We start from the raw sequence: 55,602 nt of genomic DNA, 5'->3' as shown, positions 1-55,602 counted from the left end.
CTCACCAAGCCGATCCGGCTGGGCGAGCTGCTGGCCAGGGTGCGGGCGCACCTGCGGCGGGGCGCGCCGGCCGGGGCCCGGCCGCCGGTGACCATCGGCGGGCTGACCGTCGACATCGCCGGCCGCCGCGCCACCCTGGGCGGGCGCGAAGTGGTCCTGCGCGCGAAGGAGTTCGACCTGCTGGCCCGGCTCGCCGAGCAGCCCGGTGTGGCGGTGAGCCGCGAGACGCTGATGTCCGAGGTCTGGGACGCGCACTGGTACGGCTCGACGAAGACCCTGGACGTGCACATCGCGGCGGTGCGCCGCAAGCTTTCGGCGGCCGCCGGGCCCGAGGACGAGGTGCCGCGGATCGCCACCCTGCGCGGGCACGGCTACCGGCTGGAAGACCCCGCCCGAACCGCCGCCGAAGGGTAGCCGTGCGCCGCCGGATCATCGTGCTGACCGTGCTGGCCGCCCTGGTCGCGACGGCCCTCTTCGCGCTGCCGCTGGGCATCGCGGTGATGCAGTACTACCGCGACGACACGAAGGCCGACCTGGAGCGCGCGGCCGACGCCGTCGCGCTCGCCGTGTCGCACGAGCTGAACGCCGGCCTCCCGCCGCAGGTGCGGCCGGGCGACGAAGAGGAGGCCGACGTCGGGGTCTACAGCCCCGACGGGCGGCTGCTGTCCGGGCAGGGGCCCGCCGTCGCCGGCCCGGCCGAGCGGCAGGCCGCGAGCGCCGCTGTCGACGTCGTCATCCAGCAGGAGAGCGAGGAGGTCGTGCTGGCCGTCCCGGTGGTCAGCGGGTCGCGGGTGACCGGCGTGGTCCGCGCCGCGCTGCCGATGTCCCAGCTGCGGGTGCGGGTCGTGCTGACCTGGCTCGGCATGGCCGGGCTGGCGACCGCGGCGATCGGGGTCAGCTGGCTGCTGGCCCGGCGGTTCACGACCCGGCTCGTCCGGCCGCTGGAGGAGCTCGCCGCCACGGCCGGGCGGCTCGGCGACGGCGACTTCACCGCCCGGTCACCGCGCGCGGGCATCCCCGAGATCGACCAGGTCGGCGAGACGCTGGACGCCACCGCGACCCGGATCGGCGAGACCCTCGAGCGCGAGCGCGCGTTCTCCGCGGAGGCGTCGCACCAGCTGCGCACGCCGCTGACCGGGCTGCGCCTGCAGCTCGAAGCCGCGCTGGAGACCCCGGCGGCGGACCCGTACGCGGCCATCCGCGCCGGGATCGCGTCGGCCGACCGGCTGGAACGGACCATCGAGGACCTGCTGGCGCTGGGCCGCGAACGCCGGGCGCCCCGGGCCGAGCTGGACCTCGACGCGCTGCTCGACGAGGTCCGGCAGGCCGGCGAAGCCCTGCTCGGCCCCCAGGGCCGGGCGCTGCGGATCATCCGGGACGACCCGCCCCCGGCGCACGTGGCGGCCGCGGCGGTCCGCCAGGTCCTCGGCGTGCTCCTGGACAACGCGGCGACGCACGGCCGCGGCACGGTCACGGTGCTGGCCCGCGACGCCGGCGACGCGCTCGCCATCGACGTCGCCGACGAAGGCCCGGACCTCGGCGAAACGGACCCGTTCGCCACCGCTCCCACGGGCCACGGCATCGGCCTGCGCCTGGCCCGCGGCCTCGCCGAGGCCGAAGGCGGCCGCCTCCGGCTCAGCCACCCGTCCCCCCCGACGTTCACCGTCCTCCTGCCCGCCGCAGAACCCCCCGGCCCGGCGTGACGAACCAGGCATCACCCGTGATCGGCCGGGCATCACGTGTGATTGGCGGGGCATCTCGCGTGATTTGCGGGGCATCAGGCTGATGCCCCTGGAATCACGCGTGATGCCCCTCGGATCACGGGTGATGCCCCTGGGGCACGGTGGCTACATCGGGAAAGTGGTGCGGAAGGTCTTCGAGATCGGTTCGAGGTCCGAGACCAGGTGGTCGAGCTCGGTTGGGGTCAAGGCCTGGTAGGGAGCCTCCGCGAGGCGGTCGGTCAGGGCTTCGACGCGGTCCTTCGCGGCCCGGCCGTCGGCGGTGAGCCACCCGTCGGGGCCGACGAGACCGCGGGCGCGCAGGCCGTCGACGACCGCGTCCAGCTGCGCGGCCGGCAGGTGCCAGACCCGGCCGAAGTCCTGCGGGCGCATGCCGGTGGACAGGGCGTGGAGCACGTGGGCCTCCGTCCCGCCGACCCCCTCGGCCACCAGGGCGACGGTGTGGCCGTCGCCGCGGTGCTCGCGCAGCAGCGTCGCCGCATGCCACAACCGGGCCACCGGCTCCTGCGGGACCGGCAGCGCGCGCAGGGCGGCGTAGAGCGGGCGGCCCTCCACCGGCGCGCTCGTCGCCGCCTTCAGCAGGAGGTCGCCGGCGCGCGTCACGGCCGGGTCGTCGGCGAGGTCGCCGAGGATCCGCCGCATGCCCGCGACGCACCCCCGCTCGCGGGCCGCCAGCGCCGCCTCGGGCGTGGTCAGGTCCCAGACCTTCGGGAGGTGGCGCGCGACCTCGCCGAGGGCGAAGTTGTAGAAGATCGCGTGGACGACTTCCGCCGGCACCCCGCGGCCCAGCGGCGCGGCCCGTCCGGCGAAGTACGCGTCCCACACGTTGCGCAGGCCGAGCGCCTGCAGGGCCTCGTCCGCCTCGTCGGCGAAGTAGGGCACCAGGCCGATCGGCTCGACCAGGTCGTACATGCGGCGGGCGACGGGCTCCGGGTGCGACATCTCAGTCCCCTTGGCGGTTCCGGCGGCGCCCTCGTGGCGGCCGCTCACCCCCTCCACGAACGGCATCCCCGCGATCCGACATCGTCCGGCCGGCCAAAATCGAACTCGGAACGAATCGCCACGGTTCGACGTCGATGTGCAATGAATCACCTGTGATTCATCTGTACGCGCAACGTTCTCGTGTTTTCCCCTCCGGAAACGACCGTTACCGTCGTCGGCATGACTTTGCGAGCCGCGACGGTGCGGCGGAAACCGGTCGCCGACCTGGTCGCCGAAGGTGATCATGGCACGTTGCGGCGGTCGCTCGGCCTCGGGCAGCTCACCACGCTCAGCATCGGGGCGACGCTGGGCAGCGGCATCTTCGTCGTGCTCGGCGAGGCCGTCCCGGTGGCCGGCCCGGCGGTGGTCCTCTCGTTCGTGCTCGCCGGCGTCACGGCGTTGTTCTCGGCGCTGTCCTACGCCGAGCTGGCCGGGATGATCCCGCTGTCGGGCTCCTCCTACTCCTACACCTACGCCACGCTCGGCGAGCTCGTCGCCTGGGTCTGCGGATGGTGCCTGGTGCTCGAATACGGCGTCTCGGTGGCGTCGGTCGCCGTCGGCTGGGGCCAGTACCTGAACGAACTGCTGCGGCTGGCCTTCGGCTTCGCCATCCCCGACGCGCTCAGCCAGCCGCCGGGCTCGGGCGGGGTGGTCAACGTGCCCGCCATCCTCGTGGTGGTCCTCGCGATGGTGCTGCTGCTGTCCGGGGCGAAGGAGAGCGCGCGGGCCAACGTGGTCATGGTCGTGGTCAAGATCGGCACGCTGGTGCTCTTCTGCGCGATCGCCTTCAGCGCGGTGCAGGCGAAGAACTTCACGCCGTTCCTGCCGCTCGGCCTGGCCGGGCTGAGCGCCGGCGGCGCCAAGCTGTTCTTCTCCTACATCGGCTTCGACGCCGCCTCGACGGCCGGCGAGGAGGCGAAGAACCCGCAGCGCGACCTGCCGCGGGCGATCCTGCTTTCGCTCGGCATCGTCACCGTGCTGTACTGCCTGGTCGCGGTGGCCGCCGTCGGCGCGCTGCCGTGGCAGCAGTTCGACGGCCAGGAAGCGGCCCTCTCGCACGTGCTCGACGTCGTCTCGGACAACCCGTTCTGGGCCGGGCTGCTGGCCGTCGGCGCGATCGTGGCGATCTCCAGCGTCGTGCTGACCGTCCTCTACGGGCAGACGCGCATCCTGTTCGCGATGTCCCGCGACGGGCTCGTCCCGGCCGTCTTGTCCAAAGTGGATGCCAAGACCGGTTCCCCGCGGATCAACACCCTCGTGGTGTCCGCCTTCGTCGCCGCACTGGCCGCGTTCATCCCGCTGGGGAAGCTGGCCGACGCCACCAGCATCGGGACGCTGTTCGCGTTCGGGCTGGTCAACGTGGCCGTCCTGCTGCTGCGCAAGCGCCAGCCCGACCGCCCGCGCTCGTTCCGCGTCCCGCTTTCGCCGGTGACGCCGGTCCTGGGTGTGCTCTGCTGCGCGTACATGATGCTCAGCCTCGACGGCGCCACCTGGCTGGTCTTCGGCGCCTGGATGGTCCTGGGCCTGCTGATCTACTTCGGCTACGGGATCCGGAAGTCGAGGCTGGCGTGAGAGTCGCGATCCACCAGGGCCCGCTCGGCGACCTGTCCCGGGCCGGCGCCGACCTCGTCGTCACCGCGGAGATGAGCACCACCGGCTACCACATCGGCGCGCGCACGCACGAGCTCGCCGAGCCCGCCGACGGGCCCACCGCAGCCCGGATGGCCGCGCTGGCCCGGCAACTGGGCTCCGCGCTGGTGTACGGCTACCCGGAAACCGACGGCGAGCACGTCTACAACAGCGTCCAGCTCGTCGACGCGACCGGGCGGCGGCTGGCCAACTACCGCAAGACGCACCTCTTCGGCGACCTCGACAAGGCCTGGTTCACCCCCGGCGACGAACCCGTGGTGCAGGCCGACCTCGGCGGCGTCCGGGTCGGGCTGCTGATCTGCTACGACGTCGAATTCCCGGAACTGGTCCGCGCGCACGCGCTGGCCGGCACCGAACTGCTGGTCGTGCCGACCGCGCTGATGCACCCGTACGAACTGGTCGCCGACACGCTCGTGCCCGCGCGGGCCTACGAGAGCCAGCTGTTCGTCGCCTACGCCAACCGCTGCGACACCGAGCAGGAGCTGACCTACTGCGGGCGGTCCTGCGTGGTGGCCCCGACCGGCGAGGTGCTCGCCCGCGCCGGTGCCGGGCCCGAGGTGATCGCCGCCGACGTCACGCGGGACGCCCTGACCGCGTCCCGCCTGGAGAACACCCACCTGGCCGACCGACGGCCCGAACTGTACCGGGGAACCACCGCATGACCTCCGCCGTCCCGACCGCGATCCACCACGACGAACCGGCGGGCCGCCCGATCACGATGTTCGGCCCGGACTTCCCGTTCGCCTACGACGACTACCTCGCCCACCCCGCCGGCCTCGGCACGCTGCCGGCCGGGCGGCACGGCACCGAGGTGGCGGTGATCGGCGGCGGCCTGTCCGGCATCGTCACCGCGTACGAGCTGATGAAGCTGGGCCTGCGGCCGGTGGTGTACGAGATCGGCGAACTCGGCGGCCGGCTGCGGACCGTGCGGTTCCCGGGCTGCCCGGACGACGTCGTCGCCGAGATGGGCGCGATGCGCTTCCCGCCCGCGTCGACCGCGTTGTTCCACTACATCGACAAGGTCGGGCTGGAGACCACGCCGTTCCCGAACCCGCTGGCGCCGGGGACGCCGAGCACGGTCGTCGACCTCAAGGGACAGAGCCACTACGCGCGCACCCCCGAGGACCTGCCCGCCGTCTTCCGCGAGGTCGCCGCGGCCTGGGACCGGACGCTGGCCGAGCACGCCTGCTTCGCCGAGATGCAGACGGCGATCCGCGACCGCGACGCGAAAACGGTCAAACGGCTGTGGAACGAGCTCGTCCCGCGGCTGGACAACCAGACGTTCTACGGCTTCCTCTGCGACTCCCCCGCGTTCGCCTCCTTCCGCCACCGGGAGATCTTCGGCCAGGTCGGCTTCGGCACCGGCGGCTGGGACACCGATTTCCCGAACTCCATCCTGGAGATCCTGCGGGTGGTCTACACCGGCGCCGACGACGAGCACCGCAGCATCACCGGCGGCAGCAGGCAGCTGCCGCTGCGGCTGTGGGAGCACGCGCCGGAGGACATCGCGTTCTGGCCGGCGGGCACCAGCCTGAGCACGCTGCACGGCGGACGGCCGCAGCCCGGCGTCGCGCGGCTGCACCGAACAGCACCCGCCAACATCACCGTGACGGACGCGGAAGGCCACATCCGGACGTTCCCGGCCGCGGTGTTCACCGCGCAGAGCTGGATGCTGCTGGCCAACATCGAGTGCGACGAAGCGCTGTTCCCGATCGACCACTGGACGGCGATCGAGCGCACGCACTACATGGCGTCGTCGAAGGTGTTCGTGCCGGTCGACCGGCCGTTCTGGCTGGACCGCGACCCGGGCACCGGCCGCGACGCGATGAGCATGACGCTCACCGACCGGATGCCGCGCGGCACGTACCTGCTCGGCGACGACCCGGCCAAGCCCGCGGTGATCTGCCTGTCCTACACGTGGGCCGACGACTCGCTGAAGTGGCTGCCGCTGTCAGTGGGCGAGCGCGTCGAGGTCATGCTGCAGTCGCTGCGCGAGATCTACCCGGGTGTCGACGTCCGGCGGCACATCATCGGCGACCCGGTGACGGTGTCGTGGGAGGCCGAGCCGCACTTCATGGGCGCGTTCAAGGCGAACCTGCCCGGCCACTACCGCTACCAGCAGCGGCTGTTCACCCACTTCGTGCAGGACGAGCTGGAACCGCGGTACCGCGGCCTGTTCCTGGCCGGCGACGACATCTCGTGGACGGCGGGGTGGGCCGAGGGCGCGGTGCAGACCGCGTTGAACGCCGTGTGGGGCGTGCTGCACCACTTCGGCGGGGCGACCGATCCGGCGAACCCGGGCCCGGGTGACGGCTTCGCGGACATCGCCCCGATCACGCTGCCGGACTGACCGTGCCCCGATCGGGTATTGGCGGCGGACCGCATCCGACATCGTGCTCACTACCCTGCCCGGCGCAACGGCCCGTGCGACGATGAGCGCATGAACACCGAGCCGGCGCCGAGATGGCGAAGACTGGAACCGGACGAACGGAAGGAACAGATCTACGCTTGTGCGGCGCGGCTGTTCGGTGAGCGTCCCTATTCCGCAGTGTCCACTTCGGACATAGCCGCGGCCGCCGGGGTGGCGCGGGGGCTGATCAACCACTACTTCGGCACCAAGCGCGAGCTGTACCTGGAAATCATCCGCCGCGCGCTGACCGTGCCGCGGCTGGCCGTCGAGATCCTCCCCGAAGGGCCGCTCGAACTGCGCGCCGACGTCGCCATCGAGTGGTTCCTCGACATGGTCACCAGCCAGGAACGGATGTGGCTGGCCGCCATCGCGCCCGAGGGCATCGGCCGCGACCTCGAGGTGGAGCGCATCCTCGAAGAAGCCGACCGCGAATCCGCCGACCGCGTGCTGGAAGCCGTCGGGCTGTCGCGGGAGAGCGAGCACGGGCCCGAGCTGAACGCGCTGGTGCGCGCGTTCGGCGGGATGGTCAAGTCGGCGGGCCGGGAGTGGCTCGTGCGAGGGTCACTGACCCGCGACCAGGTGCACCTGCTGCTGTCGAAGTCGCTCGTGACCCTGGTCGGCGAGATCTTCCCGGCCATCCAGGCGGAGCCGCCGGCCCCGCGGCAGGGCGAATAGACCGAAGCCCCCGGCGCCACGAGGGGGAGGAGGGCGCCAGGGGCTCCGGGTCAGTGGGCGAACCACCGACGCACGCTCACGGTACGCCGCGGCACTGTCAAGTCGCTGTCAACCTTCGCTGTCCGATTCGTGCAGTTCGTTCAACCGGTGCGCGAGCCCGTCGAGGCAGCGCCGGACCGCGTAGTCGTAGAGCTGTGCGTAGTAGCCCGAGGCGAGGTCCGGGTCGCCCATCAGGTCGTGCATCGCCGCGCCCAGCTCCGCCATCCCCCGCAGGTCGGCCCGCTCGCGGTAGGTCGCGTACTCCTCGGTGTTGTCGATCCGCAGGGCGAGTGCGCCGTCGCGGTCGTCCTCCATCGCGACGAACTGGCACGCGGTCATCAGCAGCAGGTTGTAGGCCAGCACGCTCTCGCGGCCGAACCCGGCGTCCAGCAGCACGCCGATGCCCGCGTCGATGGTGCGCGTGGCCGCCTTGACGGACGGTCCGAACAGCGCCAGCCGCCGCGCGCAGCCCGGGTAGCTCCGCAGCACCGCGCGCAGGCCGGCCAGCAGCTCGGTGAACCACTCCTGCCACGGCAGCCGGTCCACCGGCAGCTCGATCAGCCCGACGACCCGGTCGACGACGGCGTTGACCACCGCGTCCCGGTCGCCGACGTGGTGGTAGACCACCGCCGGGTAGGCCTCGACGGCGCGGGCGAGCTCCCGCAGCGTCCAGTTGTCCAGGCCGCGCTGGGCGGTGAGGGCGGTGGCCGCGCTGACGATCGAGTCGGCGGTCAGCGCCGGCAGCCCGGCGGCGGCCCGCGACCGGGGCGGCTGTCCCGTGCCCGAGGATGAGGTCGGCATGGGGTGTAACCGTATCCGCACCGCCGGGCCGGGTGCCAGCTCCGCACGGGTACGGCAGGATCGGGGCATGGCACGCGCACAGGCCAACGGTCTCGAGCTCGAGTACGACACCTTCGGCGACCCGGCGGCCCCGCCGCTGGTACTGGTGATGGGCCTCGGCGCCCAGATGATCACCTGGGAGGAGGACTTCTGCGAGCTGCTCGCCGGCCGCGGGTTCTACGTCGTGCGCTACGACAACCGGGACGTCGGGCTCTCGACGTGGCTCGACCACCTGCCCCCGCCGGACCTGGCCGCGCTGGCCGCCGACGACCTGTCGAGTGCGCCGTACACGCTGTCGGACATGGCGGACGACGCCGTCGGGCTGTTCGACGCGCTGGGCATCTCCCAGGCGCACGTAGTGGGGGCGTCGATGGGCGGGATGATCGTGCAGCAGCTGGCCATCGACCACCCGGACCGGCTGCTGTCGGTCACGTCGATCATGTCGACCACCGGCGATCCGGCGGTCGGGCAGGCCGAGCCGTGGGCGCTGGCGCTGCTGACGCGCCCACCGGCGTCGACCCGCGAACAGGCGCTCGCCGACAGCGTCGAGGGCTACCGGCGGCTCGGCTCCCCCGGCTACCCGGACGACGAGGCGTTCCTGCTGGCCAAGGCGACGTTGCACTACGACCGCGCCCGCCACCCGGTGGGCACCATGCGCCACGCGGCGGCGGTGGTGGCGTCGGGCGACCGCACCGCTCGTCTGCGCTCGGTGCGCTTGCCTGCGTTGGTCGTCCACGGCGACGCGGACCCGCTGATCAACGTGAGCGGCGGCAAGGCGACGGCGGAGGCGATCCCGGGCGCGGAGCTGGTCGTGATCCCGGGGATGGGGCACAACCTGCCGCGGGCGGTCTGGCCTTCGCTGGTGGACGCGATCGCGGGCATGGCAGGTCAATAGCGCGTAAAGAACCGGGGGTCAGGGCGTAGGGAACGTGTCCTGGCTCACGCCGGTGCCCGCCTTCGGGACTGGACTGTCCCCATGGCAGAGGGCTTCGGGTTCCCGTTCGGAAGCGTGGCGGCGATCGCGGCGGTGACCGCGGCGGACCTGGCCGGCGCGACGGCTCATCCGTGGTACGCGTTGGTCACGCTGGGCGCGGTCGTCCTGGCTTCCGCCTACCGCACCGGCCTTGTTGCCGCGACGGGCGTCGGCGTGGTCGCCTGGGCGTTGCACGTGGGTTTCGTGCTGGGCCGGTTCGGGGAGCTGACGTTCGGCTCCGGCTCCGCCCTCGCCGCCCTGGTCCTGGCCTCGACGTTGGTCACCGGCGCCCTGGCCCGCGCCGCCTCGACCCTCCAGGTACGCAAACCGACCCTCCAGGTACGCAAGCCGACCCTCCAGGTACGCGAGCCGACCCTCCAGGTACGCAAGCCGACCCTCCAGGTACGCGAGCCGACCCTCCAGGTACGCGAGTCGGCCGTCCAGGTACGCGAGTTCGCCGGGCGGGTGCTCCGGGTGCCGTGAGGCGCGCGGCCCCACCCCCGCGAACCGACCCTCCAGGAACGCGAACCGACCGTCCGGGTACACGAGCCGACTCTCCAGGTACGCGAATTCGCCAGCCGGGGTGCTCCGGCGCCGGCGCCCGCGATCCGCAGACCGACCCGCGTGATTGGGAAGTCGACTCGCGTACTCAAACAGTCGGCCTGCGTACGTAGAGGGTCGGCCTGCGTACCTGGAGGGTCGGGCTGCGTACCCGGAGGGTCGGCCGGCGTGATCAGCGGCGGAACTCGCGTGATCGGGCACGGATCTCGCGTGATTGGAGGGGCATCTCGCGTGATTGGCGGGGCATCTCGCGTGATTGGAGGGGCATCTCGCGTGATTCGGGGGGGGGCATCTTGCGGGAGGTGGGTTAGGGGTGGGTGGCGCGGCGGGCGGCGGAGGCCGCGATGATGCGGGGCAGGCCCGCCGGGTGGAGGGGGTCGATGCCGGTCAGGTCGCGGATGCGGCGGAGGCGGTAGTCCACCGTGTTGGGGTGGACGTGGAGCTGGGCCGCCGTGCGGCGGCGGTTCGTGTCCAGGCGCAGGTACGCGTCCAGCGTCTCCACCAGCTCCGGGTGCGCGTCCAGCGGGTCGAGCGCCGCCGCCAGGCGGTCGCGGGCCGCTCCCGGGCGGGTCAGCTGGTACTCCACCAGGACGTCGTCGAGGTGGTACAGGCCCGGCGGCCGGCCGAACCACCGCAGCACGTCCAGCACCTCGCCGGTCTGCGCCGCCACCGCGCGGACCTCCGACGGCGCCGCCGTTTCCGCCGCCGCCAGCACGGTGACGCCGGCCGCGCGCCCGGCCGCGTCGAGCACGGCGTGCCGATCCGGGCCGCGGCCGGCCACCGGCAGCAGCACCAGGCCGCCGGGACCGTCCAGTGACGCCAGCACCCCGTCGCCGCAGCACCGTTCGAACGCCGCGAGGAACCGGCGGAGCTTGCGGCGGACCGCGATGGCCGCGTCCACCTCCGGCGACCCCTCGTCCGCGTGCGGCCCCAATTCGACGCTCAGCACGAGGTACCGCGCGGGCAGGGTGATCCCGGCGCTGCGGGCGACGACGTCGACCGGGCCGCCGTCGACGAGCACCGACAGCAGCGTCCGGCGCGCGGTGTGCTCCTGCCCGACCTTCGTGCGCAGCTCCTCCAGGTAGCCGCGGGTGACCGCGCCGGTGACCGTGCCGACGAACGCCAGCACCCGGTCCGCGACATCGAGGAGATCGGCGACGTCCGCGCGGCCCGACGAAGCGGACCCGACGGCGAAGATCTCCCGCGCGCCGACGTGGTAGGCGGTCAGCACGGCCTCCAGCGGGAACCCCTCCTCCGCCCGCCGGACCGCCGACGCGCCGACCTGCCGCAGTTCGGCCGCGTTCAGCTCGCGGTCCTCGCGCAGGCTGCGCGCGAACGCCCGCACCGCCTGCCGCGTGATGCCCGCGATGTCACCGGCCAGTTCCTCGACCGGGAGCCGCCGGTAGTCGGCGACCTCGGCCTGGATCCGCGCGAGCACGCGGGCGATGAGCTCGGGCTCCTCCCGGGTGAGCCGCTCGTGCACGCGCTGGCCGCCGAGGGTCAGGTCCCCGCCGCTTTTGTGCTCGGTCACAACCGATCCCCTCGTTCTCTGCCCGGATTCCCAGTCAATCCGGCCACGCCCGGTGTCGATGGTGTCACGGAGACCAACAGTCGGCACAGCGTCAAGGAGGACGGCGTGCGAGTGAGGACGACGGCGTTCATCGCGATCATGGTCACCGCGCTCACGACCGGCGCGACAGCGGGCACGGCGGCGGCGGGCACCGACGGCGAGTACGTGGCGCTGGGGGACTCCGCGGCGGCCGGGCCGCTGATCCCGCCGTGGGACCTCTCCTCCCCCGGCTGCCTCCGGTCGCTGCTCGACTACCCGCACGTCGCCGCGAAGGACCTCGGCGTGCCACTGCGGGACGTCACCTGCTCCGGCGCGACGACGGCGGACATGACCTCGCCGCAGCAGACGCCGTCCGGCGCGGTGCCGCCGCAGCTGGACGCGTTGAGCGAGCGGACCCGCACGGTGACCGTGACCATCGGCGGCAACGACATCGGCCTGGTCGGCGCGGCGACGAGCTGCATCAACCTGCTGCCCGGCATCAACCCCGACTGCGTCGACCGGTTCACCGCGGGCGGTCACGACCAGCTGGCCGAGAAGATCGCCGCGTTCGAGCCGGTGTGGGGCGCCCTGCTGGACGCGATCCACGCCAAGGCGCCGAACGCCGCCGTCTTCGTGGCCGGGTACGGCACCTACCTGCCGCACGACGGCTGCTGGCCGATCGCGCCGCTGACCCCGCGTGACGCGAACTACATCCAGGGCAGCATCGACAGGACCAATGCCGCACTGGCCCGCCAGGCCGCCGCGCACGCCGCGCACTACGTCGACGTGCGGACGGCCTCGATCGGCCACGACGTCTGCAAGGTGCCCGGCGTCAAGTGGTTCGAGAGCCTGGTTCCGACGTCGGTCGCCGCGCCGCTGCACCCGAACGCCGACGGCATGGTGGCCATCGGTGGGCTCGTCGCCACGGCGGTCAGCCGGTGAAGTCCCAGCGGCTGGCGCCGTGGGGCGCGGCGGTGGCGATGCCGAAGGCCCGGTGCAGCGTGAGCCGGTACAGGTGCCAGGGCGCCGGGCCGCCGGTCGGTGCCATGAAGGAGGCGGTGAAGCCCTCGTCCAGCACCGTCGCGGGCCAGCCGCCCGAGCGGTAGACGGCGGCCACCTGCTCGAGGGTCTCGGGGTCGGTGCGGCGGCGGGCCTCCCCTTCCATCGTGAGGTCGAGACCGCGCAGCCGCACCGACACGGTGCACGCCGGGTTCGCCGCCAGGTTGCGGGCCCGGCGGGTGCCCGGCCCGCTCACGAAGTACAGGGCGTCGTCGACCCAGATGGCCCCGACGCCGGCGGCGTGCGGGCGCCCGTCGGGGCGGACGGTCCCGACGAAGAACGTCAGGTCCTCCGCGGGGGTCTGGGTGGCGAGGAGGTCGCGCGCCCTGCTCCACGGCAGCGCCGCGGACCCGGATCGGTCGAGGTTCTTGGTTGCGTTGGGTTCGGTCATGCCTACGCGTCGAACGGGCCGGCCGCGGATCGACACGCGGCGAGGGTTTTTCCGCCACCGGGGTCGTCGTCGCCGGTCGCGGGCACGATCGCCAGCTCGTCGAGCCCGGCGGCCGCGTACTCGCCGACCTTCGCGACGATCTCGGCGGAGGTGCCGAAGAGCCCGACCGCGGCGACGGCCTCGGCCGGCACCGCGGCCAGGAGTTCACGCGGGTGCGGCCGGGTGCGCGCGAAGTCGACGAGGTCGCCGAAGCCTTCCGCGCGGAACATGTCGGCGTAACCGGGCGCGGCCAGGTAGCCGACCACGCCCCGGCGGAGCTGTTCGAGCTCGGCCGGTCCCGGGTCGGCCGCGGCCGCCACCCACGCGGCCACCGGCGGCGGGGTGGTCCCGATGCGCTCGGCGGCGGCGCGCAGCCCGCGCACCAGCGTCGCCGCGGCGGCGGGGCTGACGAGGTTGACGACCATCCGGTCGGCGTACCGCGCGGCGACCTCGATCGCCCGCGGCCCGAACGCGGCGATCGTCAACGGAGAACGCGGGGCGGCCAGCCGCAGCCGGTAACCCCGCGAGCCGACGACCCGGCCGTCCACCGCGGACTTTTCGCCGGCCAGCAGCTGCCGGACCGCGACGGCGGACTCCGCCAGCGCCGTGGCCGGACGATCGCGCGAGCGGCCGTGCCAGCCGCGCACGACGACGTCACTCGGCGTCCCGAGCGCGACGCCGGTCGTACGGCCGGTCAGCGCGGCCACCGAGGCAACCCCCACGGCGATCGTCGCCGGGTCGCGCACGGTCACCGCCAACGGCCCGAAGGTGAGGGAAATCCGCGAGGTGGCGGCCCCGATCGCGGTGCCGAGCGCGAAGGCGTCCCACGTCGCCATTTCGCCGATCCACAGCTCCGGGTAGCCGGCGGCCTCGGCTGCCCGGGCCGTGTCCAGCGCCTCCTCCGGCGGCCGGTCCTGCCACAACCCCAGCGACACCGAAAGCCTCACGCACACCCTCCCCATCCGAGCGCGAAAACGTCCCACGTCGCCATCTCACCGATCCACAACTCCCGGTAGCCGGCGGCCTCGGCCGCGCGGGCAGTGTCCAGCGCCTCCTCCGGCGGCCGGTCCTGCCACAACCCCAGCGACACCGAAAGCCTCACGCACACCCTCCCCATCCGAGCGCGGCCGGCCGGTTCGTCGTCCCCGGGAGACGACGAACCGGCGCCCAGCCCAAGGCCGCCCCGGCGAGCGGCTGCCCGCCGTACCCCGGTCGCGGGTGGCACCCCGGTGCCCGGCAGCACCATACGGGGTGACGACCGGGCGACGCCGTCTGCTCGCATCCCTCCGGCGAGCAGAAGACGCGCCCGGGAACCGCTTTCCGGGTGCACCGCGCCCCGGCCTCCCCGACCGGGTGCGGTGTTCGGTGATTCCGATCGACCGGCACGAGCCCTCCGGGTGGGTACCCACCCGCTCCCTTCGAGCCGGCCGATCGTCTCCGCGGCGCACCGTCCCCACGCCCGGGCCGGCCCGGGCGCGACCCTCTCGGCCGGTGCGTTCAGGTGCGGAGGCTGTCCAGCTGGTCCGCCCGGACCCAGGTCGCGTGAAAACCGAGCGGGACGCGCTGGGGAAGCAGGACCCTGGCCACGGGTCCGGCAGCGAGGTCGGCGGCGTCGAAGATGTCCAGTTCCGAGCGCCCCTCGCGCTCGTCCTGCACGAACGTCACCAGGTACCCGTCCGCCGAACCGACGGGTGCTCCTTCGCGGGGTGCGAACGGAGCCTCGCTGCCCCACCGGCCGGGACCGAACCGGTATTCGGTCTTCGTACCGGCAAGATCGTCGCGGCGCACCAGCCCGTCGAACTTCAGCGTCGACTCGGGCGAGATGTGCACCGTGTAGGAGTACCGGTTCCGCCGCCCGACGCCGCGGGCGTCGACGGTCGGGAACTCGGTGTTGTCGTCGTCGAGCGGAGCCTCGTGGCACGCGCCGGTCCGCAGGTCGAAGCGGTAGCGGTGCAGCTGGGCGTCCAGGCGCAGGTAGGAGAGCATCTTCGCGAGCGGCGTGTGCGCGTCGGCCCGCGGGGCCGGCCGGCGCACCCGGCAGACGTCGAGGATGACTTCGTCGCCCTCTTCCCACGCGTTGACGACGTGGTAGATGTAGCACGGGCTCGCTTCGAACCACCGCACCTGGCTACCGTCTCCGTAGCGTGGCAGGACACCGAACCGGCTCGGCAGCGAGCGGTCGAAGTGCAGCTTGTGGCGCCCCTGCTTCGCCGCCACCGGGTCCTGGACCAGCGGCAGGTCCATCAGCACCGCGTAGTGCTCGGTGATGGCCATGTCGTGCGGCAGGCGCGGGCCCGGCAGCTCGACGTCGGTGGTGCGCACGACCCGGCCGTCCGCGCTGATCACGCCGTAGCGCAGGTACGGCGGGCGGGGCCCGTAGTCGAACCAGAACAGCTCGCCGGTGGTCTCGTCGACCTTGGGGTGGGCCATCATGTCGCCGGCCAGCGTGCCGAGGAAGTCTTCGGCGCCGAGTGTCTCCAGCGAGAGCGGGTCGACCGCGTACGGCGAGCCGCACAGGTACCAGGTGGCGAGGATGCGGCCGCGGTGGAAGACGACGTCGGTGTTGGCGTTGTCCTTGAGCCCCAGGCCGTGCGCGTTGCCGAACGGGTTGCCCTTCGGGTTCTCCATGACGCCGGTCCAGAGCGCTTTGCCCGCCGCGGATTCGGCTTCGAACGCCTTCGTGCGGACCCAGCGGTTGCGGTAGCGGGCCTTGCCGTTCTCCAGGTGGACGGCGTGGATCATGCCGTCGCCGTCGAACCAGTGGTACCGGCCTTCCGGGGCGAACCGCGGGTTCGGGCCGTTGCGCAGGTAGACGCCGTTGAGGTCCTTCGGGATTTCGCCGATGACCTGCAGGTCTTCGGCGTCGATCTCGGTGCCGACCGGGGCGTAGACGCCGAGCAGGTAGGGGTTGTCCTCGCCGCTGTCCGCCGCCCGGGCCACCATGAGCGGCTCTTCGGAGGTGCTGGTCATCGGGCCGCTCCCTGGCTGCGTAGGCTGATGAAAAGAGGCTACGATTTGTGTACCCAGCTGTCAATAGGCTTCTTTTGGTGTAGCCAGCTGCTACCCTCAGGAGGCGATGTAACGAGGGGGAAGCTTTGGTGGAGGCGACTGCACAGCGCATCCGGCCGGCGGGCGATCCGCTGCGACGGGCGCTCGAGCTGGTCGGCGACCAGTGGACGCTGCTCATCCTGCAGAGCCTGTTCCTGCGCTTCCGGCGGTACGAAGAGCTGCGCCTGCGGCTGGGGATTTCGCCGACGGCGTTGTCGGGACGCCTGCGGGACATGGTGGACGCGGGCATGCTCACCCGCGTGCCGTACCGGGACGCGCGCCGGACGCGCCACGAGTACCGGCTCACCGAACGCGGCCTCGAGCTGTGGCCCCTGCTGATCTCGATCTGGGCGTGGGAGCGCGAGTGGGTCGAAGGCCGCCGCGAGGTGCTGCCGACGCTGATCCACCTGGACTGTGAGCTGGCTACATCAGCGCCTCTCGGCTGCGCCGCCTGCGGCCGCCGGGTCGACGCCCGTGACGTCCGTGCATCGCGCTTGGACAGCACGGGGGTCGCGGCGGCGACGGCGTCCAAGCGCTTCCGCCGCAAGGACGCGGATTCCCTGGCCGGCGACCCGCTGATGTTCTTCCCGGACACGATGGAACTGCTCGGCGACCGGTGGTCGACCGGCCTGCTGGTGTCGGCGCTGCTCGGCTGCCGGCACTTTTCGGAGTTCGAGCGCGAGCTGGGCATCGGGCCGAGCGTGCTGTCGGCCCGGCTGAGCAAGCTCGTCGAGGTCGGCGTGCTGCGGACGGGCACGGCGGCCACGCGCGCCGACGCGCGCGACTACCGGATGACGGCGAAGGGCCTGGCGTTCTTCCCGGCGCTGGCGTTCATCGCGGAGTGGTCGCGCGGGTTCGAGGTGGCGGGCCAGGAACCGGACATCACGCTGCACCACGTCGAATGCGGCGAGCGCCTGCGCCCGATGCTGCTGTGCGACCACTGCGGCCGTCCGCTGACCCGCAAGTCGGTCCGGTTCGGTGGCGTGCCGTCGCCCAAACGCTGAAGGGTGACGGAAATCGGCTCGCCAACGGGTGGCGGTGGTGCCAGGCTGGAGCGGTCACACGTCGTCGTTTTCGGAGGTATGCATGAGTGAGCCGGACCCGTCGCCCAGCGGCGAGGAGGACGACGTCAAGCGCAAGTTCCGCGAAGCGCTGGAGCGCAAGCAGGCGCACGCGCGCTCGGGAGCGTCGCACGAGAACGGCGGCGGCAAGAACCAGCACGCCCACGGCCCGGCGGCGAACAAGCGGACCTTCCGCCGCAAGAGCGGCTAGCAGGCCGGACCCGGGAACCTCCCCCGCCCTTCCCTGGGGGGCGTCCCCGGGTCCAGTCTATCGCCCCGCGCCGACAAAGCCGCCCGAAAACCCTTCGGGCGGCTTGTTCGTCCACATCACGGCGAGGCTGTGGACAACCCGCTAGGGCGTGAACTCGCCGAGGTGGTCCAGTACCACGAACCCGCTTTCCGGGCTCGCCGCCGCCACCGCCTTGTGCAGCACCTCCAGTCCCCCGTTCGGGTCGTTGGCCTGGCCCAGCGGCAGGTCGAAGTCATCCCAGTGCGTCGCCGCCACCCAGCGGGGGTTTCCCAGCGTTCGCAACACCCGCGGCACGTAGTCCGTCACCTTCGCGCCGCCCGGTGGCAGCAGCAGCACGTCCGGCCGCAGGCCCGCCAGCTCGGACTCGACGTAGTTCGAGCCGCCGAAGTCGAGCACGCTCGCACCGCCGCCGGACACCGCGTACGCCAGCGTGCCGCCCTCCAGCAGGTCCGAGATCACCCGCGGGCGGTCGCGGCGGGACAGCGGCCGCGTGCCCGGGAAGGCCACCTGCGCCCGGGGGCCCGTCGCCGAATGCAGGGACCGCAGCACCCGGATCGAGTAGCCGTCGAAGGTCAGGTTCTCGCCGCCGGTGGCGATGGCCAGCTGGTCCTCGGGTGCGCCCAGCGCCGCCATGAGACTCAAATGGGTCTCGGTGCCCATCACCGTCGCGCCCGTGCGCTGAGCCAGGTACGGGACGTCGGTCAGGTGGTCGTAGTGGCCGTGGGTCACCAGGATGTGGTCCGCGTGCAGGTAGCCGCGGTCCAGGTACCCGTCGATCAGCTCGCGGTTCACCGAAAGCGGCGTGCGCGGGTCCGCGCCCGCCGGGGTGTACGTGCCCGTCTCGAACCTCGTCAGCCACGGGTCGATCAGGACCGTCTTCGCCCCGATGCGGATCTCCCAGCCGTTGTTCCCCCACCAGCGCAACGTCATCCCGGAGGCCGAAGCCCCGCGCGCGACGGCCGGTGCGCCCGCGAGGATCGCCGCGGCCGCCGCGCCCGCGCCGAACAGCCCGCGCCTGCTGATTCCTGTCTCCATGGCCCCACCCGACCACGCGGCACGGAAGCTTGTCCAAGATCGCGACGGCGACATGTCGATAGGCGAACGGCTATCGTCGCAGCGTGGACCACCTCCGTTCGCTGCGGTACTTCCTCGTCGTCGCCGACGAACTGCACTTCGGCCGGGCCGCCGACCGGCTCGGGATCGCGCAGCCGCCGTTGAGCCAGCGCATCAAGCGGCTCGAAGCCGAGTTGGACGCGAAGCTGTTCGACCGCGGCCGCCGCGTCACGCTCACCGAAGCCGGCGAAGTGCTGCGCAACGAAGCTCGCGACCTCCTCTCCCGCTGGGACCGCATGACGGCGCTGGTCGTGAAGGCCGAACGCGGGGAGCTCGACAGCCTGCGCGCGGGCGTGCCGCCGGACCTGCCCGGCCGGGTGCTGGCCGCGATCCTGACGAAGTTCGCCGACGCCTTCCCGGCCGTGCGGCTGGACCTGCAGGAGCTCACCACCGCCGAGCAGGCGCGGCTGCTGGCCGACCGCGAACTCGACGCCGGCCTGCTGCACCTGCCGGTGGACGTGGTCGGCCTCGACCTCGGGCCGGTCGTCGACACCCCGCTCGGCGTGGTACTGCCCCGTGACTCGCCGCTCGCCCGCCGGGCCGCGCTTTCCCTGGCCGACCTGGCCGGGGAAGGCCTGGTCCACACCCCGCGCGCGGCCGCGCCGGGCAGTTACGACGCGCTGCTGCGCACCTGCTGGGAACACGGGTTCCGGCCGGCGTCGGTCCGCCACGCCCGCAACCCCGAATTCGTCCTCGGCCTGGTGCTGGCCGGGCACGGCGTCGCCTTCGAGCCGGACGTCCGCCGGGAACCGCGGGTGGTCTGGCGGCCGCTCGAAGGCGAGGTGCTGCGGACCCGGCTGGCGTTCGCGTGGCCGTCGGTCAGCCCGCACCCGCAGGCGGCCGGGCTCGCCGGGATCGCGGCCGGGATCCTGCAGGACGACGGCGTCTCGCGGCTGGTACCGCCGCCGGCGGAGCCCCGGCCGTGGGACGTCTTCTACGACCGCAGCTGATCGACCGCCGTGCGCGCGGCATCGCCGATCGCGCGGTCGATGTCCGGGCGCCGCAACGTTTCCGCTCCGCCGGCGGTGAACACCGCGACCGCGTAAGCGGCACCGTCCGGATAGGTCGCGACGCCGATTTCGTTGCGGATCCCCGGCATCGTGCCCGTCTTGCCCGCCACGGCCACCTCCGGCGGGAAGCCCGCCGTCAGCCGGTGCCAGCTGACCTGCGCCGACATCCACCCGCGGACCGGCGCGCCGACGTCGCCGGCCCAGATCGCCGCCAGCAGCGTCGTCATGTCGCGGGGCGTGGTCGCGGACGTCCGCAGCGGGTCGAGCGCCCGCAGCGGTACCCCGGCCGACGTGTCCTCGACGATCGTGCGCAGCACGTCCCGCGGCGCACCGATCACCGTCGTGCGCGTCAGGCCGAGCTCGGCCAGCAGCGACCGGACGTTGTCGACGCCGACGCGGTCGAACAGCAGGTCCGCCGCCGTGTTGTCGGACACCGTCAGTGCGAGCAGTGCCGCGTCCCGCAGGCTGTAGGAAACGTCGTCCGCGAACCCCGCCGAACCGGTCCCGCCCAGGCGGTCCGCCGCCGAAGCCCGCACGCGGCCGGCCGGATCCAGCTGCCCGGCCGCCACCTGGCGCGCGAACTCGAACGCCAGCGGCACCTTCACCACGGACGCCAGCACCACCGGCGCATCCGCGGCCCAGCCGAGCTCGTCCGCCGAACCGAGACGGCGGGCGTGCAGGAACCCCTGCACGCCCGCCGCCGCGAAGATCTCTTCGGGAGTCACCCGGTCATGATGGACCGCAGCCGCCCGACCTCCGCCATCCGCCGCTCCGCGAGGCGGTCGGCCGCCGTTGCCGGGGGCACGCCGTCGGCGTCGGCCAGCGCGAACACGGCCTTCGTCGTGTCGTAGATGGCCGTGGTCTTGCGCTTCGCGCGCTCGAAGTCGAAGCCGTGGCGCTCGTCGTCGACCTGGATCACGCCGCCCGCGTTCACCAGGTAGTCCGGGGCGTACAGGACGCCGCGGTCGGCGAGCTGCTTGTCGATGCCCGCGTGCGCGAGCTGGTTGTTCGCCGCGCCGCAGACGATCCGGGCGCCCAGGACCGGCACGGTTTCGTCGTTCAGGACCCCGCCGAGCGCGCACGGCGCGAAGACGTCGAGCTCCGAGCGCAGCAGCGTGTCCACATCGGACGCGATCTGCACGTCCGGGTGGATCGAGCGGGTGCGCTCGATCGCCGGTTCGTGGACGTCGGTGATCGTGACCTGCGCACCCGCCTCCACGAGGTGCCCGACGAGGATGTGGCCGACCTTGCCGACGCCGGCCACGCCGACGCGCTTGCCCGCCAGGTCCGGGGTGCCCCAGACGTGCTCGGCCGAGGCCCGCATGCCCTGGAAGACGCCGAACGCGGTCAGCACGGAGGAGTCGCCGGCGCCGCCGTCCTCGGGCGAGCGCCCGGTGACGTACCGGCACTCGCGGGCCACGACGTCCATGTCCTGCACGTACGTGCCCACGTCGCACGCCGTGATGTAGCGGCCGCCCAGGGACTGCACGAAGCGCCCGTACGCGCGCAGCAGCGCTTCGGACTTGAGCGTCTTCGGGTCGCCGATGATGACGGCCTTGCCACCGCCGAGGTCGAGCCCGGCGAGGGCGTTCTTGTACGCCATGCCCTTGGACAGCGCGAGGACGTCGTCGAGCGCGTCGGCTTCGGTGGCGTAGGGGTGGAAGCGCGTCCCGCCGAGGGCGGGGCCGAGCGCGGTGGAGTAGATGCCGATGATGGCCTTCAGGCCACTGGCCTGGTCGTGGCAGTACACGACCTGTTCGTGCCCGGTGCCCCGGGCGAACACTCCTTCGGTCACGGTGGTGACTCCTTTGTCATCCGCGCCCGGTTTCGTGGCCGGGACGCGCTTCACGGGTGGGCGGGAACCCGGGGCGGAGGTCGTCCGCTCGGGTACCCGGCACCAACCTAGATCGCCGGTGATCTCGAAACCAGTGGAGGTCTCGCGATACGGACCGGTAATCAGCCCGCGATCACCTTGCCGAGGGTGCGCATCGCCGTCTCGAGCTGGGTGTCCGACAGGTACGGCGCGGGCCCGAAGCGCAGGTACGGTCCCCGGCTGTCGGTCCGGACGCCCTCGGCGGCCAGCGCCGCCTGCAGCCCGGCGGCGTCGGCGCAGCGCAGCGAGAGGAACCCGCCGATCCGGTCCAGCGGCGTCTCGCGATCACGCGTCACGACGTGCTCGGGCAACCCGAGCGAGTCGAACACCTCCGCGAGCAGGCCCACCTGGTGCTGCGACACCGCGCGCAGGAACTCCGGCGTGAGCCCGTGCTCGGCGAAGAACCGCTGGACCCGGACGCCGCGGTAGTGGCTGGCCGGGTCGTAGGTGGCGCCGGCGAACCGGTCGCCGCCAATGGCGTACGGGACGGCGCCGGGGTGGCGCTCGTCGGCCAGCGCGCCGAACTCGGCGTACCAGCCGGTGATCACCGGCCGCAGCTCCTGGGCGTGCGCGGGCAGCCGCAGGAAGCAGTTGCCCTCGCCCAGCTGCAGGTACTTGTAGCCGCCGCCGAGCACCCACGCGTTGGTGAGCCCGAGGTCGTGCAGCGGGAACGGCACGACGCCGAGCGCGTGGTAGGCGTCGACGACGAGTTCGATCGAGCGGCCGCGGCAGACGTCGGCGAGGTGCGCCAGGCCGGGTACCAGCCTCGACGTCTCGAAGAGGACCGCGGAGACGAGCACGGCCGCGGTGTCGTCGTTCACCTCGCCGGCGACGCGCTCGGCGAGCGTCGTGACCGGGTCGAGCGGCACCCGGACCACCTCGACGCCCTCCTCTTCGAGGCGGGCGAGCTGACGGCGGAGGGTGTGGAACTCGCCGTCGGTGGTCACCAGCCGCGGCCGGCGCGGCAGCTCCATCGCCGACAGGAAGCGCAGCACGAGGTCGTGCGTGCTCGCGCCGAGCGCGTACTCGCCGTGCGGGTCGCCGAGCAGCACGCGGAAGCCCGCGCGCAGCTCGTCCGCCTTGGCGAAGGCGCGCTCCCACTTGCCGTCGACGTCGCGGGCGGCGTCGGCGAAGGACTCCAGGAGCCCCTCCTCGGCGACGTCCGGCCAGGCCTGGTGCGAGTGCCCGGACAGCAGGAGGCGGTCGGCCACCGCGAACCGGGTGTAGTGCGCGGCGAGGACGTTGTGGTCCGCGCGCAGGTCGTCCAATGTGGTCACAGTCGGCTCCGTACGGCCCAGAGATCCGGGAACATCGGCTGGAAAAGCGTGGTACGCAGGTAGGTCGCGCCGGATGATCCTCCCGTCCCGGTCTTGTCGCCGATGGTGCGTTCGACCATCTTCACGTGCCGGTAGCGCCACTCCTGCATCCCTTCGTCGAGATCGACCAGACACTCCGCGACGACCGAGGGTCCCCCGTCGTCGCTGTACACGTCCAGCAATATCGCCTGCAGGGCCGGGGACGGCTCCACCGAGCGAGTGACGTCTCGGTCACACTCGACGGCGTAGCCAGAAACCTTGAGATAGGTGAGAAAAGAGTCGAACAACGACGGGCGCGCCATCGCTTCGGCAATGCGTTTCCGCTGCTCCCCGCCCTCGGGGTAGTGCGCGAACACGCGCTCGTCACGGCGGCCGAGCACCGCTTCCAGCTCGCGGAACTGGGCCGACTGGAAGCCGCTCGAAGCGTCCAAACGGGCGCGGAAACTGGTGAACTGGCTCGGCGTCATGGTTTCCAGCACGTCGATCTGCGCGACCGCGACCTTGAGGATCGTCAGGATCCGGCGCAACGTCCGGATCGAGTGCGCGGTGCTGCCCTTTTCCAGGTTCCGCTGGAGGAATTCGGCTTCGTGCAGGATCTGCTTGAACCACAGCTCGTACACCTGGTGGATCACGATGAACAGCAGCTCGTCGTGTTCGTCGGAGCGCAGGCGCTGCGCGTTCAGCACGTCGTCCAGCCCGAGGTACGAGGTGTAGCTCAGGGCTTCCTGGGTCGCTTGGCTGGGTTCGGTCATCCTCGGGTCACCTCGTCGAAGTGGCGCTGAGCGGGTTGCGCGAGCGCGGTGTACAAGTCGTGGAACAGCTCGACGGCCGCCGCGCGGCAGTCCGGGGCCGGCACCAGGCCGGCGGGCAGTTCCGGGTCGAGCGACGGGAACATGCGGAAGGTGTGCACCAGCCGGGTGCGCACCTCGAACGCCTCGGCGTCCGGCGGTTCCCGGCCCGCGTACCCGCCGAACTGGCCGACGAACGCGGCGTACCGCGCGGCCAGGTCGTCGAGGTCCCAGGCCCGCCCGGCGAACCGGCGGACGTCCAACGCGGCCGACGGGCGGCCGAGCAGCAGCCCCGCGTGCTCGGTGACGTCGAGCTCGCCGAGCAGGGCGACGACCTCGGCCTCGCGGTCGTGCGGGGCGATCCACGTGCCGTCCTGGTAAGGCCCGAAGCCGAGGAACCGCAGCCGCCGGACCAGGCGTTCCCTGGCTTGGCGGCGGCTCTCGGGGATGCTCTGCCACAGCACCGTCCACTCGCCCGCGGCGCGCTCGCGGCGGCCGAGGGAGAAGATCCGGTGGTCACCATCGGCGAGCAGGGCGGTGGTGCGCCGGGTCAGCGAGTAGTGCACGGTCCGGCCTTCGCGGTGGCGCTGCAGCAGGCCGCGGCGCACCAGGCGGGTGAGCGCGATCCGGGCGGCACCGTCGGAGAAGCCCAGCTCGGCGAGCACCGCGACCAGGCCGCCCGACCACACCCGGCGGGTCTCGCGCGGGTGCACGTAGCTGCCCAGCAACGTCATGACCAGCTCTTGCGGGCTGGCTTCGAAGGCGTCTCCGGGCATGGGCGCAACTCTATACACCTCAGGCCGCTGCGGTGTAGCTTGATTTGCGTGACGTACTTCGCGGACCTCAGCTCGCGGCAGGTGGCCGACCTCGCGGACGGCCCCCGCGTCCCGGTGCTGCTGCTCCCGCTGGGGGCGGTCGAGCCCCACGGTCCGCACGCGCCGCTGGGCACGGACCCGCTGATTTCGCGCGGGATGTGCGAACGCGCGGCTTCCCGCCTGGCCGCCGACGAAGACGTCCACGTCCTGGTCCTGCCCGAGGTGCCCTACGGCGTGACGCGGTTCGCGGCCGGGTTCGCCGGCGGCATCCACGTCGGCGAAGAGACGCTGCACTCGCTGCTCGTCGACATCGGCGCGGCGCTGATCGGCCAGCGCCTGCGCCGGATCCTGCTGGTCAACAACCACTTCGAGCCCGCGCACCTGGTGACGCTGCGGCGGGCGGCCGAGACGCTGAACTTCGCCTACGACGGCCGCGTCGCCCTGCTCGACCTGGTCCGGCGGCGGCACGCGCAGCGGCTGACCGAGGAGTTCCGGTCGGGCGAGTGCCACGCGGGGCGGTACGAGACGTCGCTGGTGCTGGCCGACCGGCCCGAACTGGTGGACCAGACGCTGATGCGGACGCTGCCGCACGTCCCGGTCAGCCTGGCGTCGGCCCCCGCCGACGGCGGTTTCCTCGCGCTGGGGATGACCGACGCGTACTGCGGTGCCCCGGCCGAGGCGACCGCGGCCGAAGGCGAAGAGACGTTCTCGACGTTGACCGACCTGCTGGTGGAAGCGATCCGGGAGCTGGCCCGTGAGTGAGCCGTTCAACCTCGCCACGCACTTCCTCGACCGGCACGTGGCCGAGGGGCGGGGCGACCGGACCGCGCTGTTCGCCGGGGACCGGGCGATCAGCTACGCGTCGCTCGCGGCGCTGGCGAACCGCGTGGGGAACGTGCTGCTCGACGCCGGAGTCCGGAAAGGACAGCGGGTCCTGCTGGCGTTGAGCGACGGCGAGGAGTTCGTCGCGGCCTGGTACGGTGCCCAGAAGATCGGCGCGGTCACCGCCGAGGTCTACCCGTTCCTGCAGCCCAAGGACTACGCGTACTACCTCGGGTACACCGAGGCCGTGGTGGTGCTCGCGGACGCCGTCACCCTGCCCGCGCTGCGCGCCGCGGGCGCGACCGGACTGCTCGTCACCGGGGTGCCCGAAGCCGACCTGCTTCCCGGCGAACGTCCATTCCGGACACTGGTCGACGCCGCACCGGACACCTTGGCCGCCGCACCGACCACTGTGGACGACGTCGGCATCTGGAAGTTCACCACCGGCAGCACGGGGGCGCCCAAGGCGTGCGTGCACCCCCTGCGCAGCCCGCTGGAGAGCTTCGAGCGGTACGCCGCCGGGGTGCTCGGGCTGCGCGAGGACGATCGGGTCCTGGCCGTGCCCAAGCTGTTCTTCGGCTACGCACGGGATCTGGTGGCGCTGTTCCCGTTCGGCGTCGGCGCGGCGGGCATCGCGTTCCCCGAGCGCAGCACGGCGGACCTGGTGTTCGAGCTGATCGCCCGCCACCGGCCGACCGTCCTGGTCAACGTGCCGACGATGATGAGCGCGATGGTCGCCCACCCGGCCGCGGCGGAGCAGGACCTGAGCTGCCTGCGGATGACGACGTCGGCGGGCGAAGCGCTGCCGCCGGAGCTGCACCGCCGGTGGGACGCGGCCTTCGGGGTGCCGGTGGTGGACGGGATCGGCTCGTCCGAGGCGTACCACATCTACCTGTCGAACCGCCCCGGTGCCGCCCGCGTGGGCACACTGGGCACCCCCGTGCCCGGGTACACCGCCGAGGTGGTCGACGAGCTCGGGAACCCGTTGGCCGACGGGGAAATCGGGCCGCTGCGGGTGACCGGGCCGACCATCGCGCTGGAGTACTACGGCGACCCGGAGAAGTCGGCGCGGACGTTCGACGGCGACACGCTGACCTCCGGTGACCTCTTCAGCCGGTCGCCCGACGGGTACTTCCGCCACCACGGCCGCGCCGACGCGCTGCTCAAGGTCGGCGGCGTGTTCGTCGCGCCCGGCGAGATCGAGGACTGCCTGCTCGGCCACGCCGCCGTGGTGGACTGCGCGGTGGTCGGCCACGAGGTCGACGGCCTGGTCGTGCCGCGCGCGTACGTGGTGGTGCGCTCCCCGGTGTCCGCCGAGGAACTCAAGGCGCACGCGAAAGCGCACCTGGCCAAGCACAAGTACCCCCGCGAGGTGGTCTTCATGGCGGAACTCCCCCGCACGGCCAACGGAAAGCTGGACCGCCGAGCCCTGGTGGCCCGCCCGTGAGCCGCCTGGTGGTGGTGACGGGCGGCACCCGCGGCATCGGCGCGGCGATCGCGGACCGGTTCCGGTCCGCCGGCGACACCGTGCTGGCGCCGGGCCGCGCGGAGTGCGACGTGACCGACGAGGCCGCGGTGGCGGCGTATTTCGCTGCGGCGGGCCCGGTGGACGTCCTGGTGAACAACGCCGGGATCTCGTCGAGCGCACCGGTTTCGCGGACTTCGCTGGACGATTGGCATTCCCAGCTCGAGGTGAACGCGACGGGTGCGTTCCTGTGCACGCGCGCGGTGCTGGACGGCATGCGCTCGCGCGACAGCGGCCGGATCGTCACGGTCGCGTCGACGGCCTCCCACGTCGGCTACCGCTACACGGCGGGGTACACCGCGTCGAAGCACGCGGCGGTGGGCTTGGTGCGCGCGGTGGCGGCGGAGCTGGCCGGCACGGGCGTCACGGCGAACGCGGTCTGCCCGGCGTTCGTCCGCACGGACATGACGGCGACCTCGGTGGCGCGGATCGTCTCCCGGTCCGGACGGTCCACATCGGACGCGGAGGCGGCCTTGGCGTCGGCGTCCCCGCTCGGCCGGCTCCTGGAACCGGCCGAGGTGGCGTTCGCGGTGGCTTTCCTGGCGGCCCCGGAGGCCGCCGCGATCAACGGCCAGACCCTCGTACTCGACGGCGGAGGAATCCAGTCATGAGCCCGTTCCGCGCATCCGCCCCGCTGACCCGTGATTGGGAGCACTTCGGCTTCGAGGTGGCCGACGGGGTGGCCACGGTGACGTTCACCCGCCCGGCGAAGCTGAACGCGCTGACCTTCGACGTGTACGCCGACCTGCGTGACCTGGTGATCGAGCTCCCGCAGCACGAGGACGTGCGGGTGCTGGTGATCACGGGCGAGGGCCGCGGGTTCTGTTCGGGCGGCGACGTCGAGGAGATCATCGGCGAGCTGCAGAAGTTCGAGACGGCTCAGCTGCTGGAGTTCACCCGCATGACGGGCGCGGTGGTGAAGGCCCTGCGCGAGTGCCCGCTCCCGGTGATCGCGGCGGTGAACGGCGTGGCGGCGGGCGCGGGTTCGGTGATCGCGCTGGCGAGCGACTTCCGGCTGCTGGCGGAGTCGGCGAAGTTCGCGTTCCTGTTCACGAAGGTGGGCCTGGCGGGCGCGGACATGGGCTCGGCGTACCTGCTGCCGCGCCTGGTGGGCCTGGGCCGGGCGACCGAGCTGCTGATCCTCGGGGACAAGGTTTCGGCTTCGCGTGCCTCGGAGATCGGGTTGGCTTCGCAGGTGGTTCCCGACGCTTCGCTGGCTTCCACGGCTGCGGCCTTGGCGCGGCGGCTGGCGGACGGCCCGGCACTGGCGTACGCGACGACGAAGGTGCTGCTGACCCGCGAGCTGGACATGGACCTGGGCAGCGCGATCGAGCTGGAGGCGATCACGCAGGCCCTGCTGATGACGGCGAAGGACCACAAGGAGTTCTACGCGGCTTGGTCGGCGGGCCGGGAGCCGCGCTGGACGGGCCGCTGACGGGCGCATCGCGGGTCAGGGCACCACTTCCGCCAACCCGATCAGGTTCCCCTCGCTGTCGCGGAACCAGGCGGCCCGCTCGCCGCTGCCCTTGCTCGGGTAGTTGCCGCGGATGTCCATGATCCCGCCGCGCATGCCCTCGTACTCCTCGAACACGACACCGCGCTCGCGCAGCACCGCGACCGTCGATTCGAGGTCGTCCACGTAGAAGCCGGCCTGGGTGAAGGACCCATCGGAGACACCCGAAGAGGCGTACAGGCAGAACACCCCCGACGCTCCTTCGTACCGCAGGCCGCCTTCGCGTTCCTCGACCGCTTCGAGACCGAGCTTCTCCGCGTACCAGCGCCGAGCTCGGGCGAGGTCCTGGGTGGGGATGCGCACTTCGATCCGGACGTTGCTCAGCATCACCCGATGGTAGGCGTCACCGCGATCGCCGACTCCTCCAAAGAGCCGAAATACAGCCGTCCGCGCCACTCGCGGACGCCCACCAGCATGTGGAAGCCGTCGATCTCGCCGCGCAGCTCGCGCACCACTCCGCCGTCCGCCGCGACGCCCAGCACGCCGACCTCGCGGCCCGGGCTCGGCTGCAACGACGTCGGCAGGCGCCGGATGCCCGCCCGCAGGAACCCCGGCAACCGCCGGACGACGTCGAGGGCCGCCACCTTCGGCGACGCCTGCGTGATCCAGATCAGGCCGTCCGTGCCCGTCGAAATGTTGTCCGGAAAGCCCCAGAGGCCGTCGACGAACACGTCGGTGCGGCCGTCGGGAAGCCACACCCGCGACACGCGGCACGCGCCGGTCTCGGCCACCGCCACGAACGACTCGTCCGGGGCCAGTGCGACGCCGTTCGCGAACTGGAGGCCGTCGAGGAGCAGGTCGATCGCGCCGTCCGGGGAGCGGCGCAGCAGCCGGCCGCCCGCCGTCTGCTCGATCAGGTCGTCGCGCCAGTTGTCGATGCCGAAGCGGCGGGAGGAGTCCGTGAAGTAGATCGTCCCGTCCGAAGCGACGGCCGCGTTGTTGCAGAACACGAAGTCCAGGCCCAGCGCGGCGGTCGCCAGCACCGAAGGTGCGCCGCCCGCCAGCGGGACCACCAGCAGCCCGGCCCGCGCGTCGCAGACCAGCAGCTCGTCCTCGCCGAAGAGCTCCAGGCCGAGCGGGCGGCCGCCGGTGTCGGCGATGACGTCGATGTGCTGGCCGTCGGGCGACAGGCGCAGGATCCGGCCGTCGTCGACGCCGGTGTAGATCCGGCCTTCGCCGTCGACGACGACGTCCTCCGGCCCGTGGCCGTTCACCGGGTACAGCGTGACCTCGCCGAACTCCATCGAGCGTCTCCTACCGGTAGGTGAGCAGCGAAGCCGCGTCGGCCTCGAAGTGCGGGTGCTCGTTGAACGACAGCAGCGTGACGCCGCCGCGCCCGGACACCAGCTTGGTGATCCCGCCGTTGACCGTGACGCGGTTGAGCTTGAGCAGGCCCGTCTCGGGCGTGCCCATGAGCAGGCCGCAGATCGTGGCGATCACGCCACCAGAGGTGAACACGACCGCGTGCTCGCCCTTGCCGAGCGACGCGACGACGTCGGCGAGCGCGTCCCGGCAGCGCGCGAGGAACGCCGGCCACGGCTCGGCGCACGGCCCGTCCGCGCCGGCCGAGGTCCACGCGGTCAAAGCCGCGTCGAGCACGCTCTGGTACGCGCGCGAATCCTCCTGCCGCGCCCCGCCGGCGTGGTGGCGGGCGATGTCGACGTGGTCGTACTCGTTCCAGCGCGGGTCTTCGACCACCGGGACGTCGGTGCCGAGCGCCTTCAGCGCCGTCGCCGCGGTGTCACGCTGCCGGGCCAGCGAACCCGAGCGGACCTGGCTGAAGACCACCCCGCGCCGCAGCAGTTCCGCACCGACCACAGTGGACTGCTCGAAGCCGCGCGGGGACAGCGCGTCGTAGTCCGAAGCCCCGAAGGACGCCTGCCCGTGCCGGACCAGGTAGATCGCGCCCACTACACGCTCCCCTTCGCGATGATCTCCCGGCAGCGCCAGTCGAGGTACCCGACGAACTGCCAGAAGTCCTTGAACGCCGGGTTGCGGGTCGCCCCGTCGGAATACCGCCGGTACAGCTGCTGCAGGACCGCGGCGAGCCGGAACAGGCCGTAGACCTCGTAGAACCGCCAGTCGCCGACCGACAGCCCGGTCTTTTCGGCGTAGCGCGCAACGAACTCTTCGCGGGTGAACATGCCGGGCAGGTGGGTCGGCTGGCGGCGGCTCGCCTGCATCACGTCGTCGTCCCCGGCCTCGACCCAGTAGGCGAGCATGCTGCCCAGCTCCATCAGCGGGTCGCCGAGCGTGGCCATCTCCCAGTCGAGGACGCCGGTGATGTTCAGCGTCGACGGGCCGTCCAGTACCAGGTTGTCGAGCCGGTAGTCGTTGTGGATCAAGCAGATCTCGACCTCGGCGGGCTGGTTCGCGGCCAGCCACGCGCGCACCTCGGCGAAGTCGCCGACGTTGTCCGTGCGCGCGGCGACGTACCGCTCCGACCAGCCGCGCAGCTGCCGCTCGACGTACCCGGCGCCCTTGCCGAGGTCGGCGAGCCCCGCCTTCGCCACGTCGACGGCGTGCAGGTCGACCAGCCGGTCGACGACCCGGCCGGACAGCTCGCGCGCCTGCTCCGGCGTCAGTGTCGTGCCGGGCGGCAGGTCGCCGCGCAGGATCAGCCCGTCGAGCTTCTCCATGACGTAGAAGTCGCCGCCGAGCACGGCCGGGTCGTCGCCGAAGGCGACCATGCGCGGCACGTACGGGAACACCGGCTTCAGCGCGTGCTGGACGCGGTATTCGCGCCGCATGTCGTGCGCGGACGCCGCCTTGTGCCCCGCGGGCGGGCGGCGCAGGATCAGCTCGCGGTCCGGGTAGGCGAGCAGGTAGGTCAGGTTGGACGCGCCGCCGGGGAACTGCCGGACGTGCGGCGGTTCGTCGCCGAGGCCCTCGACCTTCCCGCGGAGCCAGGCGTGCACCGCGGCCGCGTCGAAGGCGTCCTCCGCGCGGACCTCGACCGGGGCGTTCACGCGAACTTCCGCAGCAGCCCGGCCGGCACCACGCGCATCACGACGCTCAGCGGCACCCACGGCCACGCCGGGACGTAGGCGCGGCGCGGCTCGGCCTCGATCGCCTTGGCCAGCGCCCGGGCACCGGTCTCGGCCTTGACGAGCAACGGGTTGCGGCCGATCCGGTCGTTCATCTCCGACTCGATGTAGCCGGGCCGGACGTCGGTGACGGCGATGCCCTTGCGCTTCAGCTCCAGCCGGGCGCCGTCGACGAACGCCGAGATGCCGGCCTTCGAAGCGGCGTACGCGGTGAGGTTGCCCGGGAACGGGCGGAGCGCGCTGAAGGAGGAGATGACGGCGAGGTGGCCGGCGCCCTGGGCGCGGAAGATCCCGGCGGCGGCCTCGATCTGGGCGGCCGCCGCGACGAAGTTGACTTCGAGGGTCTGGCGGTTGGCGTCGAAGCGGCCGGTGCCGACCCGCTGCCCCTTCCCGAGCCCGGCGTTCACAATCACCCGGTCGAGGGACCCCAGTTCGGCGCGGAACTCCTCGAAGACGGCGAAGACGCGGTCGTGGTCGGTGACGTCGAGGGTGCGCGTGACGACCGTGATGCCCGGGTGGGCCGCGGTGAGCTCGGCGGCGAGCTTCTCGAGCCGTTCGGTGCGCCGGGCGCACAGCGCGAGGTTGCGCCCCTTAGCCGCGAACTGGCGGGCCATTCCTTCGCCCAACCCGCTGCTGGCGCCGGTGATGAGGATGTTCCTGCGGACGACCATGCTGGGAATTTACAGCGGCGCGAAGCGCCTCCGTTGAGGGTGGTGGCGGGGAGGAAGGCGGAGCTACCCGCTGGTAACAAGACCGGTGGCCCGGCGCTGGGGGCGTCGCCGGGCCACCGGTCATCGCGCGGCCACACCGGCCGGTCGCACAACTCGGCCGGGTGAACCGGAGCCGGAACCGCTCTCGCGGCCGGTCACGCCTGCGCCCGGGTGGGCCGTGAGGGGGAGGCGGTGCCACCGGCGCAGGCAAGTCATGAAAGCGCGTCCGCCCTGGCCGGGGCAATGGTTCACAGTTGCCAGTATTAGCCCGTTCGCCCGAGTGGGCGTCCCGGCGGCACGACGGAAGAGGGGGCGGAGAAGGCGGCGAAAACTGCTAACGTGCTCCGTGTCGGGAATCGTCGGGGGACGGCACGGGGCGGGTCGGGATTTCAGCAATGGCGGGCAGCGCGGCGGGTGACGGCCAGGAGAGCGGGCGCACCGAATTCGCCATCCGGCTGCGCGCGGCCATCGCCACCAGCGGGCTGTCGCTCGACCGGATCCAGGCGCGGCTGCGGGCCCGCGGCGTCGTCGTCAGCGTCACCGCGCTCAGCTACTGGCAGTCGGGCAAGCGGCAGCCGGAGCGGCAGAGCTCGCTCTCGGCCGTCCGCACGCTCGAAGAAATCCTCGACGTCCCGGCCGGGTCCCTGCTCGGGCTGCTGCCCCCGCCCCGGCCCCGCGGCGGCGCCGGGAAGCGCCACGCCGGCGGCGAGCCGATGTCGTTCCCGCGGGAGGTGCTGCAGCCGCTGCTGGAGAAGGTCGGGGCACCGCACGCCCTCGACCGCCAGCAGCCGCTGAAGATGGTGGGGCTGCACGACCTGTGCGAGATCGCCGCGGACGGCGGCCAGCGCGCGGTGACCGCGCGGGCGGTGTTCCAGGCCGTCGCCGACGGCCAGGACCGGTGGCTGCTGGTGTACACCCAGGACGACCCGGCGGCGGGCGTCCCCGAGCTGCACGCCGTGCGCAACTGCCGGGTCGGCCGCGCCGAGATCGACGAGGCGCACGGCCTGCTCGTCACCGAGCTGCTCTTCGACCAGCCGATCAACCGGGGCGAGACGCACCTGATCGAGTACACGCTGACCAACAGCGGGCCGCCGTACCCCGAGTGCCGCAACACGCACTACCGCGAGTTCCGCCGCCCGGTGCGGGAGTACCTGCTGGAGGTCCGGTTCGCGCCGGGCACCGCGCCGGGCCGCTGCTGGCAGTACTCGCGCAACGGCGCGAACGGCACGCTGGCCCGCCGGGCCCTGAAGCTCGACGGCGCCGACGGCGTCCACGCGGTGGCGTTCGACTTCGGCCCGGGCGTCTTCGGCATCGACTGGGACTGACCCGCGTACCTGGACGGTCGGCCCGCGTACCCGGACAGTCGGCTTGCGTACCTGGACGGTCGGCTTGCGTACCCAGGCAGTCGGTTGGCGTACCCCGAGGGTCGGCTCGTCGGCCGACCCTCCAGGTACGCAGGCCGACCCTCGAGGTACGCGGGCCGACCCTCCAGGTACGCAGGCCGACCGTCGGGGTACGTGGGCCGGCTGGTTGGGTACGGGTTCAGCTCAGGTGGGTGGCTGCGAGAGTGGCCAGCTCGGTGCGGTTGGCGATGCCCAGTTTCGCGTAGACGTGGGCCAGGTGCGTCTTCACCGTGCCGCGGCTCATGAAGAGGCGGGTGCCGATCTCCGGGTTCGTGCAGCCCTCGGCCGCCAGCTTCACCACTTCGAGCTCGGTCGGCGTCAGGCTGGCCCAGCCGCTCGACGGACGGCCGCGGGTGCCGCGGGCCCGGCGGACGAACGCGACGACCTCGTCCAGGCCCATCGGCGGCTCGGCCGTCGCCAGCCCGAGCGCGGCCAGCTCCGCCTGCTCGGAGGGACGGCGGGGCACGCCCAGCTCGGCCCGGGCCTGGGACGCCGAGACGAACACCCGGGCCGCGTCGGCTTCCCGGCCGGTGCGCGCGAACAGCGTGGTCAGCGCGTCCAGGCCGGCCAGGACCCCGAGCCGGAGGCCGTGGTCCACGCGGAGGCCCAGCGCCTCGTAGTGCAGTTCGGCCGCCTGCGACGGCTCCGCCAGGTACCCCTGCTGGTCCAGCGCCTCGGCCAGGAGCGACGGCAGGTCCCACCGGCGGGTGAGCTCGACGGCGGTCGCCAGCACCTCCGCGGCCTCCTCGACGCGGCCGAGCGCGCGCAGCAGAGCGCCGCGTTCGGCCAGTCCCTGCGCGGCCAGGTACGTCCCGGGGACCGCTTCGCGCCCGAACCAGCCCAACGCCGTTTCGAACTCGCCGCGCCGCCGGTGCAGCTCGCCCAGCACCCCCGCCATGCCCGGCACGAAGACGTCGCCCGCGGTTTCGAGCAGCCGCAGGAACGGCTCCATCACGCGGAAGCCGGCGTCGACGTCCCCGGCCGCGCAGTGCACTTGCGCCAGGCGGCACAGCGTCGTGTTGACGCGGTGGAAGTCGCCCAGCGGTGCCGCGACGTCGACGGCTTGCTCCGCGAATGCGCGCGCCCGTGGGAGGTCCGCCGCGGCGAGCGCGATGCCGGACCGGACACTGAGGACGGTCGACGCCAGGCCGCGGTCGCCGCGGCGCAGCAGGCCCGCGCTCGCGTCTTCGAGCAGCGGCGCCGCTTCGTCGTGGCGGTCGCGGGCGAAGCGGACGATCCCGCGCAGCATCAACGCGCTGTCCCGCGCGAAGCCGTCTCCGGCGGCTTCGGCGACCTTCTCCGCTTCGACGGCGACGTCCCAGGCGGCGTCCCAGTCCGTGTACAGGTGCCCCAGCGCGGTCAGGGACAGGCACCGCGCGCGCAAGCCCGCTTCGCCGAGTTCAGTGGCCAGGTCCAGGCCCCGGCGGGCGGCTTCGAGGTCGAACGGCGCCGTCGTGTCCGCGACGAGACCCATCCCGGTCAGCAGCCGGGCCTGCAGCGGCGTCCGGTCGTCCGGGCACCGGGCCACCGCGCGCCTGAGGAAGGCCAGGCCCTCGTGGCCGCGGCCGTGCAGGTTCCACAGCCACGCGACGGCGGCGGCGAGCCGGCGGCCCCGGGCGGGATCCTCCTGCGCCAGCCCCCATTCCAGGGCCGCGCGCAAGTTGTCGCGCTCCGGCTCGACCCGCGCCCGCCAGGCGTCCTTGTCGCGGTCGAGCTCGGGCTCCGCGGCTTCGGCCACGGCCAGGTAGTGGTCGAGGTGCCGGTCGCGCGCGGCGGCCGTCTCCCCCGCCTCGGCCAGCCGGGCGGCCGCGTACTCGCGCAGCGTCTCCAGCAGCCGGTAGCGGCCGTCTTCGGCCAGCACCAAGGACTTGTCGACGAGCCGGCCGAGCGCGGGCAGCACGGCCGGGCCGCCCGCCGCGTCCAGCTTGAACCCGCCGGCGAACACCGCCAGCCGCCGGAACACCGCGCGGTCCTCGGCGCCGAGCTGGTCGTGGCTCCACGCGATCGAGCCTTCGAGGGTCCGCTGCCGGGCGGGCACCCCGCGCGGGCCGCGGGTCAGCAGGGCGAACCGGTCGTCGAGGCCGGCGTCGATCTGGTGCGGGGTCAGGGTGCCGAGCCACGCCGCGGCCAGCTCGACGGCCAGCGGGATGCCGTCGAGCCGCGTGCAGATCGACCGGACGGCGGCCGCGCTGGAGGCGTCCAAGGTGAACAGCGGGCGGACCGCGCCGGCGCGCTCGACGAACAGCGCGACGGCGTCCTCGACGGCCAGCGGCGGCACCCGCCACACCGTCTCCCCCGGCACGTCCAGCGGCTCGCGGCTGGTCATCAGCACCGCGACCTCGGGGCACGACCGCAGCAGCTCGACGGCGAGTTCGGCGGCGCCGTCGAGGACGTGCTCGCAGTTGTCGAGGCAGAGCAGCACCCGCCGGTCGCGCAGTTCCGTCGCGACCGAACGCGCCGCCCCGACGTGGGGTTCGACCGGCACTCCGAGCGTCGCGGCGACGCGCTCGGCGACCTCGGTGACGGCGTCGAGCTCCACCCACCAGACGCCGTCGGGCCGGTCGGCACCCGCGGCGACCTGCGCGGCCAGCCGCGTCTTGCCGCTGCCGCCGGGCCCGGCCAGCGTCACCAGGCGCGTCCCGGCGAGCTGCCGCCGGACGTCGCGGACTTCGGCGTCGCGGCCGACGAACCCGGTCAGCTGCACCGGGAGGTTGTTCGGGACGGCGTCGAGGGAGCGCAGCGGGCCGGCTGTCCCGCCGAGTTCGAAGACCCGCTCGGGCGCGGTGAGGTCCGGCAGCCGGTGGACGCCGAGGTCGTGCAGCTCGACGGCGTCGCCGAGGGCGGCCGCGGCCCGGGCGGACACGAGGATCCGGCCGGTTCCGGCCAGTGCGCGCAGCTGTTCGCAGCGGCGGACGGCCGGGCCGGCGGGCGAGCCGTCGTCGCGGACCAGCACGTCCCCGGTGTGCACGGCCGCCGGGCCGCCGGGCAGCGCCGCGAGCGCCTCGCCGGGGGTCGCGAAGACGGCCGGGGCGGCGTCGCCGGCGCAGAGGATCGTGACCGTGCCGGCCGGGAGGAGTTTCGTCGCAGTCATGGCCCGGCCAGTCTGCCAGCGGATCTCGGCCAGGTGGCCGATGTAGCGCACCGGCTCGCCTGCGACCTTCGAACTCGTGGAGACGTTCGAAGTGGTGCTGGCGCACTGGTCCGACGCCGACGCGGCGGGCGACGCCGAAGCACTCGCCCCGCTGCTGGCCGACGACTTCCGCGGCGACGGCCCGGCCGGGCGCGTGCTCGGCAAGGCCGGCTGGCCCGGGCGCATCCCGGCGGGCGCGTTCCGGTGGACGCGCCTGCAGGTGACGCCGTCGGTCGGCGTCGCGACCGGGCGCCGTGACGGGGTCGCCTGCACCGTGGTCGGGGAGTGCCGGGACGGGCGCTGGTGGATCGTCAACGTGCAGCGGGGCTCATGAGAGCTCTTCGGGGGGCCGGGTGGCGGAGCCCCCGGCCCGAGGCGAAGCCTCGGTTGTCACTGGAGCTTGGTGCGCAGCACCTTTCCGGTCGCGTTGCGCGGCAGCTCGTCCAGGAATTCGACGTCCCGCGGCACCTTGTAGCGGGCCAGGTTCGCCTTGACGTAGTCGCGGATCCCGTCGGCGTCCAGGTCGGCGCCTTCGGCCGGGACCACGAACGCCTTGAGCCGCTGCCCGAACTCCGGGTCCTCGACGCCGATCACCGCCGCCTCGATCACGTCCTCGCGCTCGACCAGGAGGTTCTCCACCTCGATCGGGAACACGTTCTCGCCGCCGGAGACGATCATCTCGTCGTCGCGGCCGTCGATGAACAGCAGGCCAACTTCGTCGAAGTGGCCGACGTCGCCGCTGGAGAGCAGGCCGTCGATGATCTCCTTGTGGCGGCCGTCGGTGTAGCCGCCGAAGCTGAGCCCGCTGCCGACGAACACGCGGCCGGTCACGTTCGGCTCGGTGATCTTCCGGCTTTTTTCGTCGTAGAGCGCCACCTTGCAGCCGACCGGCGCGCGGCCGACCGTGCCGGGGGCCTTCGCCCAGTCCTCCGGTGTCGCGACCGTCGCCACGGCGACCTCGGTGGAGCCGTAGAGGTTGTGCACGACCGGGCCGAACGCTTCGTTCGCGCGGTTGCCCAGGTCCGGTGAGAGGGCCGAGCCGGCGACGAAGATGATGCGCAGCGCGGACGTGTCGTACTTCTCGCGGACCGCCTTCGGGAGGTCGACGATGCGCTGCAGCATGGTCGGCACCAGCACGAGCGCGGTGCACCGGTGGTCCGCGACCCCGCGCAGGGCCTCTTCGGGGTGGAACTTGCGCCGCATGACGACCTTCGAGCCGAGCGCGAAGGACAGGATGAACTGCGACAGGCCGGTGCCGTGGAACAGCGGCGCGCCCATGTACGTGGCTTCGTTCGACCGCAGCGGGATCCGGTCGAGGAACTGCGCCGACGCCAGCGCGGAGGTGTGCGGGCGCGGCGCGCCCTTCGGCGTGCCGGTGGTGCCGCTGGTCAGCAGCACGAACCCGCCGGGCTTGGCCGGGGCGGGGAACGGCCGGTCGTCGGTGCCGGCGATGATCTCGTCGAGCACCGGGACGTTCCGGTCGGTCAGGTCCGAGTCCGGGTCCACCCAGGCGAGGTAGCGGTCGACGCCCTCGGGGATCGCGTCGAGCAGGCCGGTGAACTCCTGGTCGTAGACGAGCGCGGTGACGTTCTCGCGCTTGGCCACGTCGGCCAGCTGCGGCTTCGCGAACCCGGTGTTCATCAGCAGCAGGCGGACGCCGAGCTTGCCGGAGGCGGCCATCGTGATGACCAGGCCGCGGTGGTCGCGGCAGAGCGCGGCGACGACCTGGCCGGGCCGGATGCCGCGCTCGGACCAGGCCCTGGCCAGCGCGTTCGACTGGTCGTCGAGCTGCTTGTAGGTGAGCGGGCCGAGCTCGTCGACGATGCCGACGGCGGCCGGGTCGCGGCGGGCGGAGATGTGGTTGGCGCCGGCGAACGGACCGAACTTCCGCAGCGCGACCAGCGAGCGCACGCCTTCGTCCAGCCGGGGGAAGGGGACGAGGCCCGCCCGCCGCATCACGTCGATGCTGCGCACCGTCTCGGTCACCTTGTCCGCCACCGTGGTGGCGAGCGCGACCAGGCTCATCCAGGCACCTCCGTTGCTGCGGGAAGAGAGCTGACGCCGTACCGGCGGTATGGGAGCTACTGGAGAGTAAACCAAGGGTGCGCCGAACGCACCAGCCCGCGTGCGTGCAGAAACTGACAATGACATCCGGGGCTTCGCCCCAGGGCGGGGGCTCCGCCACCCGCACCCCCGAAAAAATGTCGGTGGTGACCGTCATGATGTTCGAGTGCAGGTGATCGCGGGACGGGAGGAGGACGGCAGCTTCACCGTGCACACGCCGACGGACACGGTGTCCGGCCTGGACGAGGCGGCTTTCGCGAGGCTGGCGCGGGAGCTGGAGGGGTCGCTGGCGCCGCGGTGGGTGTTCCCGTCGGTCGAGCGGACGTACCCGGTGCTGATGGCGGCCGGGTTGCGGGTGCGGCGCTGCTACGACCTCGAACTGGCCGAGGGGCTGCTGCTGGCGTACGAGGGCGCGGAAACGCAGTCGCGGAGCCTGCGCGCGGCCTGGGCCAGGGCGAACGGCGAGGAGCCGCCGTCCGAGCAGTCGGCCGTCGAGCTGGCGCAGCCGACGCTGTTCGAGACGCGCGTGCCGACGCTGCCCGAGGGCGTGACGGTCGTCACGGCGGTGCGGCGCGTCTTCGCGGAGCAGGAGCGGCGGGTGGCGGCGACGGAGCACCCGGACCGGATGCGGCTGCTGCTGGCCGCGGAGTCGGCGAGCGCGCTGGCCGCCGCGGAGATGTCGGCGGACGGCCTGCCGTGGCGCGCCGACGTGCACGAGGAGCTGCTGGCGGCGCGGCTGGGGCCGCGGGTGCCCGCCGGGCAGCGGCCGAAGGCGCTGGTGGAGCTGGCGGCGAAGATCAGCGAGGCGTTCGGCGGGCGGCCGGTGAACCCGGACTCGCCGCCGAGTGTGGTCCGGGCGCTGGCGCGCGAGGGCATCGAGGTGCCGGCGGCGCGGAAGTACCTGCTTCGCGGCATCGACCACCCGGCGGTCGGGCCGTTGCTGGAGTACAAGGAGCTGTCGCGGCTGTACACCGCGAACGGCTGGGCGTGGCTGGACGAGTGGGTCGGCGACGGCCGGTTCCGGCCGCACTACGTCGTCGGCGGGGTGGTGTCGGGGCGGTGGGCCAGCCGCGGCGGCGGGGCGCTGCAGATCCCGAAGGTGCTGCGGACGTGCGTGCGCGCGGACCCGGGCTGGAAGCTCGTGGTGGCCGACGCGGCGCAGCTGGAGCCCCGGGTGCTCACGGCACTGTCGGGCGACCGGCGGCTGGCCGACGTCGCGGCGGCGACGGACCTGTACGCGCGCTTGGGCGAGGCGCTGTTCTCCGGCGCCCGCTGGGTACCGGCCGCCGACGACGGCCGCGACGACCGGGCCCGGGCGAAGATCGCGATGCTGTCGGCGATGTACGGCGGCACGTCCGGCGAAGCGGGGCCGCTGCTCGGGTTGCTGCGGCAGCGGTTCCCGGACGCGGTGTCCTATGTGGAGCGTGCGGCGCAGGCGGGCGAGCGCGGCGAGCGGGTCCGGTCCCGGCTGGGCCGGACGTCCCCGGCCCCCTCGGCGGCGTGGCGCGCGTTGACGGGCGGCCTGGCGTCGGACGAAGCAGCGGAGCTGAAGGCCCGCCGGGCGTCCCGCGGCTGGGGCCGCTTCACGCGCAACTTCGTGGTCCAGGCGAGCGCGGCCGACATGACGGCGGTGCTGCTGGCGACCCTGCGCACCCGCCTGCCTCCGCCCGCCCACCTGGTGTTCTTCCAGCACGACGAGGTGATCGTCCACACCCCGGCCGAGCTCGCCGCTCCGGTCGCCACCGCGATCACGGACTCGGTGACGGAAGCGGCCCGCATGCTGTTCGGCCCGGCCTGCCCGGTCCGCTTCCCGATGCAAACGGCATCCGTCGACACCTACGCCGACGCCAAGTAACCCGTGATGCCCGCCAATCACGCGAGATGCCTCGCCAATCACACGAGATCCGCCTTCAATCACGCGAGATCCGCCGCCAATCACGCGAGTTTCGCCCTGGATCACGCGAACCGACTCGCTGGGTACGCGAACCGACCCTCCAGGCACGCGATCCGACCCCCTGGGTACGCGAACCCGAAGGACGAGAGGCGTAGGAATTGACGACACGACTCAAGCCGGTCAGCCGGACCGCAACTTCACCACCGCTCTGATCAGTGACCACATGGACGATCACCGGAGCACCCCTTCGGCGCAATCAGGGTCGCTGCCCGTGAGCCGAATCGCCGGTCGTGTGAAAAACGAATCAGTCGACCAGCGCTTTCGCGCGCCGGAGGGCGCTGACTACGTTCAGCTCACATGGCGAAGAAATCGACCAAGAAGCTTCTGGGGAGCCTGTGGGGATACCTGCTCTTGGCCGCGGTGCTCTGGCTGTGGTTCCTCCCCTCGGTCGGTCCCGGCGTGATCGCCATCCTGTCGGCGCTGGTAGTGCTCTACACCTTGTTCCAAGCACCGATGTGGTGCTGCGCCGAAACCCGCAGCCGTGAACTGTGCCGCAACAACGCGTACGGAATCCTCCTCGGCTGTCACTTGCGCCAGCACAAGTGGCAGAAGGTCAAAATGGCCGTTCGCCAACAGTACTGGGGAAGGCTGGCGCGCCGGGTGTTCAGCAGTGTCGGCGGACAAGCCGCAACCTTCTCCGCCTTTGCCGGAATGGTCTCGGCGTGCGCGGCAACCGTGACCCTGATCGCCAAATAGGCCGTGCGGGTCGACCGGACCGGCCGCTGCCCTGGTTGCAGCGGCCGGCCCGGCTCACCTCGCTACGGGAACTACGGGAACATCGGCAGCGTCTGCGTCCCGACGTCCTGGTTCGGCAACGTCCGGCCCGGGTTGCCGCGGAAGTCGGTCCACGCCGGGTGGAGGCGGAAGTCCGCGCCGACCGCCGCGGCCGTGTAGTCGCCGATGAACACGCCCTGGAGTTCCTTGCCCGTCACCGCGCCCGTCGAGACGAACTGGACCTGCGGGTTCGCCGTCTGGGTCGTGATGCGGCGGAGCGGGGACAAGCGGTCGCCCCAGCCGGTTGCGTAGGCGTAGTCCAGTCCGATGCCGTTCGGGTCGTACGCGCGCGTGTACGTCGTCACCGCGACCCGGCCGGCCAGCGCCGCGACCGCCGGGAACACCTCGTCGGCGTCCGAGCCGATCTTCACCGGCTTCGACCAGCCGTGCCTGCCGTCGGATCCGCTCAAGAACGCGTCACCGTTCGTCTTGACCGACTCGCCGTCGCGGTACGTGCCGTTGCGGTCGTCGGCCCAGGTCACCCACAGGTGGTCGGTCAGCCGGTCGTAGGTCAGCTGCGGGAAGCTGTTGACCCGGAAGTTCTCGCCGGTCAGCGCGTTGTTGGCGACGTCTTCGTTCACCGGGAAGTCGAAGTCGAGACCCACTTCCGCGTGCCGGAACGTCCGGCCGCCGTCGCGGGAGGTCGCCACGACGACCGCGTCGTGGTCGGCCGGCTGGTCGCACGCGGCCGTCGCGCACACCGTCGTCTCGTACGCCACCTGGAGCGTCCCGTCGCGGGTCACCACCGGGTTCGAGCCGCTGCCGAACGGCGTGATCCCGCCGTGGAACCCGGTCAGCGACGGCGAAATCCGGCTCATCGGCGACCACGTCCGGCCGAAGTCGCGAGACTTCGACAGCACGATCGGCGACTCGACGAACGCGCCCTTCGCGTCGTAGGTGAACTGCGTCCAGGTGACGTAGACGTCGCCGGACACCGGGTCGGCGGCGATCCACTCCTTGTCGTTGAAGATGTTCGTCGGCGTCGGCGTGCCCGCCGGGGTCACGCCGTCGAGGTGCAGGACCGCCGGGTCGCCGAAGCTGCGGCCGCCGTCGTGCGACACCGACACCGCGATGCCGCTGGCGAGCTGCTGGTCGTCGGGCACGGCCGCGCGGCTGAACACCAGCGTCGCGTAGTACACGGTGTTGTGCGGCCCGAAGGTGATGGCCGGGTCGCCCGCGGCGTCCATGTAGGACAGTGGCGCGGCCGCCCCGGTCGGGAAGTCGAGGTGCGGCAGCTGGACGTTCGCCCAGGTCCGCCCGCCGTCGAACGAGGTGTAGGCGAACCCGCCGGAGTCGTTGCGGCTCTCCCGCGTGTTGTACAGCCGGTAGTCGTTCGCGCCGGCGACGATGTTGCGCGGGTTCTCCGGGTTGACGGCGATGGTGGTCTCGTTCTGCGCCGTGCTGCAGCCGGTCTGGCTGCCGGTGGGCACGATGGTGTCGCCGTCGATGACGTCGGTGTTCGGGGCGAGCGGCCGGTACGGGTTCGGCTTGCCGATGTAGGTCTGGCAGAGCGCGGACAGCGCGGGGTTGTCGCCGTCCTCCTCTTCCTCCTCGGCGAACTGCTCCTTGAGCAGCGGGTTCGGCACGTCGTGCCGGGCCTCCTCGGCGAGCTTGTGCTTGGCGGCGTGCGGGCTCACCGGCAGCGGCGATCCCCCGTCGGCCGCCTGCGCGGGGTGCGCGAGGGCGAGCGGCAAAAGCAGCGCGGCACAGGCAGCGACTATTCTTCGCTTGGCGGACGAAACACCCAAGGACATCGGAAAGTCCCTTTCCCAGGAAGGTCTCCAGCCGCCCCAGGCTTGACGTCCGCGCGGGCAGGGTCAACCGACGGAAGTCGGAAGCCGGACATTCCGGTTTTTCGGTAGTTTTGCACAATGATCGACTACAGCCATCAGGCGAGCGCGTCGTCGATGGCCTTCGTGATCCGCTTGAGCGAAACCGGGTGCGCCGTCCCGAGCGTCTGAGCGAAGAATGACACCCGCAGCTCTTCGATCATCCAGCGCACCTCGGTCAACGCCGGTGACGACGTCCCCGGCGGCAGCGAGGCCACCGCGTCGGCGTACTCGGCCTGGATCCACGCGATGTCCGCCGTCCGCTGCAGGTCGCGGATCGGCTCCGAAACCAGTTTCTCCAGCCGCCGCAGGATTCCCTGCAGGTAGCGGACGACGTGCCGCAAGCGGGCCGCGCCGGTCGCCGTCACGAAGCCCGGGTAGACCAAGCCGGTCAGCTGGGCGCGGATGTCGGCCAGCGATTCCGCCGGGCCGCGGGCCGACGACAACGCCACCTCGACGTCGTTCGCCGCGCGGAGGATCTTCTCCACGTCGGTCAGCACCGCCAGCACCTCCGGGTGCAGGCCGGCCCGGACCTTCTCCAACAGCACCTTGAAGCCGGTTTCGTCGAACACCGGGCCGCCGCCCGCAGTCATCAGGGCGTCCACCGCGCAGTCGACGCAGTCCTCGAGCAGGGCGGCCACACTGCCGTGCGGGTTGCGGTTCAGCACCAGCTTCGAAGAGTTGGACAGCGACCGGGTGATGAACTTCATCGGCGAGTTCAGGTTCAGCCGCAGCATCCGCCGGGTGCCCGCCCACATCGCGTGCCGCTGCTGGGCCGGCGTGTCGAGCAGCCGCACGGCCACCGACGCACCCTCGTCCACCAGCGCCGGGTACGCCTTGACGTCGTGACCACGCTGCGTCGACTCGAAAACCGGCGGCAGCGACCCGAACGACGGCTTGGTCAAGCCGGCCTTCTCCAGGGTGTTGGCCGCCTTCGAGATCGTGGCCCGCACCTTCGGGGCCAGCCGCCGTTGCAGCTCCTCGACGTCCTTGCCCTCGGCGACCTTCTTGCCGCGTTCGTCCACGACCCGGAAGGTCATCTTCAGGTGCTCCGGCACCGCAGCCGGGTCCCAGTCCGCGTACGGCACGGTGATCCCGCGCAGCGCCCGCAGCTCGCGCCCGAGGACCTCCAGCAGCGGACCGTCCGAAGGCGACACTCGCGAAAGGACTTCCCGCGCGGTGTCCGGCGCCGGGACGAAGTTGCGGCGCAACGCTTTCGGCAGCGACTTGATCAGCTGCGTGACCAGCTCCGCGCGCAAGCCCGGCACCTGCCAGTCGAAGCCGTCGGGGGTCACCTGGTTGAGCACCGGCAGCGGGATGTGCACGGTGACGCCGTCGGCGTCCGCGCCCGGCTCGAACTGGTACGTCAGCTTGAACACCTGCGTGCCCTGGGTCCACGAGTCCGGGTAGTCGCCCTCGCGGACGCTGCCCGCGGACTCGTTGATGAGCATGGACTTCTCGAACGACAGCAGGTCGGGATCGGTGTGCCGCGCCTTCTTCCACCAGCTGTCGAAGTGGCGCACCGAAACGACGTCTTCGGGCACCCGCGCGTCGTAGAATTCGTACAGTGTCTGGTCGTCGACCAGGATGTCGCGCCGCCGCGCCCGGTTTTCGAGGTCCTCGACCTCTTCGAGCAGCGCCCGGTTCTCGGCGAAGAAGTGGTGGCGCGTCTGCCAGTCGCCCTCGACCAGCGCGTGCCGGATGAACATCGCGCGCGACAGCTCCGGGTCGATCCGGCCGAAGTTGACGCGGCGGTCGGCGATCAGCGGGACGCCGTACAGCGTCACCTTCTCGGTCGCGATCACCGCGCCCTGCTTGCGTTCCCAGTGCGGCTCGGAGTACGACCGCTTGACGACGTGCTGGGCCAGCGGCTCGACCCATTCGGGCTCGATGCGCGCGTTGACCCGGGCCCACAGCCGGGACGTCTCGACCAGCTCCGCCGACATCACCCAGCGCGGCTGCTTCTTGAACAGCGCCGAACCCGGGAACACGCCGAAGCGGGCGCCGCGCGCGCCGAGGTAGTCGCCCTTGGCGGGGTCCTTGAGCCCGATGTGCGAGAGCAGCCCGGCGATCAGCGACGTGTGCACGCGCTGCGGGTCCACCGGGGACGCGTTCGTGTTCAGCGAAATGCCGAGCGGCTTGGCCAGCTGGCGCAGCTGGCTGAAGATGTCCTGCCACTCGCGCAGCCGCAGGTAGTTCAGGTACTCGGTGCGGCACATGCGGCGGAACTGGTTGCCGGACAACGCCTTCTGCTGCTCCGAGACGTACTCCCAGAGGTTCAGGTAGGCCAGGAAGTCCGACGTCGGGTCGGCGAACCGCGCGTGCTGGGCGTCCGCCGCCTGCTGCTTCTCGGCCGGCCGCTCGCGCGGGTCCTGGATGGACAGTGCGGCCGCGATGATCATCACTTCGCGCACGCAGCCGTTCTTCGCCGCCTCCAGCACCATCCGGCCCATCCGCGGGTCGACCGGCAGCTGCGCGAGCTTGCGGCCGACGTCGGTCAGGTCGCGGTCGGACCCGGTCGCGGAGAACGCGCCCAGCTCCTGCAGCAGGCCGATGCCGTCGCTGACCTGGCGGCGGTCCGGCGGCTCGACGAACGGGAACGCGGCGATGTCGCCGAGCCCCAGCGACGTCATCTGCAGGATGACCGAGGCGAGGTTGGTCCGCAGGATCTCCGGATCGGTGAACTCGGGCCGGCTCTCGAAGTCCGCTTCGGAATAGAGGCGGATGCAGATGCCGTCCGACGTCCGGCCGCAGCGGCCCTTGCGCTGGTTCGCCGACGCCTGCGACACCGGTTCGATCGGCAGCCGCTGCACCTTCGTCCGGTGGCTGTAGCGGGAGATCCGCGCGGTGCCCGGGTCGACGACGTACTTGATGCCCGGCACGGTCAGCGACGTCTCGGCGACGTTCGTCGCGAGCACCACCCGGCGGCCGGTGTGGGACTGGAAGATGCGCTGCTGCTCGGCCGACGACAGCCGCGCGTACAGCGGCAGGACCTCGGTGTTCCGCAGGTTCGCCCGGTTGAGCACGTCCGCGGTGTCGCGGATCTCGCGCTCGCCGGAGAGGAACACCAGGATGTCGCCGGGGCCCTCGGCGCACAGCTCCTCGACGGCGTCGAGGATGCCCTGGGTCTGGTCGCGCTCGTCAGCGTCTTCGGAAGGATCGTCCGGGTCGACCAGCGGCCGGTAGCGCACCTCCACCGGGTACGTCCGGCCGGAGACCTCGACGATCGGGGCGTCGTCGAAGTGCTTCGAGAACCGCTCCGGGTCGATGGTCGCCGAGGTGATGATGACCTTGAGGTCGGGGCGGCGCGGCAGCAGCTGCTTGAGGTAGCCGAGGATGAAGTCGATGTTGAGGCTGCGCTCGTGGGCCTCGTCGATGATCAGCGTGTCGTACTGGCGCAGCGACCGGTCGGTCTGGATCTCGGCGAGCAGGATGCCGTCGGTCATCAGCTTGACCAGCGTGTCCTGCCCGGACTGGTCGGTGAACCGGACCTTGTAGCCGACGGTCTCGCCGAGCTCGGTCTTCAGCTCGCTCGCGATCCGGTCGGCGACCGTGCGGGCGGCCAGCCGCCGCGGCTGGGTGTGCCCGATCTGGCCGCGGATGCCGCGGCCGAGCTCGAGGCAGATCTTCGGCAGCTGGGTGGTCTTGCCCGAGCCGGTCTCCCCCGCGACGATCACGACCTGGTGCTTGTCGATCGCGGCGGCGATCTCGTCCTTGAGCTTGCTGACCGGCAGCTCTTCGGGGTACTCGATCTTGGGCACGCTCGCGCGCCGCGACTGCACGCGCAGCTCGGCCTTGTCGACGTCGGCGGCGATCTGCGCGAGGGCGGCGTCACGGTTGCGGGCTTTGCGGGCGCCTTCGAGCCGGCGACGCAGCCGCTGCTCGTCGCGCGGCATCAGCTCGGGCAGGCGCGCACGCAGCGCGTGGAAGGGGGATGGCTCGGACATTCTCGGTCCAAGGATAGCCGTGCGTGACGGACACGGCCTCCGAATATCCCCGGGGCGTGACCGGGCGCACGTCCGCCGGCCCCGAGCGCCCCAATGTGGCCTTGGTTGCGTCGAGTCAGCCCTGCGGCGCGAAGCGCCTCCGTCGAGGGTGGCGGTGGGGGCATGGGAGGCGCAACCAAGGCGGCCTTCGGTGCGTCAGACGCACCCAAGGCCGCCTTGGGGCGCTTGGGTCAGCCGGGCTGGCCGGGCTGCTGCGGCGGCTGGACCGGCTGCACCGCGGCCGGCTGCTGCGGCGCGTTCTTGGCCCGGTTCACCGCCACCGAACCGCCGATCAGGGCCAGGCCGACCAGGCCGAGGATGATGCCGAAGAACGGCTGCATGTCGCTGGCCCAGGACAGGATCCGGAACTCGTAGTCGAACTGCTCGAGAACGATCGTGCCGAAGCCGAGCACGGCGAAGAGCACGCCGATCCGCATCATGATCGAAGACATGGGAAACCCCTCGTGAAAGGACTGATGGAACCACCGGTCCGTCCCCGAGCGGCCGTGGTGAGGCAGAACCGTAGCTGCCGCGGTGCCCGCTGTCTCCGGAATTCCCGATTCGTTACCTCACGTCCGCTGCAGCGAGTCCGGGCCCAGGTCGGCGAGGGTGCGGTGGCCGGACAGCCCCATCGTCAGGTCGAAGTCGGCCAGCAGGCTCCGCAGCACGTGCCGGACGCCGGCCTCGCCCGCGTGGGCCAGGCCGTACACCCACGGGCGCCCCACCAGGACCGCGCGCGCGCCCAGCGCCAGCGCCTTGAGCACGTCCGCGCCGGTGCGGATGCCCGAGTCGAACAGCACCTCCAGGCGGTCACCCACCGCCGCGACGATGCCGGGGAGCGCCTCCAGCGCGCCGAGCGCGCCGTCGACCTGACGGCCGCCGTGGTTGGACACGACGATGCCGTCCATGCCCGCCTCGGCCGCGCGGCGCGCGTCGGCGACGTGCTGGATGCCCTTGAGCACGATCGGGCCGTCCCAGTGCTCGCGCAGGAAAGGCAGCTGGTCCCACGTCCGGTCGGTGCCCGTCAGCATGCCGATCCAGCGCAGGATCGCCATGTTGAGGTCCTCCTCCGGCGTCTTCTCCAGCAGGCCGCGGAACACCGGGTCGGTGAACGGGACCGCGCAGCCCTCGCCCTTGAGGAACGGCAGGTACGCCTGGTCCAGATCGGACGGTCGCCAGGCCAGCGTCCACGTGTCGAGGGTGACGACCAGCGCCGTGTAGCCCGCGTTCTTCGCCCGCGTCAGCAGGCTCGCGCAGACGTCGTTGTCGCCGGGCCAGTACAGCTGGAACCACCGCGGGCCGTCGCCGTTGGCCGCGGCGGCGTCCTCGATGCCGGTCGAGGACGCCGTGGAGAGGATGAACGGCAGGCCGACCGAGGCGGCCGCGCGGGCGGTCGCGGACTCGGCGTCCGGGTGGACGATCGACTGGACCCCGACCGGGGCGACGGCCACCGGCGCGGGCAGCCGGGTGCCGAGCACCGTCGTGGCCAGGTCGCGGTCGGTGGCGCCGGTCAGCATCCGCGGGACGACGCGCCAGCGGTCGAACGCTTCGCGGTTGGCGCGGGCGGTCGCGCCGGAGCCGGCCGCGCCGGCGACGTAGGAGAACGGGCCGGGCGCCATGACCTCGCGGGCCGACGCCTCGAGCTTCGTCGCGTCGGTCGAGCACGGCGGCAGCTGACCCCCGAGTCCCTGCAGGTAGATCTCGTTCTGGTAGCTGCCGAAGCGTTCGGTCACGGTGGCCTCCTCGTGGTCGAGGGCGCATCGTACTCGCCGGTAGTTCACCCGGCGCCGGGAACTGACCGGCGGGTAACCTGAGCGCGTCGACGCCTGTGGAGGAGAAGTCATGCGCGCCTACGACGTGGTCCTGTTCGGCGCCACCGGGTTCACCGGCGGCCTGACCGCCGAGTACCTGGCCCGCCACGCGCCGGCGGACCTGCGGTGGGCGCTGGCCGGGCGCAACCGCGGCAAGCTCGAGGCCGTCCGCGCGCTGCTCGCGGAGGTCGACGACCGGTTCGGCGCACTCGACCTGCTCGTCGCCGACTCCGGCGATCCGGCGTCGCTGCGGGCCGTCGCCGACGCCACGAAGGTCGTCATCACGACCGTCGGCCCGTACCTCGAGCACGGCGAGCCGCTGGTCGCGGCGTGCGCCGACGCCGGGACCGACTACGTCGACCTCACCGGCGAACCCGAGTTCGTCGACCGGATGTACCTCGCGCACGACCGGCGGGCCCGCGAGACCGGCGCGCGGCTGGTGCACGCGTGCGGGTTCGACTCCATCCCGCACGACCTCGGCGCGTGGTTCACCGTGCAGCAGCTGCCCGAGGGCGTGCCGCTGCGGGTCGACGGCTACGTCCGGGCCGGCGGCGTGCCCTCGGGCGGCACGGTCCTCAGCGCGCTGACCGTCATGTCCCGGCTGCCGGCCGGGGCGCGGGCGGCGCGCGAGCGGGCGGCGGCCGAGCCGCGGCCGGCCGGGCGGTTCACGCACGCGCCCCTCGGCCGCCCGCACCGGGTCGCCGACGCGGGCTGGTGGGCGGTGCCGCTGCCGACGATCGACGCGCAGGTCGTCCGCCGGTCGGCGGCCGCGTCCGAACGCTACGGTCCCGACTTCACCTACCGGCACTTCGCCGCGGTCGAGCACCTGCCGGTGCTGGCCGGCGGCGTCGCCGGGGCGGGTGCGCTGCTCGCCGCGGCGCAGGTCCCGCCGGCCCGGCGGGCGCTGTCCCGGCTGCTCGCGCCCGGCAGCGGCCCGAGCCCCCAGCGGCGTGCGCGGTCGTGGTTCTCGGTGCGGTTCTACGGCGAGGGCGGCGGCGAGCGGGTCGTCACCGAGGTCTCCGGCGGTGACCCGGGCTACGACGAGACGGCCAAGATGCTCGCGGAATCCGCGCTGTGCCTGGCGACCGACGACCTTCCGGAAACGGCGGGCCAGGTGACCACGGCGACCGCGATGGGCGGGGCGCTCGTCGACCGGCTCACCAAGGCCGGCCTCCGCTTCGCCACGCTCTGACGTTTCACGCTTTCACACCGCCGCAGCGTGAAATTCCGCTGCTGTGATGGAACTTCTGCCGCTCCGGGGCCGCGGTTAACGTCGATCGGGTTCTCCCTTCCCCCATCGCGTTTTCCCAAGGAGCGTCATGAGATTGCCCCAACGGTTCGCCGCGCTCGGCGGGGCGACGGCGGCGGGCATGGTGGTGGTCGGCATCGCCGTCGCCGCCCCCGCCCGGCCCGCCCCCGAGCCCCCGCCGTCGGCCGCGCAGGCCCAGGCCAACGCCACCGGTGCCGCCGCGAGCCTGGTCGGCGCCCGGCCCGCCGCCCTCCACGCCGGCAAGCACGACAAGTTCGTCCAGCGGGACGTCCGGTCGGCGGCCGGGCTGTCCTACGTCGTCTACGACCGGACCTACGACGGCCTGCCGGTGATCGGCGGCGACCTGGTCATCGCCACCGACGCCGCCGGCACGGTGAAGACCACCTCCGTCGCGCAGCAGCAGGCGCTCGGCGACCTCGACGTCCACGGCGCGAAGCTGTCGGCGGCGCAGGCGGATGCCGTGGCGCGCCAGGAGGTCAGCGGGCCGAAGAGCCTGCCGGGCGGCAAGCTCGTCGTGGTCGCCGACGGCGCCGGGCGGCTCGCGTACGAGAGCAACGTCGAAGGCACCGACGCCCACGGCGAGCCGAGCAGCCTGAGCGTCTACGTCGACGCCGTGGACGGGCGCGTGCTGCGGACCGTCCAGCACCTCGCCGCGGGCACCGGCACGGGCAAGTGGAACGGCCCGGCACCGCTGCCGCTGAACACGACGAAGTCCGGCAGCACGTATGCGATGGCCGACCCGAACACGCCGAACCTCGACTGCCGCAACTACAGCAGCGACGCCGTCCTGACCGGACCGGACGACAGCTGGGGCAACGGCACCGGCACGAACATCGAAACCGGCTGCGCGGACGCGCTCTTCGTCGCCCAGACCGAGAAGAAGATGCTCTCGGAATGGGTGGGCCGCAACGGCTTCACCGGCGACGGCGGCGCGTGGAAGATCCGCGTCGGGCTCGACGACGAAAACGCCTACTACTACAACTCGCGCCCGGCGTACGTGAACCTCGGCCACAACCCGAGCGGTGAATGGGTCGGTTCGCTCGACATCCTCGGCCACGAAATGGGCCACGGCGTCGACGACTACTCCGGGTCCGGCGGGTTCTCCGGCGGCGGCACGCAGGAGTTCATCGCGGACACGTTCGGCACGGCGACGGAGTTCTACGCGAACGAGCCGTCCCAGTACGACCCGCCGGACTACGCGATCGGCGAGGAGGTCAACCTGGTCGGCACCGGCGCGATCCGGTACATGTACGACCCGTCGAAGGTCGGCGACCCGAACTGCTACTCCAGCTCGACGCCGAACGCGGAGGTGCACAAGGCGGCCGGGCCCGGCGACCACTGGTTCTACCTGCTCGCCGAAGGCAGCAACCCGACCGACGGGCAGCCGGCCAGCTCGACGTGCAACGGCAGCACGGTGGCCGGCATCGGCATCCGCAAGGCGATCAACATCATGCACGGCGCCGTGCAGCTGAAGACGTCCGGCAGCAGCTACCTGCGCTACCGGACGTGGACGCTGCAGGCCGCGAAGAACCTCTACCCGAACAGCTGCACCGAGTTCGACGCCGTGAAGGCGGCGTGGAACGCGGTCAGCGTCCCGGCGCAGTCCGGCGACCCGACGTGCACGGGGACGCCGACGACCACACCGACCACGCCCACCACCCCGACCACGCCGCCGACGTCCACCACGCCGCCGGGCGGCTGCAGCGGGCAGCTGGTGCAGAACCCGGGCTTCGAGTCCGGCCAGGCGTCCTGGTCCGACCCGAACACCACCATCGGCCAGTGGGGCAGCCAGGCGCCGGCGCGCTCGGGCAGCTACGACTCCTGGCTCGGCGGCTGGGGCTCGGCGCACACGGACACGCTCACGCAGCCGGTCACCATCCCCGCCGGCTGCAAGGCGAGCCTGACGTTCTGGCTGCGCGTGTGGACGGCGGAGACCGAGAACGTGGCCTACGACAAGCTGGTCGTGTCGGCCGGTTCGACGACGCTGGCGACGTACTCGAACCTCGACCGCAACTCGGCCTACGTCCAGAAGACGCTCGACCTGTCCGCCTACGCGGGCCAGACGGTGACGCTGAAGTTCGCCGGGACGGAGGACCAGTCGCTGCAGACGTCCTTCGCCGTCGACGACACCGGGCTCGCGTTGAGCTGACCCGGCGGGGCCTGCCACCTACTTTGGTGGCAGGCCCTCGTTGCGCCGCCCGCGTCCGGTATTCATGCTTACCCGGATGGAGGCGTTTTCCGCGGAGGTCGCCGCGTCGGGCCCGTTCGCCGAGGCCTTCGACCTGGCGATCCGGCAGCGCGGCCTGAGCCTGGAGGCCCTGCAGCGGCGGATGGCGATCCGGGGCGCCCAGGTCAGCCTGGCCACGCTCAGCTACTGGCGCCGGGGCCGCCGTCACCCGGAGGGCCACCGTTCGCTGCACGCGGTCGGCGTCGCCGAAAGCTGCCTCGGCCTGCCGGCGGACGCGCTGACCAGCCTGGTGACGCGGCCTCGGGCGCGCCGCGCGGAGCCGTGGCCGGGCGGGGTCAGCCTGGCGAGCGCGCTCGGCTCCGAGTCCATGGACCTGGCCGCCTGCGAAGGCATCGACCTCGACGGCAACGCCCGGCTGGCGCTGGTGTCGGTGCACCAGCGGGCGATCCTGGGCCCGGACCGCACCGAGCGGTCGGTCCGCACGGAACTGGTGGTGACCAGCCGCGCGGACGGCGTCGACCGCTGGGTGTCGTTCTTCCGCCCCCAGACCGGCGGCGGCCACCAGCCGGCGCTGCGCTCGGCGCACTGCTGCCGCCCGGGCCGGGTCCGCCGGGACGCGGAGTCCGAACTCCTGGCCGCGGAGCTGCGGTTCGACTACCCGCTGCGGGCGGGCGAGACGTACGTGTTCGACTTCGAGTTCGCCTACGACGGGACCCCGCCGGAGACGAGCTACCTGCAGTTCGGCGTGCGGGCGCCGACCCGGCAGATCGTGCTGCAGGCGTGCTTCGACCCGGCGGCGGTGCCGGTGCGGTGCTACCGGTACGCCGGGGAGGCGGCGGCGGGGCCGGAACTGCCGGTGGGGCCGAGCGGCACCAGCCACATCGCGGTGCTGGACGCCCGGCCGGGCGTTTACGGGATGTGCTGGGAGTGGGACTGACCGAGCTCGTAGTCCCGCTCGTCGAACGCACCCACCTGCGACCGCAGCCGTCCCGTCGAGAAGGGCCAGCTGAAGCTGTTGCGCCCGTTGACGTCCTGGTAGTAGCTCGAGCAGCCGCCCGACTGGTACACCGTCCCGGGGAGGGCCGCCTGGACCCGGTCGTTGAACGCCGCCTGGGCCTCCGGGCGGACCGAGAGCGCCGTCCGGTCCCCGTGCAGCGTGCGGGTCACCGCCGCCACCGTGTGCCGCAGCTGGGCCTCCAGGATCATGAACGCCGAGGAGTGCCCGGTGCCCAGGCTCGGGCCCAGCAGCAGGTACAGGTTCGGGAACCCGGCCACCGTCGTCCCGGCGTACGCCCGCGGGCTGCCCTTCCAGTGGTCGTCGAGGCTGCGGCCGTCGGCGTCGAACACCCGCGAAGACACCGGCATGTCGAGGATGTGGAAGCCGGTGCCGAAGATGATCGCGTCGACCTCGGCGCTCGAACCGTCCGCACCGTGGACCCGGTTGCCGGAGACGGAACGCACGGCCGTCGGGTGGACGTCCACATGGGACTGCGTCAGCGCCCGGTAGTACGTGTTGGACATGAGCAGGCGCTTGCAGCCCAGCGTGTAGTCCGGGGTGAGCGCCCGGCGCAGAGCCGGGTCGCGCACCGTGGAACGCAGGTGCAGCAACCCGATCTTCTGCACCTGCCGCAGCAGCCACGGGTGCCGGAAGCCGAACCCGAGCGTCTCCATCGCGCCGTACTCCGCGCTGCGCAAGGCCCGCTGCAGGGCCGGGAAGCGCCGCAGGAGCAACCGCTCGACGGCGGGGACGTGGTGGTCCGGTTTCGGCAGAACCCACTGCGCGGTGCGCTGGAACAGGTGCAGCCGGCCCACGCGGGGCACGATCTCCGGGACGAACTGGACCGCCGACGCACCCGAGCCGATCACCGCGACCCGCTTGCCCGCCAGGTCGTAGCCGTGGTTCCAGCGCGCGGAGTGGAAGACCTCGCCCGGGAAGCCCGCGAGCCCGGGCAGGTCCGGGATCCGCGGCTCGTGCCAGGGGCCGGTGCCCGCGACCAGGACCCGCGCGCTGTAGGGCCCCTGGGTCGTCTCGAGTTCCCAGACGGCTTCACGGGCGTTCCACTGCGCCCGCGTCACCTCGACGCCGTAGCGGATCTTCGCCGTGACGCCGAAGCGCTCGGCCGTGTCGGCCAGGTAGGCGCGGATCTCGGCCTGGCCGGCGAACGCCCGCGTCCACTCCGGATTGGGGGCGAAGGAGTACGAGTACAGCGCGGACGGGACGTCGCAGGCGCAGCCGGGGTAGGTGTTGTCGCGCCAGGTGCCGCCGAGCGCGCCGGCCTTCTCCAGCACGGCGAGGTCGCCGACGCCGGCCTGGGACAGGCGGATGGCGGCGCCCAGCCCCGACGCCCCGGCACCGACGACGAGGACCGCGAAGTGGCGTTGCTCCATTTTCGAAGACTAACAGTATCCGAAAACCAGCGGTACCCCAATTCCGTGGTTCGCTAGAGTGCCCGCATGGCCCGACTCACCCGCGCGGAAAGCCAGGCGCGCACCCGCGAGCAGCTGGTCGAGACGGCCAAGCTGCTCTTCCTGCGCGACGGCTACTCGGTGACGTCGCTGGAGAAGGTCGCCGACGAGGCCGGGTACTCCAAGGGCGCGGTGTACTCGAACTTCCGCAGCAAGGACGAGCTCTGCCTGACCGTCCTGGACCGGATCCACGACGAGCAGGTCGCCCTGGTCGCCGGGGCGCTGGCCGGCGCCGACGGGGTGGAGGGCCTGCTGGCGGCGTTCCAGACCTGGGCCGAGCGCAGCATCGGCGACGAGGCCTGGACGGCGCTGGAGGTCGAGTTCGCCACGAACGCGCGGCGCGACCCGCACGTGCGCGCGGAGCTCGCGGCGCGGGACAAGGCCATCCGCGACACCATCGCCGGCCTGCTCACCGGGTACGCCGAGCGGTTCGGGATCACGCTCCCGATGTCGGCCGACGACGCCGCGACGGCGCTGCTGTCGCTGGGTATCGGGCTCGGCGTCCAGCGCGCGATCGACCCCACGATCCCGGTGAACGTGCTGCCCGACGTCATCCGCCTCTTCGCCGGGGTGCGCTGACCGTCCTTTCCGGACTTCCCGCGGTGGTCTGGACCGTTCACGAACATGAACGAAATCCACCTCTTGTGGAGCGTGCTGACCCTTCGCTACCGTGTCGCTACGCCGCAGCTCCACCCGCACCACCCGTAACCGCCGTGCTCGACGGCGCATCCCGCGGAAAGGGTCTCCTCCCCATGAGCAAGAAGTTGCGGCCGGTTCTCATCGGCACGCTCGGCGCCGCCTCCGTCGCGGCCCTCGTGATCACCACGCCCGCGCTCTCCTCGGCCGCACCCGCGCCGGTCGCCGGCGTCTCGGTGCTCGCCACCGGCGACCTTTCGGCGCCGGCCAAGAAGGAAATCGCGATGAAGCTGG

At 72.4% G+C, this 55,602-nt stretch carries 50 protein-coding genes (2 of these 50 cut by a window edge); 25 read left to right on the top strand and 25 right to left on the bottom strand.

The genetic code is table 11. The annotated features are described in order from the left end of the window. A protein-coding gene (locus tag ACLJPY_RS43740) for a response regulator transcription factor (RefSeq protein ID WP_410596879.1) crosses the window boundary here: on the top strand, positions 1-414 show its 3' portion. The gene continues 297 nt to the left of window position 1, outside the view; only the last 414 of its 711 coding nucleotides appear in the window; the start codon falls outside the window, past its left edge; its stop codon occupies positions 412-414. A 2-nt stretch (positions 415-416) separates the two neighbouring features. Next, entirely contained in the window at positions 417-1,703 is a 1,287-nt protein-coding gene (locus ACLJPY_RS43735) for a sensor histidine kinase (RefSeq protein WP_410596878.1), read from the top strand. A 144-nt stretch (positions 1,704-1,847) separates the two neighbouring features. On the opposite strand, the gene ACLJPY_RS43730 is transcribed toward ACLJPY_RS43735, so the two are convergent. Further along, positions 1,848-2,681, bottom strand: coding sequence for an SCO6745 family protein (locus tag ACLJPY_RS43730; protein ID WP_410596919.1), 834 nt, complete (start codon positions 2,679-2,681; stop codon positions 1,848-1,850). Between the two features lie 219 nt (positions 2,682-2,900). On the opposite strand from ACLJPY_RS43730, the gene ACLJPY_RS43725 reads away from it, so the two are divergent. The 4 genes from ACLJPY_RS43725 to ACLJPY_RS43710 all read left to right on the top strand — a co-directional run bounded on the left by ACLJPY_RS43725 (position 2,901) and on the right by ACLJPY_RS43710 (position 7,455). Next, the gene (locus ACLJPY_RS43725; protein ID WP_410596877.1) at positions 2,901-4,292 is read left to right on the top strand and encodes an amino acid permease; all 1,392 of its coding nucleotides are present in this window, start codon (positions 2,901-2,903) and stop codon (positions 4,290-4,292) included. Beyond that, on the top strand, positions 4,289-5,032 hold the full coding sequence (locus ACLJPY_RS43720; RefSeq protein WP_410596876.1) for a carbon-nitrogen hydrolase family protein: 744 nt from the start codon (positions 4,289-4,291) through the stop codon (positions 5,030-5,032). Before ACLJPY_RS43725 ends, ACLJPY_RS43720 begins: the two co-directional genes overlap by 4 nt. Then, positions 5,029-6,720 carry a flavin monoamine oxidase family protein gene (locus ACLJPY_RS43715; protein ID WP_410596875.1) on the top strand — a complete coding sequence of 564 codons (1,692 nt, stop codon included), beginning with the start codon at positions 5,029-5,031 and terminating at the stop codon, positions 6,718-6,720. The genes ACLJPY_RS43720 and ACLJPY_RS43715 overlap by 4 nt, the downstream gene beginning before the upstream one ends. A gap of 90 nt (positions 6,721-6,810) precedes the next feature. Next, complete coding sequence (locus tag ACLJPY_RS43710) at positions 6,811-7,455, top strand: TetR/AcrR family transcriptional regulator (RefSeq protein ID WP_410596874.1); 645 nt, start codon at positions 6,811-6,813, stop codon at positions 7,453-7,455. Between the two features lie 108 nt (positions 7,456-7,563). Here ACLJPY_RS43710 and ACLJPY_RS43705 read toward each other — a convergent pair whose 3' ends face one another. Next, entirely contained in the window at positions 7,564-8,295 is a 732-nt protein-coding gene (locus ACLJPY_RS43705; protein ID WP_410596873.1) for a TetR/AcrR family transcriptional regulator, read from the bottom strand. 67 nt (positions 8,296-8,362) lie between these two features. Between ACLJPY_RS43705 and ACLJPY_RS43700 the strand changes: the two genes are divergently transcribed. Further along, positions 8,363-9,229 (top strand): alpha/beta fold hydrolase, encoded by an 867-nt coding sequence (locus ACLJPY_RS43700; RefSeq protein ID WP_410596872.1) that lies wholly within the window; start codon positions 8,363-8,365, stop codon positions 9,227-9,229. 81 nt (positions 9,230-9,310) lie between these two features. Continuing rightward, positions 9,311-9,790 carry a hypothetical protein gene (locus tag ACLJPY_RS43695; RefSeq protein ID WP_410596871.1) on the top strand — a complete coding sequence of 160 codons (480 nt, stop codon included), beginning with the start codon at positions 9,311-9,313 and terminating at the stop codon, positions 9,788-9,790. Between the two features lie 385 nt (positions 9,791-10,175). Here the strand turns inward: ACLJPY_RS43695 and ACLJPY_RS43690 are convergent, their stop codons facing one another. After that, positions 10,176-11,399 carry a PucR family transcriptional regulator gene (locus ACLJPY_RS43690; protein WP_410596870.1) on the bottom strand — a complete coding sequence of 408 codons (1,224 nt, stop codon included), beginning with the start codon at positions 11,397-11,399 and terminating at the stop codon, positions 10,176-10,178. Positions 11,400-11,510: 111 nt separating this feature from the next. On the opposite strand from ACLJPY_RS43690, the gene ACLJPY_RS43685 reads away from it, so the two are divergent. Continuing rightward, positions 11,511-12,359 carry an SGNH/GDSL hydrolase family protein gene (locus ACLJPY_RS43685; RefSeq protein WP_410596918.1) on the top strand — a complete coding sequence of 283 codons (849 nt, stop codon included), beginning with the start codon at positions 11,511-11,513 and terminating at the stop codon, positions 12,357-12,359. Here ACLJPY_RS43685 and ACLJPY_RS43680 read toward each other — a convergent pair. The 4 genes from ACLJPY_RS43680 to ACLJPY_RS43665 all read right to left on the bottom strand — a co-directional run bounded on the left by ACLJPY_RS43680 (position 12,349) and on the right by ACLJPY_RS43665 (position 15,876). After that, a complete protein-coding gene (locus ACLJPY_RS43680) occupies positions 12,349-12,867 on the bottom strand; it encodes a pyridoxamine 5'-phosphate oxidase family protein (RefSeq protein WP_410596869.1) in 519 nt (172 codons plus the stop codon). The genes ACLJPY_RS43685 and ACLJPY_RS43680 overlap by 11 nt on opposite strands. Positions 12,868-12,869: 2 nt before the next feature. Then, positions 12,870-13,853, bottom strand: coding sequence for an LLM class F420-dependent oxidoreductase (locus ACLJPY_RS43675; RefSeq protein ID WP_410596868.1), 984 nt, complete (start codon positions 13,851-13,853; stop codon positions 12,870-12,872). After that, positions 13,850-14,008 (bottom strand): hypothetical protein, encoded by a 159-nt coding sequence (locus ACLJPY_RS43670; RefSeq protein ID WP_410596867.1) that lies wholly within the window; start codon positions 14,006-14,008, stop codon positions 13,850-13,852. Before ACLJPY_RS43670 ends, ACLJPY_RS43675 begins: the two co-directional genes overlap by 4 nt. A 395-nt stretch (positions 14,009-14,403) precedes the next feature. Then, positions 14,404-15,876, bottom strand: coding sequence for a carotenoid oxygenase family protein (locus ACLJPY_RS43665; protein WP_410596866.1), 1,473 nt, complete (start codon positions 15,874-15,876; stop codon positions 14,404-14,406). A 125-nt stretch (positions 15,877-16,001) separates the two neighbouring features. Here ACLJPY_RS43665 and ACLJPY_RS43660 point away from each other — a divergent pair, with 125 nt between their 5' ends. Beyond that, positions 16,002-16,958, top strand: coding sequence for a winged helix-turn-helix transcriptional regulator (locus tag ACLJPY_RS43660; protein ID WP_410596865.1), 957 nt, complete (start codon positions 16,002-16,004; stop codon positions 16,956-16,958). A gap of 82 nt (positions 16,959-17,040) precedes the next feature. Next, positions 17,041-17,226, top strand: a complete 186-nt coding sequence (locus ACLJPY_RS43655) for a DUF5302 domain-containing protein (protein ID WP_410571475.1) — start codon at positions 17,041-17,043, stop codon at positions 17,224-17,226. Between the two features lie 141 nt (positions 17,227-17,367). Here the strand turns inward: ACLJPY_RS43655 and ACLJPY_RS43650 are convergent, their stop codons facing one another. Continuing rightward, positions 17,368-18,300: an MBL fold metallo-hydrolase gene (locus ACLJPY_RS43650; RefSeq protein ID WP_410596864.1), complete on the bottom strand. Its 933-nt coding sequence runs from the start codon at positions 18,298-18,300 to the stop codon at positions 17,368-17,370. 83 nt (positions 18,301-18,383) lie between these two features. On the opposite strand from ACLJPY_RS43650, the gene ACLJPY_RS43645 reads away from it, so the two are divergent. Beyond that, positions 18,384-19,328, top strand: coding sequence for a LysR substrate-binding domain-containing protein (locus ACLJPY_RS43645; RefSeq protein WP_410596863.1), 945 nt, complete (start codon positions 18,384-18,386; stop codon positions 19,326-19,328). Here the strand turns inward: ACLJPY_RS43645 and ACLJPY_RS43640 are convergent. The 5 genes from ACLJPY_RS43640 to ACLJPY_RS43620 all read right to left on the bottom strand — a co-directional run bounded on the left by ACLJPY_RS43640 (position 19,313) and on the right by ACLJPY_RS43620 (position 24,141). Continuing rightward, positions 19,313-20,113 (bottom strand): serine hydrolase, encoded by an 801-nt coding sequence (locus ACLJPY_RS43640; RefSeq protein WP_410596862.1) that lies wholly within the window; start codon positions 20,111-20,113, stop codon positions 19,313-19,315. The two genes, ACLJPY_RS43645 and ACLJPY_RS43640, sit on opposite strands and share 16 nt — an antisense overlap. Beyond that, the gene (locus tag ACLJPY_RS43635; RefSeq protein ID WP_410596861.1) at positions 20,110-21,183 is read right to left on the bottom strand and encodes a Glu/Leu/Phe/Val dehydrogenase dimerization domain-containing protein; all 1,074 of its coding nucleotides are present in this window, start codon (positions 21,181-21,183) and stop codon (positions 20,110-20,112) included. The genes ACLJPY_RS43640 and ACLJPY_RS43635 overlap by 4 nt, the downstream gene beginning before the upstream one ends. A gap of 161 nt (positions 21,184-21,344) precedes the next feature. After that, a complete protein-coding gene (locus ACLJPY_RS43630; protein ID WP_410596860.1) occupies positions 21,345-22,538 on the bottom strand; it encodes a kynureninase in 1,194 nt (397 codons plus the stop codon). Further along, complete coding sequence (locus tag ACLJPY_RS43625; protein ID WP_410596859.1) at positions 22,535-23,329, bottom strand: tryptophan 2,3-dioxygenase; 795 nt, start codon at positions 23,327-23,329, stop codon at positions 22,535-22,537. The genes ACLJPY_RS43630 and ACLJPY_RS43625 overlap by 4 nt, the downstream gene beginning before the upstream one ends. After that, complete coding sequence (locus tag ACLJPY_RS43620) at positions 23,326-24,141, bottom strand: PaaX family transcriptional regulator C-terminal domain-containing protein (RefSeq protein WP_410596858.1); 816 nt, start codon at positions 24,139-24,141, stop codon at positions 23,326-23,328. The genes ACLJPY_RS43625 and ACLJPY_RS43620 overlap by 4 nt, the downstream gene beginning before the upstream one ends. A gap of 48 nt (positions 24,142-24,189) precedes the next feature. Here ACLJPY_RS43620 and ACLJPY_RS43615 point away from each other — a divergent pair, with 48 nt between their 5' ends. From ACLJPY_RS43615 to ACLJPY_RS43600, 4 genes are read left to right on the top strand one after another with little or no spacing between them, the layout of a single operon-like run. Next, the gene (locus ACLJPY_RS43615; RefSeq protein WP_410596857.1) at positions 24,190-24,942 is read left to right on the top strand and encodes a creatininase family protein; all 753 of its coding nucleotides are present in this window, start codon (positions 24,190-24,192) and stop codon (positions 24,940-24,942) included. Continuing rightward, on the top strand, positions 24,935-26,449 hold the full coding sequence (locus ACLJPY_RS43610; protein ID WP_410596856.1) for a benzoate-CoA ligase family protein: 1,515 nt from the start codon (positions 24,935-24,937) through the stop codon (positions 26,447-26,449). The genes ACLJPY_RS43615 and ACLJPY_RS43610 overlap by 8 nt, the downstream gene beginning before the upstream one ends. Beyond that, entirely contained in the window at positions 26,446-27,138 is a 693-nt protein-coding gene (locus ACLJPY_RS43605) for an SDR family NAD(P)-dependent oxidoreductase (protein ID WP_410596855.1), read from the top strand. The genes ACLJPY_RS43610 and ACLJPY_RS43605 overlap by 4 nt, the downstream gene beginning before the upstream one ends. Next, positions 27,135-27,962: an enoyl-CoA hydratase family protein gene (locus ACLJPY_RS43600; protein WP_410596854.1), complete on the top strand. Its 828-nt coding sequence runs from the start codon at positions 27,135-27,137 to the stop codon at positions 27,960-27,962. The genes ACLJPY_RS43605 and ACLJPY_RS43600 overlap by 4 nt, the downstream gene beginning before the upstream one ends. 15 nt (positions 27,963-27,977) lie before the next feature. Here the strand turns inward: ACLJPY_RS43600 and ACLJPY_RS43595 are convergent, their stop codons facing one another. Genes ACLJPY_RS43595 through ACLJPY_RS43575 form a run of 5 tightly spaced genes read right to left on the bottom strand, consistent with a single transcriptional unit; the run spans position 27,978 to position 31,758 of the window. Beyond that, complete coding sequence (locus ACLJPY_RS43595; RefSeq protein WP_410596853.1) at positions 27,978-28,367, bottom strand: VOC family protein; 390 nt, start codon at positions 28,365-28,367, stop codon at positions 27,978-27,980. Continuing rightward, positions 28,367-29,284 carry an SMP-30/gluconolactonase/LRE family protein gene (locus ACLJPY_RS43590; protein WP_410596852.1) on the bottom strand — a complete coding sequence of 306 codons (918 nt, stop codon included), beginning with the start codon at positions 29,282-29,284 and terminating at the stop codon, positions 28,367-28,369. Before ACLJPY_RS43590 ends, ACLJPY_RS43595 begins: the two co-directional genes overlap by 1 nt. A gap of 10 nt (positions 29,285-29,294) precedes the next feature. Then, entirely contained in the window at positions 29,295-29,951 is a 657-nt protein-coding gene (locus ACLJPY_RS43585; RefSeq protein ID WP_410596851.1) for a histidine phosphatase family protein, read from the bottom strand. Continuing rightward, complete coding sequence (locus ACLJPY_RS43580; protein ID WP_410596850.1) at positions 29,951-31,009, bottom strand: phosphotransferase family protein; 1,059 nt, start codon at positions 31,007-31,009, stop codon at positions 29,951-29,953. The genes ACLJPY_RS43585 and ACLJPY_RS43580 overlap by 1 nt, the downstream gene beginning before the upstream one ends. Next, positions 31,006-31,758, bottom strand: coding sequence for an SDR family oxidoreductase (locus tag ACLJPY_RS43575; RefSeq protein WP_410596849.1), 753 nt, complete (start codon positions 31,756-31,758; stop codon positions 31,006-31,008). Before ACLJPY_RS43575 ends, ACLJPY_RS43580 begins: the two co-directional genes overlap by 4 nt. A 434-nt stretch (positions 31,759-32,192) precedes the next feature. On the opposite strand from ACLJPY_RS43575, the gene ACLJPY_RS43570 reads away from it, so the two are divergent. Next, positions 32,193-33,122, top strand: a complete 930-nt coding sequence (locus ACLJPY_RS43570; RefSeq protein ID WP_410596848.1) for a hypothetical protein — start codon at positions 32,193-32,195, stop codon at positions 33,120-33,122. A gap of 217 nt (positions 33,123-33,339) precedes the next feature. On the opposite strand, the gene ACLJPY_RS43565 is transcribed toward ACLJPY_RS43570, so the two are convergent. Continuing rightward, the gene (locus ACLJPY_RS43565; RefSeq protein ID WP_410596847.1) at positions 33,340-36,291 is read right to left on the bottom strand and encodes a helix-turn-helix transcriptional regulator; all 2,952 of its coding nucleotides are present in this window, start codon (positions 36,289-36,291) and stop codon (positions 33,340-33,342) included. Positions 36,292-36,367: 76 nt separating this feature from the next. Here ACLJPY_RS43565 and ACLJPY_RS43560 point away from each other — a divergent pair, with 76 nt between their 5' ends. Further along, complete coding sequence (locus ACLJPY_RS43560; RefSeq protein ID WP_410596846.1) at positions 36,368-36,664, top strand: DUF4440 domain-containing protein; 297 nt, start codon at positions 36,368-36,370, stop codon at positions 36,662-36,664. A 56-nt stretch (positions 36,665-36,720) separates the two neighbouring features. Here the strand turns inward: ACLJPY_RS43560 and ACLJPY_RS43555 are convergent, their stop codons facing one another. After that, positions 36,721-38,355, bottom strand: a complete 1,635-nt coding sequence (locus ACLJPY_RS43555; protein WP_410596845.1) for an acyl-CoA synthetase — start codon at positions 38,353-38,355, stop codon at positions 36,721-36,723. A gap of 205 nt (positions 38,356-38,560) precedes the next feature. On the opposite strand from ACLJPY_RS43555, the gene ACLJPY_RS43550 reads away from it, so the two are divergent. Together ACLJPY_RS43550 and ACLJPY_RS43545 are read left to right on the top strand one after the other, a co-directional pair. After that, entirely contained in the window at positions 38,561-40,249 is a 1,689-nt protein-coding gene (locus ACLJPY_RS43550) for a bifunctional 3'-5' exonuclease/DNA polymerase (protein ID WP_410596844.1), read from the top strand. 396 nt (positions 40,250-40,645) lie between these two features. Further along, positions 40,646-41,044 carry a hypothetical protein gene (locus ACLJPY_RS43545; RefSeq protein WP_410596843.1) on the top strand — a complete coding sequence of 133 codons (399 nt, stop codon included), beginning with the start codon at positions 40,646-40,648 and terminating at the stop codon, positions 41,042-41,044. A gap of 71 nt (positions 41,045-41,115) precedes the next feature. On the opposite strand, the gene ACLJPY_RS43540 is transcribed toward ACLJPY_RS43545, so the two are convergent. The 4 genes from ACLJPY_RS43540 to ACLJPY_RS43525 form a co-directional block, all read right to left on the bottom strand. Continuing rightward, positions 41,116-42,876 (bottom strand): exo-alpha-sialidase, encoded by a 1,761-nt coding sequence (locus ACLJPY_RS43540; RefSeq protein ID WP_410596842.1) that lies wholly within the window; start codon positions 42,874-42,876, stop codon positions 41,116-41,118. A gap of 134 nt (positions 42,877-43,010) precedes the next feature. Continuing rightward, positions 43,011-46,898, bottom strand: a complete 3,888-nt coding sequence (gene hrpA / locus ACLJPY_RS43535) for an ATP-dependent RNA helicase HrpA (protein ID WP_410596841.1) — start codon at positions 46,896-46,898, stop codon at positions 43,011-43,013. Between the two features lie 230 nt (positions 46,899-47,128). Then, on the bottom strand, positions 47,129-47,389 hold the full coding sequence (locus ACLJPY_RS43530; protein ID WP_410596840.1) for a hypothetical protein: 261 nt from the start codon (positions 47,387-47,389) through the stop codon (positions 47,129-47,131). Positions 47,390-47,506: 117 nt separating this feature from the next. Then, entirely contained in the window at positions 47,507-48,670 is a 1,164-nt protein-coding gene (locus ACLJPY_RS43525; RefSeq protein WP_410596839.1) for a lactate 2-monooxygenase, read from the bottom strand. Positions 48,671-48,779: 109 nt separating this feature from the next. Between ACLJPY_RS43525 and ACLJPY_RS43520 the strand changes: the two genes are divergently transcribed. From ACLJPY_RS43520 to ACLJPY_RS43510, 3 genes are all read left to right on the top strand, one after another. Beyond that, on the top strand, positions 48,780-49,940 hold the full coding sequence (locus ACLJPY_RS43520) for a saccharopine dehydrogenase family protein (protein ID WP_410596838.1): 1,161 nt from the start codon (positions 48,780-48,782) through the stop codon (positions 49,938-49,940). A 127-nt stretch (positions 49,941-50,067) separates the two neighbouring features. Continuing rightward, a complete protein-coding gene (locus ACLJPY_RS43515) occupies positions 50,068-52,167 on the top strand; it encodes a M4 family metallopeptidase (RefSeq protein WP_410596837.1) in 2,100 nt (699 codons plus the stop codon). 76 nt (positions 52,168-52,243) lie between these two features. Then, positions 52,244-53,143, top strand: coding sequence for a hypothetical protein (locus ACLJPY_RS43510; protein WP_410596836.1), 900 nt, complete (start codon positions 52,244-52,246; stop codon positions 53,141-53,143). Here the strand turns inward: ACLJPY_RS43510 and ACLJPY_RS43505 are convergent. Continuing rightward, positions 53,116-54,594, bottom strand: coding sequence for a flavin-containing monooxygenase (locus ACLJPY_RS43505; RefSeq protein WP_410596835.1), 1,479 nt, complete (start codon positions 54,592-54,594; stop codon positions 53,116-53,118). The two genes, ACLJPY_RS43510 and ACLJPY_RS43505, sit on opposite strands and share 28 nt — an antisense overlap. 66 nt (positions 54,595-54,660) lie before the next feature. Here ACLJPY_RS43505 and ACLJPY_RS43500 point away from each other — a divergent pair, with 66 nt between their 5' ends. Further along, positions 54,661-55,251 (top strand): TetR/AcrR family transcriptional regulator, encoded by a 591-nt coding sequence (locus ACLJPY_RS43500; protein WP_410596834.1) that lies wholly within the window; start codon positions 54,661-54,663, stop codon positions 55,249-55,251. A 173-nt stretch (positions 55,252-55,424) separates the two neighbouring features. Continuing rightward, positions 55,425-55,602 carry the start of a chitosanase gene (locus ACLJPY_RS43495; RefSeq protein WP_410596833.1) on the top strand. The gene runs 662 nt beyond the window's last position, so 178 of the gene's 840 nt are visible here — the first part of the coding sequence; the start codon lies at positions 55,425-55,427; its stop codon lies off the right edge, out of view.

Source organism: Amycolatopsis sp. lyj-23 (assembly GCF_046549135.1).
In the GTDB taxonomy this organism is placed as follows: domain Bacteria; phylum Actinomycetota; class Actinomycetes; order Mycobacteriales; family Pseudonocardiaceae; genus Amycolatopsis.
This window is presented reverse-complemented; position numbering and strand designations above follow the sequence as displayed.

Excerpts from the sequence above, each read along its gene's own strand:
- ACLJPY_RS43515 (WP_410596837.1), top strand. The coding sequence starts at position 50,068 with ATGAGATTGCCCCAACGGTTCGCCGCGCTCGGCGGGGCGACGGCGGCG.
- hrpA (WP_410596841.1), bottom strand. The coding sequence starts at position 46,898 with ATGTCCGAGCCATCCCCCTTCCACGCGCTGCGTGCGCGCCTGCCCGAG.
- ACLJPY_RS43590 (WP_410596852.1), bottom strand. The coding sequence starts at position 29,284 with ATGGAGTTCGGCGAGGTCACGCTGTACCCGGTGAACGGCCACGGGCCG.
- ACLJPY_RS43565 (WP_410596847.1), bottom strand. The coding sequence starts at position 36,291 with ATGACTGCGACGAAACTCCTCCCGGCCGGCACGGTCACGATCCTCTGC.
- ACLJPY_RS43715 (WP_410596875.1), top strand. The coding sequence starts at position 5,029 with ATGACCTCCGCCGTCCCGACCGCGATCCACCACGACGAACCGGCGGGC.
- ACLJPY_RS43595 (WP_410596853.1), bottom strand. The coding sequence starts at position 28,367 with ATGCTGAGCAACGTCCGGATCGAAGTGCGCATCCCCACCCAGGACCTC.
- ACLJPY_RS43600 (WP_410596854.1), top strand. The coding sequence starts at position 27,135 with ATGAGCCCGTTCCGCGCATCCGCCCCGCTGACCCGTGATTGGGAGCAC.
- ACLJPY_RS43575 (WP_410596849.1), bottom strand. The coding sequence starts at position 31,758 with ATGGTCGTCCGCAGGAACATCCTCATCACCGGCGCCAGCAGCGGGTTG.
- ACLJPY_RS43500 (WP_410596834.1), top strand. The coding sequence starts at position 54,661 with ATGGCCCGACTCACCCGCGCGGAAAGCCAGGCGCGCACCCGCGAGCAG.
- ACLJPY_RS43705 (WP_410596873.1), bottom strand. The coding sequence starts at position 8,295 with ATGCCGACCTCATCCTCGGGCACGGGACAGCCGCCCCGGTCGCGGGCC.
- ACLJPY_RS43530 (WP_410596840.1), bottom strand. The coding sequence starts at position 47,389 with ATGTCTTCGATCATGATGCGGATCGGCGTGCTCTTCGCCGTGCTCGGC.
- ACLJPY_RS43655 (WP_410571475.1), top strand. The coding sequence starts at position 17,041 with ATGAGTGAGCCGGACCCGTCGCCCAGCGGCGAGGAGGACGACGTCAAG.
- ACLJPY_RS43725 (WP_410596877.1), top strand. The coding sequence starts at position 2,901 with ATGACTTTGCGAGCCGCGACGGTGCGGCGGAAACCGGTCGCCGACCTG.
- ACLJPY_RS43520 (WP_410596838.1), top strand. The coding sequence starts at position 48,780 with ATGCGCGCCTACGACGTGGTCCTGTTCGGCGCCACCGGGTTCACCGGC.
- ACLJPY_RS43695 (WP_410596871.1), top strand. The coding sequence starts at position 9,311 with ATGGCAGAGGGCTTCGGGTTCCCGTTCGGAAGCGTGGCGGCGATCGCG.
- ACLJPY_RS43620 (WP_410596858.1), bottom strand. The coding sequence starts at position 24,141 with ATGCCCGGAGACGCCTTCGAAGCCAGCCCGCAAGAGCTGGTCATGACG.
- ACLJPY_RS43650 (WP_410596864.1), bottom strand. The coding sequence starts at position 18,300 with ATGGAGACAGGAATCAGCAGGCGCGGGCTGTTCGGCGCGGGCGCGGCG.
- ACLJPY_RS43730 (WP_410596919.1), bottom strand. The coding sequence starts at position 2,681 with ATGTCGCACCCGGAGCCCGTCGCCCGCCGCATGTACGACCTGGTCGAG.
- ACLJPY_RS43710 (WP_410596874.1), top strand. The coding sequence starts at position 6,811 with ATGAACACCGAGCCGGCGCCGAGATGGCGAAGACTGGAACCGGACGAA.
- ACLJPY_RS43570 (WP_410596848.1), top strand. The coding sequence starts at position 32,193 with ATGGCGGGCAGCGCGGCGGGTGACGGCCAGGAGAGCGGGCGCACCGAA.
- ACLJPY_RS43665 (WP_410596866.1), bottom strand. The coding sequence starts at position 15,876 with ATGACCAGCACCTCCGAAGAGCCGCTCATGGTGGCCCGGGCGGCGGAC.
- ACLJPY_RS43540 (WP_410596842.1), bottom strand. The coding sequence starts at position 42,876 with ATGTCCTTGGGTGTTTCGTCCGCCAAGCGAAGAATAGTCGCTGCCTGT.
- ACLJPY_RS43510 (WP_410596836.1), top strand. The coding sequence starts at position 52,244 with ATGGAGGCGTTTTCCGCGGAGGTCGCCGCGTCGGGCCCGTTCGCCGAG.
- ACLJPY_RS43555 (WP_410596845.1), bottom strand. The coding sequence starts at position 38,355 with ATGAGCCTGGTCGCGCTCGCCACCACGGTGGCGGACAAGGTGACCGAG.
- ACLJPY_RS43625 (WP_410596859.1), bottom strand. The coding sequence starts at position 23,329 with ATGACCGAACCCAGCCAAGCGACCCAGGAAGCCCTGAGCTACACCTCG.
- ACLJPY_RS43545 (WP_410596843.1), top strand. The coding sequence starts at position 40,646 with ATGGCGAAGAAATCGACCAAGAAGCTTCTGGGGAGCCTGTGGGGATAC.
- ACLJPY_RS43680 (WP_410596869.1), bottom strand. The coding sequence starts at position 12,867 with ATGACCGAACCCAACGCAACCAAGAACCTCGACCGATCCGGGTCCGCG.
- ACLJPY_RS43505 (WP_410596835.1), bottom strand. The coding sequence starts at position 54,594 with ATGGAGCAACGCCACTTCGCGGTCCTCGTCGTCGGTGCCGGGGCGTCG.
- ACLJPY_RS43700 (WP_410596872.1), top strand. The coding sequence starts at position 8,363 with ATGGCACGCGCACAGGCCAACGGTCTCGAGCTCGAGTACGACACCTTC.